We start from the raw sequence: 57671 nt of genomic DNA, 5'->3' as shown, positions 1-57671 counted from the left end.
TTTTTTATTATTCTTCTTTGTTCTCTTTTTGGCTGACGGTTTTGACAGCGCAGCGGTCTTAGTGTTTTCCGGGGTAGCCGGAGTGACATCCGTCTCAGCTTTAGGAGTGACGATCCCTTTCAACTCAAGGTCAAAAATGAGGGTGGAATAAGGTGGAATCTTCCCTGCACGGCGACTGCCATAGGCCAGTTCTTCCGGAACATAGAGTTCCCATTTGCTTCCTGAAGGCATTCGTGTCAGCGCTTCTGTCCAGCCCTTGATCAGGCCGTCAGCGCGGAATTTGTCGGTGCTGCTTCCATGGCTGACGGTGGAATCAAATACCTTTCCGTCAATGGTACGGCCTTCATAGATGACTTCCACTTCGTCACTGGGTTTAGGTACAGGGCCATCACCCTGCACGAGAACTTTATATTGGAGTCCGTCAGGCAGGACGGTTACACCGGGTTTCTTGGCATTCTCAGCCAGCCAGCGCTTGCCTGCGCCGGAAAGAATATCAGTGGTATAGGTCTGGGCCTTTTTCAGGTCAAAGATGGAGGAATTCTTGATCAGCGCATCCGTAAAACCTTTATTGAAGAATGTTTCTTCCAGATTGGGGGTTACGCTTTCGAAGTTTTCTTTGGTACCGGGGAGGATACGGTCATTTACCATCTGAGCGATTAACATCCCTGTAGCGTAGGCTTTCCCTTTAGGTGAAGCGGCTGTCTTTATTGCTTCCTGATAGCCGGCGACAAAATCTGCCATATAAGCAGTGTCTACCTTATAACTCTGCTGGATAAAAGGAATCAGTCCCTCTGTGGCCTGTACTCCTGCTGCATAACTGACGGAATCAGTCTGGTTGGTCAGTACTGTAACAGATGCTTTTTCCTTTTTCTTGTTCTTCTTAGAGCTGTTTCCTGCAAACATAAAAGATGCGTTTAGCAGGAGGATAAAAGAAAATAATAGTATTCGTTTCATAATGTGATAGATTTATAGCCTCTTGAAAGAGAGACATCCCTTGCATTCATTATCCATCGGTCTGAAACCGTGCATAATTCACACGAGGGATGTCTCTTGTAAAATAAGTAAAAAGCAGCGGCAGATTATTTGCCGTTTACTGAAAGCAACTGGATCTTGAAGATGAGGGTGGAGAAAGGTTTGATAGGACCTTGTTCACGGTCACCATAGCCTAACTGAGCAGGAACGTAGATTTCCCATACGGAACCAGCTGGCATGTGCGTAAGTGCCTCTGTCCAGCCACGGATCACCTGATTGGCCCGCAGCTCGATAGGCTGGCCGCGCTTGAAGGAAGAATCAAAGACCTTCCCGTTGATCAGCCGTCCTTCATAGTTGACCTTTACGGTAGATGTGTCAGCCGGGATAGGGCCGTTTCCTTCTTTGATGACCTGATATTGCAGACCTGAGGGAAGGGTCTTTACGCCAGCCTTTTTCTTGTTGCCGGCCAGCCATTTCTCATTGGCTGCCTTGTAAGGACCATAGGTCTTCATCATACTCTTCTGCTTGATCTTCATCATCTTCACCTGGGCAATTTCACCAGCCTGCTGAATGGTCATGAGACCCTTCTTACCCGTTGTACCTGTGATAAAGCCGGCCATAAAGTTCTTCAGAGAGATGGACTTTGTAGAGTCATCACCGAACACTTCATGGTTGATCCCTTTCAGCATCTGATTGGAGATCTGCTGGCCGATCTGGATACCGGCATAGTAAGCAGCCTTTTTCTTGTTGTCACCGGCATTGGCACCATCGTTCAGACCTTTGATGAAGTCGGCCATGTACGTCGTGTCGATACCCATCCGCTGAACCAAGAACTCCTTCAGGCCCTGAGTCTGGGATAACCCTAAAGCGTATGACATCGTGTCTACGTCGGTTTTAAGGTCAGCTTTAGGCGTTGATTTGCCACAACTCGTAAACATCGTGGCAGCGCTGAGCGCTACAAGCGCTCCGATAAATAGTTTTTTCATTGTCGTTTATTTGTTTCTTTGTTTTATAGTCTTGTTCAGCCTTTCACTTCGTGTTTGATCTTATCTTTCAACCGGTTGAAGGAGAGGATAAGACAAGGGAAAGTCTGTGCCGGAGAGGAGGGGGCTGACCGGGTTATTTTACGGCGATTAATTCTACATCGAAAATCAGTGTTGCGTAAGGAGGAATGGACTTCCCAGCTCCTTGTTCTCCATAGCCCAGGTTATAAGGGATGAAGAATCTATATTTGGAACCTTCCTGCATGAGTTGCAGACCTTCTGTCCAGCCCGCAATGACCTGGTTCAATCCAAAGGTAGCCGTTTGGCCACGATCGTATGAACTGTCAAATTTCGTGCCATCGATCAAGGTACCCTCATAGTGGCATTCCACCTCATCGCTGGCGGCAGGCTTCCTGCCATCACCTTTGCGTAGGATCTGATATTGTAAACCGGAGGGCAGGGTGACAACGCCTTCTTTACTGGCATTCTCCTTGAGGAAATTTTCGCCTTCTTCCTTGGCTTTGGCGGTCAGTTCTTTGTCCTTCTTCTCGAAGAAATCATTGATCAGTTTTTGTGCGTCTGTTTCATCCATGGTGAGTGGATTGCCGGATATGCAGTCCTTGACGCTTTGAGCAAAGTCATCGATGCTGAAATCAGGAATGTTTAATTGGGCGAGTTGACGGCCGATGCCAATTCCCAGAGCGTAACTTAATTGATTCATAGGTTTTTACTTAATTCTTTATAAAAAGTTTATTTATCACGCAAAGATACGGCTTTTCTTGCGGAATGCAACGCAATTTGCGAAAAAAAACATTAAATTTGTGCTATCTTAAAGATAAATGTTTTGCCCTTCAGGACAAACAGTGAAACAAATAGATATGATCATGAAAAAGAATCTTGTGTTTTTAACAGGTGCAGGCATGTCTGTAGAGAGTGGTTTCTCTACGTTTCGTGGCAATAACGGTTTATGGGACAATTATCCTGTGGAGAAGGTCTGCTCTCATGAAGGCTGGCTGGCGGATCCGGAATTGGTTACCAACTTCTACAATAATCTGAGAAGGAAACTCTGGAAGGGACAACCGAATGACGGGCATCGGCTCATTAAAAAACTGGAGGAGGAGTATCGGGTGACGGTCGTCACTCAGAATGTGGATAATCTCCACGAGAAGGCGGGTTCCTCGAACGTCATCCATCTGCATGGGGAACTGACGAAGGTTTGTTCTTCTGATGATCCTTATAATCCGAAATATATTGAGGAACTGACCCCTGACCATTCAGATGTCAAACCCGGGACGAAGGCAAAGGATGGGAGTTTGCTGCGGCCTTTCATCGTCTTTTTCGGGGAGAGCGTACCTATGATCGAACCGGCGGCACAGGCTGTCATGAAAGCGGATATTTTTGTCGTGGTCGGGACTTCTCTCAATGTATATCCTGCAGCAGGATTGCTGCAGTATGCAGGAGCAGGCGTGCCGGTATATCTGATAGATCCTCATCCGCCGGTATCTTCTGCAAACCGGAAGGTTACGGTCATTGCCAAGGGAGCCGTTGAGGGGATGAAGGAGTTGTATCAGATCCTGACAAGGGATGGTTTGAAAGGATAAATGATAGATCGTAATTTGAGTAAGTATGAAACAACAAGTTGTACGTATACGCTGCAAAAATAATAATAAGATTCAGAATGTTCCTATTGGAAGCACACTCTCCGAAGTTTTCCGGGACTTTAATCTCCAGATGGACTATGGCCCCATTAACTGTAAGGTAAATAATAAGGTAGAGGGGTTGCATTTCCGTGTCTATCATAATAAGGATGTGGAATTCATGGACATGCACACCTCATCAGGGTCCCGTAATTATACGCGGACCTTGTTCTTTGTTTGCTGTAAGGCCGTGCATGATCTTTATTCAAATTCGAAGGTTATCATTGATATTCCGGTATCCAATGGGTACTATGTAGACCTCCAGATCGGCCATGCCGTAGGACTTGAGGACGTGAAGAAGATCCGGGAACGGATGCAGGAAATCATTGATGCGGAGATTCCAATCCGACGTTTCGAGGTGTTGACGGAGGATGCGGTCAAAATGTTTCAGGATAAGGGGGATATGGAAAAGGTCAAACTGTTGAATAGTTCCGGTAGCCTTTACACTACTTATTATCAGATAGATGATTATGTAGACTATTACTATGGCTCTCTTTTGACGAATACCAAATATCTCTATCTGTTCGGTCTGGAGAAATTCTATGATGGGATGCTGTTACGCATCCCCAGTCTCGAGGATCCGGGCGTCTTGCTTGGAATGACCCATCAGGACAAGATGTTCGAGATCTTCAAGGAACATCACCATTGGCAGGATATTATAGGTATCCGTACGGTGGGTGATTTCAATGAGGCGGTGGAGAGAGGGAGGACGACGGTCTTGATCAATGTCTCTGAGGCTCTGCAGGAAAAGAAAATTGCCCAGATAGCGGATGAGATAGCCAACCGTAAAGGTACGAGGCTGGTGCTGATCGCCGGCCCGTCTTCCTCTGGGAAGACAACAACCTGCAAGCGACTGTCCATCCAACTCATGGCCAATGGGATCATGCCTCTTCAGATCTCTATGGATAATTATTTCGTGGACCGGCAGCACACTCCGAAGGATAAAGATGGTAACCTGGACTATGAGAGTATCCATGCCTTGAACCTGGACTTGCTCAATCAACAACTGATGGCTTTGTTCCGTGGAGAGGAAATAGAATTGCCGAAATATAATTTCCAGACCGGGAAGAGTGAAGCCAGTGGCGTCAAACTGAAGATGGGTGATCATAATGTCCTCGTGATGGAGGGTATCCATGCCTTGAATCCGGAACTGACGGCTAAAATTCCTGAAGAATATAAGTTTCGGGTCTATGCTTCAGCCTTGACGAGCATCCTGTTGGATGACCATAATTATATCCCCACAACGGATAACCGGCTCCTGCGCCGGATTATCCGTGATAATAAGTATCGTGGGGTCAGCGCCCAGCAGACGATCCAGCGATGGCCGTCTGTCCGGGCCGGTGAGAGTAAATGGATTTTCCCTTATCAGGAGAATGCTGATGAAATGATCAATACGGCTTTGCTCTTTGAGATTGCCGTGATCAAAACTCAGGCTGAACCGTTGCTTCAGCAGGTCCCTGAAAATTGTGAGGAGTATTCGGAAGCTTATCGCTTGTTGAAATTCTTGAGGTATTTCAAACCGGTCTCTTATCGGGATATTCCTCCGACAAGTCTGCTGCGTGAGTTTCTGGGAGGAAGTTCTTTCAAGTATTAATTTACGGAGTACGGGCAGAACCAATGGACTGCCATGTACTTTCTGGGATTGGGGAGGCGGAAGTCTCCCCTTTTTTGTTGGCTGCTGTTTCCTCTGGTCCTTGGGGAAGAATGATAAGGAACTTGGAAAAGGGTGTCAGACTCCATTTCCTTTCTGGGAGTAAATGGGGGAGGACTGGTTCTGATCCTGAGAAAAACAGAAATCGGGTGCCTCTGGATATGGCCCGGGTAGAAATTCCTGCTTTCCCCTGGTTCAGCCTTGTGAGACAAGTATTTATTGAATAGTTTTGTATTTTCTTAATGTCTGCCAGCATATATTTTGCTTTTTTAAGCGTAAATGCAAAATAATGTTAGGATCTGTCAAATGAGTATTATAGTAATTTATCCATTTTATTTATATTTGCAAATTGAAAAATGGATAAACTATTAACGTAAATATTGTAAGACCTTTTTATCCAATCCAGCATAAGAAGATAAAAATTTAAATTTATAATTATAATCTAAAATGTATGAAACAAAGCCGCAATAAGATCACGTTACTGGCGGGATTCTGTTCTTTAGCTTTATTGAGCTTTAGTCCGGCAGTCTACGCAGCAGGGGAAGGATCATTCCCTTCAATCGTGCAACAAAACAAGAAGGTCACTGGGGTCATATCAGATGAACAGGGACCTATCATCGGTGCTACCGTAAGGATCAAGGGTGGTTCGACAGGAACGGTGACGGATATAGATGGCCATTATAGTCTTGAGGTCTCTCCGGGCGAAACTCTGGAGATCTCTTATGTGGGCTATGTGACTCGTCTGATTAAGGTTAATAACCAGTCTGTGATCAACGTAACCTTGAAAGAGGATCATCAGAATCTGAATGAGGTGGTGGTCGTCGGATATGGTAGCATGAAGAAGAGTGACATCTCGGGCGCTTCTTCCACCTTGAATGATGATGCTATAAAGAATAGTATTATCTCATCTGTTGATCAGTCTTTGCAAGGCCGTGTGGCCGGTATAACAGCCATGCAGACCTCCGGCGCACCGGGATCATCTACCTCCGTCAGGGTCCGTGGTACAGCCACGTTGAATTCCAATGCTGAACCTCTGTATGTCATCGACGGGGTCATCTTTCAGAGCAATGGTTCTACTGGGTCGAGCCTGGGTTTCGGTGATGCACTGGGCAATGGACAGATCTCGACGATCTCTCCGTTGTCTACTCTGAACCCGGATGATATTCAGTCAATAGAAATCCTGAAGGATGCTTCGGCTACTGCTATTTATGGTGCCCAGGGTGCAAATGGTGTTATCCTGATCACGACAAAGAGGGGAAAGGCCGGAAAATCCAAGTTTACCTATGACGGGAGTGTCGCCTGGAGCCGTCAGGCCAGACGCCTGGATATTATGAACCTCCGTGATTATGCGGGATTCTATAATGATTTTGTCAAGACCGGACAGGCGGATCCGAATGATTACTACTCCGATCCTTCCCTGCTGGGAAGGGGTACCAACTGGCAGGACGCAATCTTCCAGACGGCTTTTCAGGACCAGCACCAACTTTCTGCCGAGGGTGGAAATGACCAGGTGAAATATTTTGTGTCCGGCGGATACCTGAACCAGGAAGGGACAATCATCGGAAGTAACTTTGACCGGCTTTCCTTCCGTTCTAATCTGGATGCTAAATTGAAAAGTTGGCTGAGGATGGGATTCAATGCCAGTTTTGCAAATACTCATGACAAACTCCTTCAGGCTGATGGCGATGAGGGGGTCGTCAACTATTCTCTGACCACGCTTCCTGATATACCTATTTATAATATCGATGGGGGATATTCCTCTATTGTCAGGGAAGGATTTACTAATCCGAACCCTATCGCTCTTGCCTTGATGGACGACATCAGACTCCATCGGCAGAAATTGAGCGGCAGCCTGTTCTTTGATATTACTCCGATAAAGCATCTGGTTTATCATGCTGAGTTTGGCTGGGATTTGAACTGGAGTCAGGGTGATACTTATATGCCTACCGTTGATTTAGGTACCTGGAAACGCTCCAAGAATGAGAGCCGGATCCAGAAAAATACAGGAACGTACTGGACCATTAAGAACTATGTCACCTATTCAAATACGTTAGGCCTGCATTCTTTCAGCGCAATGGTCGGACAGGAGGCCTGGAAGAGTCATTGGGATTACATTTCTACTGATAACACAGGACTGCCGTCTGATGCCGTCCATAACCCGTCACTTGGAACGGGTACTCCTCAGATTACTAATGGATGGGGGACGACCACGATGGCTTCGTTTTTCGGCCGACTGACCTATAACTATGCTGACCGCTATATGGCTACGGCCACTCTTCGTTTTGACGGAAGCTCCAACTTCGGTCCAAACAAGCGGTGGGCTTCTTTTCCTTCTTTTGCCGTGGGCTGGCGTTTTACCAATGAGAAGTTTGTCCAGAGTTGGACCAGGAACTGGCTGAATAATGGCAAGCTTCGTATTGGCTGGGGAGCTACCGGCAATGCCGGTGATAAGGCTTACCGCTGGGGAACGACCATCACCCGTATGCCCTCTTTCCTGGGCATGGGCTACCGCCCTTCCAATATACCTAATCCGGATGTCAAATGGGAGTCACAGAAACAGTGGAACGTGGGGCTGGATCTTGGTTTCTTCAATGACCGTATCGGAATCACTGCCGACTGGTACCGCAAGGAGTCTAAAGATCTGTTGATGCTGTCTCAGTTGCCTTCTTTCATGGGTACTTCCGGCAATGTGTCCTCGGCTCTGACTGCTCCATACGGAAACTATGGTGATCTGCTGAATACGGGTTTGGAACTTACCTTGAATACTCATCCTGTTGTCGGAAGATTTCAGTGGGATTCTAATTTCGAGATCTCCTGGAACAAGAGCACCCTGCAATCCTTGCAAGGCGCAACCAGCACTAATCTGGTGGGTTACGGACAATGGAACGATGTGGTGAGCGTTACCCGTGTAGGGGGACAACTGTTCGATTTTTACGGTTATGTGACGGATGGGATCTATCAGAACCTGAAAGATCTTCAGACTTCGGCCAAACCTGAGAAATATCCGGCTGACGGGAAGTTTAACCGGAACAATACGGTGTATGTCGGTGACATCAAATACAAAGATCTCAACGGGGATGGTGTCATTGATGCCAAGGACCAGACTGATCTGGGGCATGCGCTGCCGAAGTTTACCTGGGGCTGGACAAATACTTTCCGTTATCAGAATTTTGATCTTACCGTTTTCATCAATGGATCGGTGGGAGCCAAAGCCCTCAACTACATGAAGATGAAATTGACGGAAATGAATACTACCTGGTCAAACCAGTTGAAAGATGTGCTGAACCGTGCCATACTTGAACCGATAGATCCTACGGTTGTCTATACGGACGGAAGTCACTGGTATGATCATGTCGAAAACGTAAAGGTGGCCAATCCGGGGGCAACCATGCCGCGCGCCACGCTTTCTGATCCTAACAATAATGACAGGATCAGTGATCGTTACATCGAGAATGCTTCCTATCTGAGAATGAAGAATATCGCCTTGGGTTATACGTTCCCTAAGAAATGGATTGATCATTTCGGCGTTTCGAATCTAAGAGTGTATTTCAATATCCAGAATCTTTTCACCATTACTCCTTATGACGGGTATGATCCTGAAATCGGCAGAAGTACGAATGATTCTAATGGATTCTCCTATAATGTGGATGCCGGGAGATACCCCTCACCGATCACCTTTTCTTTTGGTCTTAACCTAACATTCTAACTCGTATTGATTATGAAATTAAGGGATTTAAAATCTATTGTACTGGCTGTCATCACAGGGGTAAGTTTTACTGCCTGCAATAACTTCCTCGACCAGCCGGCTACAGATAATTATAATGCAGATAATTTCTATCAGAATGATGCCCAGTGTATTCAGGGGGTCAATTATCTGTACAATTCACCCTGGTATGACTTCCAGAGAGGATTCATCAAGGTAGGTGAGGTCCTCTCCGGTAACTATATGTGGCAGAACAGTCCTTATCTTACCTTTACGGTCAACAGTACTGATGAGGACTTGGTGAATATGAGCTATTCGCTGTGGAATGTTGTTGGCAATACCAACATCGTGTACAATAATCTCAAGAAGGCCAGCGGTCCTTCAGAGGCGGTCAGAAACCAGTGTATGGGTGAGGCACTGACATGGAAAGCAATGGCTTATTTCTACCTGGTCCGTACTTTTGGTGCTGTGCCGATCGTACATGATAATTCTGCTTCTATTGGCAACAAGGAGTACAGCACGATGCGCAGGGTGCAGAAAAGTGACGTCTATGAGTATATCGTCATGACTCTTGAACAGGCGATGAAAGATCTCCAGGGGGTCAGGACTCCTGATAATGGGCGTATCGATTACTATTCTGCTGAGGCGCTGCTGGCTAAAGTCTATCTGACGAAGAGTGGCGTCAATGCCAATGGGAACGGAAAGCGTGACGAGGATGATCTGGCCAAGGCTGCTGCGTATGCCAAGGATGTCATAGATAACTCGGGACGCAGTCTGCTGGCAAACTATTCCGACAATTTCCGTCTGGCTGATAATAATAATCCGGAGAGCCTGATTGCCTGGAAATGGGTGGTCAGTAACCTGTGGACCTCTCAGAACACCTTGCAGAGTGACCTTGCCCAGGTAGGCTTCGATGAGTATGGAGACTGCTGGGGTGGCTATGACGGCCCTTCCGTAGATCTTCAGGATGCTTTCGGGGTCAGTGCCTTGCAGAATCCTTCGACACGGTCTGATATAGATTCGCGCCGCAAGGCTACCATGATGATGGCGGGGGATTTCTATGATTATTTCTGGAGGGACAAAACGGACTGTAAGGGACGTAAGGGGTTCAATTATCTCCAGTTTATCTACGACAAGAACTATGGTGCAGGTGGACCTAATGGAGAACTTCAGAGTCCTACCGGGGCAAATGATGTGAAGCATCTTTATGGTGATGATGCTGATCATGTCGCTGGTGTGGGTACCTCTGCCGCACGGATGGCCAGTTCTCTGTCTACGCATATCCTCCGGCTGAGCGACATCTATCTGGTCTATGCTGAGGCGGTCATCGGCAATAACGGTTCTACGACGGATCCTGGTGCCATTGATGCCTTCTACCAGGTCCGCCATCGGGCTATCCCCAGCTACAAGCGTCCTGCTTCCATTTCCTGGACGGATGTGTGGAAAGAGCGCCGTCTGGAACTGGCCATGGAAGGTGACCGGTGGTATGATTATGTGCGCCGGAGCTATTTTGATATGGATGGAGCAATCAAGGAGCTCAAGTCTCAGAGAAGGAACCAGTACTATAACCTGGGGATGGTCTATAAGCGGTATTATGAGAGTGGTATCTGGAGCGTAGACTCGACGGTAACGCGCTATAATACGGATACTCCTGCACCGAATGTGACGGCTTCAAGTTTTACCCTTCCTTTCCCGCAGAATGATGTGGTCATTGACCCGAGCCTGAATGATCCTCCAATCCATGTAGATGTGCGCAAAACTTATTCTTATTAATCATCGAGTAAAATGAAAACAAGAAATATATATAGATTCACGTACCTGCTTCTGGCTGTGGCCGGAATGGTACTGGCCTCTTGTGAAGATCAGCCGGATAAGTTTAAACTCGCAGGCGGGTCTCCTGAGGTGGATTATATCCGGGTGGCGGCTGATACGACGACCTATAAGACCGGAGGCACAACGATCGGCTATTCGGATCTGAATGCGACGAAGGCAAGCATGCAGTCTGTGCTCTGTCTGGTAGGAAACAACCTCAGGAGCATCAAGGAGATGTACTTCAATGACCAGAAGGCGATCCTCAATACCAGTTACATCACGGATCATACGCTCTTCGTGGCTGTTCCTAACGAGATCCCGAGTAAGGTGACGGATAAGATCTATATGGTCAATAAGGGTGGGGACACGACGACGTACGATTTCCATGTGATCATCCCTGCTCCTGTCGTGAGTTCTCTTTCTTATGAATATGCGCCTGCGGGCACGGACGTCACCCTCACGGGAGACTATTTCGTCAATGATCCGAGTACCCCGCTGGCCATCAGTGTAGGCAACAACAAGACGCCGGTCACGCAGATCAAGAGTATCAGCAAGACATCTGTTACCTTTACCATGCCTGAGGGTGCTGATGAGGGACCGGTGTCCGTAACTTCTATTTACGGTACGACCAGATCTTCTTTCCATTACAAGGAATCCCGTGGCATGCTGTTCGACTTTGACGGTCTGACAGGTCTTGGCAATCATGGGTGGCACAATCGTCCGATCGCTACGGACAGCACGACATCTACGGGAAACTTTATCCAGTTCGGAGACGGTACGGCTGCAATGCCGGCTGCCGGTGACTGGGATGATGCTGATTTCGCCTTTGAGTACTGGCCGGGGAGCTTTGATACTCCCGTGGACTATCCTGCAGAGGGCAGGAAGTTGACTTCATTGGTTGATTTCTCTAACTGGAAAAATCTGGCACTTCAGTTTGAAATGTATATTCCTTCTTCTCATCCCTGGTCAGCCGGTGCCATGCAGATCATCTTTGCGGGTATTGACCGTGTCACTTATGGCAATACCGGAAAGGATGTTGACGGGAATACGGTAGCTGGCCCTAACAACGAATTTATGGAGGATGATGTCTTGCCCCGTGCGCTCTATCGTCCCTGGACGGCTACTGGTTCTTATGATACCGGTAACAAATGGGTCACGGTAACCTTGCCACTGGCCACGGACTTCATTTATGGATTCAGTGGCATCAGGGCTACTGGCTCATTGAGTCCCAAGGACTTTACGGGTCTTACTATCTTTATTGTCGGGGGAGGAATCAATGGTACCGACTGCAAACCGATTATCCGGCTGGATAATATCCGTGTCATTCCTCTGAATTAATCGAGGGAGAGAAAAGAATCATAAAAATCTGAACTTTATGAAAATTAATAGAATAAAGACCTTACTTATCTTTGTGGCCATCGCTTTGGCGGGATTGACCTTTGCCTCCTGCAGTCATGATGACCTCAATACAGACCAGTATACCGGGACTAAAATGAATGTTTATGGTCCTAACCCGGTGGCCCGTGGAGGACAACTCCGATTCCTGGGTTCAAACATGAACGATGTCGTGAAGATCACCATTCCCGGATCGGGGGATGTGACTGATCTGAAACACGTCAGTGACAAGGAAGTAGATGTGACCGTGCCCCAGAATGCTGAGGTCGGTTATGTGACGCTGACTTTCAAGGACGGAACCAAGCAGATTTCCAAGACCCAACTGACCTATTCTGAGCCGATCAGCATTGCCAGTATTTCGCCGGAAACAGTGAATCCGGGTGATGTCATTACGATCAAGGGTGAGTATCTGAACCTTATCCATGCGGTCATCTTCTCAAACAACATCAGTATAGGTGACAGCGCTTTCATTGTTCATTCCCGGAATGAGATCCAGATCGCCGTCCCAGAGACGGCTCAGTCCGGACCGGTCATCCTGAGTGATGAGAAAGGTGATCTGCCGCAATGGATATACAGTCAGAAAGACCTTGTCGTGAACCTGCCGACGGTGACCGGATTGTCTCCGACCACGATCCTCCCGGGTTCTAAGTTGACCATTAATGGTACTCATCTCGACTGGGTGAAGAGTGTGACGGTCGGCGGGGTAGCAACAACGGATTTCAGTGTGGCGAAGGATGCGGCAAGCATGACGGTTACCGTTCCGGTAAATGCCCCTTCCGGAGAGGTCACCCTGGTGGCCAAATCGGGTGTCAGCGTGGATGCCGGGAAGATAGAGCCTTTGAATCCGTCAGATCTCAAAGTCAGTCCTGATCCGGTCAAGAACGGAGCTGTGCTGACCATCACCGGCAAGAACCTTATTAATGTAACTGGCGCGACCTTCCCTCATTCCGATATGGTCTCGCCAGGTGGGGTGACGGCAAATTCGGTTACCTTTACGGTTCCTTCTACGGCACAAGCTGGTGATATTACACTTGTCCAGTCCAATGGTTTTAAGGTGACGGTGGCTTATTCGCTGGTTGCACCAACGGTGAGCAGTTTTGTTCCTGCATCTGTGCCTCAGGGGACGACACTGACGGTCAATGGAACGGATCTGGATCTCGTGGACCAGGTGACGTTTACGGGAATGGCCGTTCCGACGGCGATCTCTCAGCAATCGGCAACTTCTTTCCAGGTGCTCGTTCCCTCCGGGGCTTTAAGCGGGAAGATGACCCTTAATCTGAAGAATGGCACTTCTCTGGAGACTCCTGTCATAACGGTCACCGAGCCGCTTGTTCCTACAGTGACCGGCGCGGGTGCGACGGCAAATCCGGGCGGGATGCTGACGATTACCGGTGCTCATCTTGATGAGGCCGGGGAATTCTTCCTGGGCGATTATGGCTTGGTGACGGAGAAGGCTGCCGCTGGATCGGCACAGGTGAAAATCCCGGCAGATATTCCTTACGGGACCTATACGATCAAGTTTATCAACAAGGACGGTAACCTGGAGACTTCGAATGTGCAGGTAGCTGTAACCAGTCCTGAATATATGGTGTTCGATACGCCGACGACAATCTCAGGATGGGGTGATCCGAGAATTCATCTGGACCGTACTACACCTACGGATCTCTCGAAGCTGACGATCGTCCCGGGGGTCTCCAAGATGATGGTCTACTACGATGCGCCTGCCTGGTTTGACCTGCAGTTTAATGATGCTGGCTGGAACTCATACGGAGAGGTAAAGGCAGATGCTAGTTCTACGCTGACAGATGGTGCTGCTCCTATAGGAAACAATCAGAAGGTGGCGATCACCATCACCGCAGCTATGCTTAAGGCCTGGAACGTCCAGGATGGCTGGTCGAATTACTTTACGATCATTCAGGGTGATGGTGGCGTAACGGTCAATAAAATCACCATTTTACCTTAATATTTAAGTTTTGTCAATTATGAAAATATCACGTTTGTTGATTGCCTTTATTGCAGCTCTGGCCTTTGCCGGCTGCAGTAATGATGTGGACATTCCTATTGCGGACACGACGGCACCCGTTCTCAAGACGGTCTCCCCGGACCAGAAAACGGTGGAGCGTCCCGGAACTAAGGATATTGCCCTGGGGTTCAATAAGAATATATTCTTCTATTCTGGTGATGCCGGCCAGATCACCCTGAACGGGAAGGCGGTCACTTCGGCTGAAGTGATCGGGTCTGACTCTGTCCTTCACATCCAGGCCCAGTTTCCCTCGGGCACGGATACTTATGATCTCGAGGTCCCTGCAGGCTTGATTACCGGGCCTAATAAAATGCCGGTGCCTGCGGTCTCGGTGAAATGGACGGGGGTGACGGTGGCTGTCGCTGCTACTCCGGCGAATGATGCCGTAAACGCAGATGCGAAGGCTTTGTATGACCGTCTATTTAAATCGTATGGAAATCAGATCTATTCTGGGATGATGGCTAACGTCGACTGGAACCATACGCCTGCTGACCATGTGGATGCGGTTACTGGCAAATATCCGGCTATTGCGGGTTATGATTTTATCCATCTGGCAAATTCCGGTGAGAACTGGATCAACTATGATGATATTACTCCGGTCAAGGAGTATGCCGATGCGGGGGGTATGGCTACGATCTCATGGCACTGGAATGTTCCGAACACTCCTTTGGCTGCACAGGATCAGGTGATGACGAGTAATTGGGGTGCTTACCTTCAGATCACTCCCGGGGGGAATGCGGATGATCGAAGGGCGCTCTCTGCCCTGGCGGCTGCTGCTGCTGGTGACAAACTGGTAGTGGAGTTCAAGGATGTAAAGAGTGGAGCCCAGGCTTCTATCAAAGATGCCAACTGGTCTGGCGTCAAGGACGCTGATGACAATTCCTATGATTATTTCAATATTGATCAGTCGAATGGTAAATTTGGAAATGAGGTCAATGATGTCAACTCTTTGGAACTGACACTTGACGCCACCTCGGCTGCTGATATTCAGAAGGGCGTTATCATCACGGGACATGACTATACCGTCACTCGTGTGTTCCTTGTCAAGAAGGGTAAGGATGACTATTCCTATCGTCCTGATGGTACCAGTTTTTCCTGTGACAGTATCCTGAAAAGCGGAACGCTGGAGAATAAGATCATGAATCAGGACCTGGCCCGGGTGGCTGCCCATTTGAAGGACCTCCAGAACGCCGGGATCCCCGTGCTCTGGCGTCCTCTTCACGAAGCTGCCGGAAATATCCCGTCAGGGGGCAGTGCCTGGTTCTGGTGGGGGACTGCAGGGGCTGCCCAGTATAAGGCGCTCTGGCAGTATATGTTTGATTATATGAAGAATGCTGGTGTCAATAATCTGCTGTGGGTATGGACAGGAGACGAGAACTGCGCCGACTGGTACCCCGGTGACGGGTACGTGGACTTTGTAGGAGCGGATATTTATAATGAGAGCGATGCCTCCGTGATCGCTGCTCGGTTCAATAACATGCAGTATACTTATCTGCATAAGATGATGACTCTGAGTGAATGTGGTGCCATCGCCAACATTTCCGATGTATGGAATGCCGGTGGCCATTGGTCCTGGTTTATGCCCTGGTACGGTGACAATAGTCCTGGGGTTCCTCAGGCTACGGATGATTGGTGGACGGAAGCCATGAAGTTTGCCGATACGGTATCCAGGTAGGTGTTTTTATTTATCAAATTTGGAATCAGCGGGAAAGACTTTTTCTTCCTGCTGATTTTTTTTATTATTCTTCCTTTAGGGGTGATGGCAGGTTACAACTGCTTATCATCTGCTTTATGTCTGTACGTCACGGAGATGTTCATTGTTGAACTCGATGCACCATAGAGGCCATCCCGATGTACCATAGAGATCCTCCCAATGTACCATACAGATTATCCCGATGCACCATAGCGTTTTTTTCTATGAATGATACGGCAGTGTGCAATGCACTCTTCAGCGAAAACTGATTGTGATCGTGAAAGTCAGGGACTATGGCGGTAGCTTTAATTTTGCAATTCTTCAATGAAATTATAGGGGAGGGTCTGTTTTTCAGGCATAGAAGGAGGTCTGACCGAAGAGATCAATGGCTATTCGGCTTTTGGATTGTACATTTTAATTATCCTACATTTTTGCTTTTTGGAGTTTCTACAGATTGAATGCCTTTTTTCAAACATTCCAATAGCATTTTTTCCAACTCTGAATTCTTATCCGCTAGATTTTGAATCTGAGTCATTAAATGTTTGATTTGTTCTTGATAAAAGTTTTTATCCTCATTGTTGATGGGCCGGATTGCTGGTTGAAGGGAAATCATGTTCCCTTTTCCTGATAATAACCATTGAGCCGAAATGTTTTCACATTTTGTGTATATAAGCTCTGAATCGAATGATTTTCTGTTGATCCACATGCTCAATGCTTGTGGAGATATTCCTAATTTAGCTGCAAATCGTGCTTTATTGCCATGCGAATAGTAATTAATCAGGCTTTCAAGCATTTTATCCTTTTCCATAACCACAAAGTTAAAATACACTAAAAGTGAATAAAAAGTACACTTAAAGTTTTTTTATTAAAACAAATTGTTTATCTTTGCGGGTAATCACTTACCTGCACCGTTAGCTTACTTTACAAATATACGGATTTTAGGTGAGATGACAAAACAAAATTAAGAAGAAGAATGAAAGGTAGATGAAAGAGAATTTAGGAGTGAGAAAAGTGAAGTGTTGATATCAATGGAGAGTAGTGGGCAACATTTTATGCCTTCGTGGATTTCCGTTCAGTCAGAGAAATGAGAGATGCGTACTGTCTTTGGAGAAACTTTTTAGAGACAGGAAAATACTCGAATACGAGTCCTTCTTATAAAGAAGAATTCAATTGGTGTTTTCTAATATTCAAAATGACAAAAAAGCACGTATGAAAAGTACTGAGATGTTGATGATTGTAAAAATGACATCGATAGATCAGATTTGTTGTGGCTTATCTCGAAATTTGTACTTACTTTAAAATTGATTTAAGGTTAAAATACGATCGTGAGATGGTAAATGAGAATTTCTCAGGGTGATGGTGATGAAAAAAGAGAGTAATAGAAAATCTTGACGTAATGATCTGAGAATCTTGCCTGAAGAAAATGTTTTGTAAAGCGAAGACCGGCAAGTGAATGCGGATTCAGGTGTTTTTATGATACAATAGTCTGAATCACAACGAGCGAGAGATGCAGGAATGCGCAGTTTATACTTGATAATGAGTACAAATGCGAAAAAGCTATAGTAGATTAGAGACGTTGATTTTCGGAATGATTATATATGAAATAAACTTGTGAATTAATATGAAAAGACTTATTCTGCTTGTCTTAGGGGGATTCCTCTTGACAACGGGTGTAACCGCACAGGAATTGGCTGTAAAAACGAATCTGCTTTATGATGCTACTACTACGGGTAACATTGGCGTTGAAGCTGGCCTGTCTAAAAAGTGGACGCTGGATGTTTCCGGTAACCTTAATCCCTGGACTTTCAGTAATAACAAGAAAATCAAGCACTGGATGGTGCAGCCGGAGGCCTGTTACTGGCTCTGTGAAAAATTTAACGGGAGTTTCTTTGGAATACATGCTCACGGCGGACAGTTTAATGTCTCAGACTGGGATTTTCCTATTTCTTTTAAAGCACTCAAGCATAATCGTTATGAAGGTTGGTTCTACGGGGCTGGCGTCAGCTATGGCTACCAGTGGGTCATGAGCAAGCATTGGAACCTGGAAGGTAATATAGGTGCGGGTTATGCCCGTATCCATTATAGTAAATACCCTTGCTCGGATTGTGGACAAAAATTAAAAGAGGGTAATTATAATTACTGGGGTGTGACCAAACTCGGAATTTCATTAGTTTATTTCTTAAAATAATCTGAATAGGATGAAAGCAAAATATATCTTACTTACTTTACTTGCCTGCATGACGGTGTCAACGCGTATCCAGGCACAGCCTGACTATTTACAGGGCGTAAAAACCGAGAATCTGAAGGCTGACCGTCAGGATGGCAATGTAGCAGTTGCTATGAATATTATTGTAGACGGCCTCGATATTAAATCCAATGACATGGTCATCCTTACTCCAGTCATAAAATCAAACCGTGACGAGACTGCTCTGCAACTGGCTCCGGTGGTGCTTGCCGGAAACAGGCGTTCCAAGATTCTCCGGCGCAAACAGTATTTCCATCATCCGCTGGATCTGAATACTGAGGAGGCCCCGTACGCTGTTGTCCGCAGAGACAATAACAAGAGACAGGAGATAGTCTATCGGACGACGGTACCAGCTGCAGACTGGATGAAAAATGCAGCCCTGGTCCTGAATGAACAGGTCAAAGGCTGTGCCGACTGCACCAGCAGATCGGGACTTGTAGATTCTTTGAATCCCCGTATCCTGCCCGGAGACTATATCCCGGCTTACCAACTCACTTACATAATGCCGCAGGCAGAAGTGAAGACCCGCAGTGACCGCCATTCCGCCACTTTCAATTATGTGGTGGATCGCTATGACCTTCATAGGGACTATAAAGACAATGCCCGGAAACTGGACGAAGTCGACCGGATCATCAATGAGATCCGGAACAACTCTGATTTTATCATCCGGAAGATTGACATCGCCGGATACGCCTCTCCGGAAGCATCTGTGGCTCATAACCGCATGCTGGCGAAAAACCGGGCTGAATCCTTTGCCACTTACTTGAATGCCCAATTCGGCATTCTCCGGAACAGATTGAACATAAAGAGCTACGGGGAGGACTGGAACGGTTTGCGCGAGGCCGTAGATACTTCCTCTTTAGCTGACAAGCAGGCCGTATTGGACATCATTGACCATATTGGAAATCCGGATGCACGTGATGCACGGCTGAAAAAGCTTTCAGGAGGCAGTACTTACCGTACCCTGCTGGATGATTTCTACCCGGCCCTTCGCCGGACGGAATACACCATTATATATAATGTCCGTCCGTTCAGCGTGGAAGAGGCCCGTGAAATCATCAAGACCAATCCGAAATTGTTGAGTCTCAACGAAATGTATATGGTAGCCCGTAGCTATCCTGCCGGCAGCAAGGAATTCAAGGATGTGTTCGACATCTCTGCACGTCTGTATCCCGACAATAGCATTTCAATCATCAATTCAGCATCTGCTGATATCGAAGGAGGCAATGTGAATGCCGCGTTGGAACGGCTGTCGAAAATCGAATCCGATCCGAAGACCTGGAATGATTTCGGTGTGGCCTATGCCAGGAAAGGTGATTTTACAAAGGCTAAGGAATACTTCGATAAAGCGGCAACAGCCGGAGATGAGAATGTATCCTATAACCTGGAGGAATTAGGAAAAGAGAGAAATCAATAATAAATATATTACTATTCAGAAATTTATTATTCAAATTTAATTTTCAAGTTATGAAAAAATTAAAAAGTGTTTTTTTGCTGGGTGCCTTGGCGATAGGGCTGGGCCTGACATCCTGCAGCAGTGATGACAGTCTTTCGTCGTCAACAGCAAAGGAAAAGGGTGATACTTATGTAGCTATCAGTCTCACTATGCCTTCGAGCAGCTCTACGCGTGCTACAAACTCTAATCAAGACTATAACTATATTGGCCAATGGGTAGGAAAAGATGAAATCAAGACGGTTGATATCTATTTAGATGATGGTACAAGTGTTACGGACTATCCTTTTACAGTCGGCGGATCTACTAATGACGGCTATTCAGTAACGAAAGATAACAATAATAATATTGTATTAAAGCCAAAAACAGCTATCAAGACTACAACTGGGAACAAATCAGTATATGTTGTTATTAATACAAATGATAAGATTAAGACGGCATTATCTAACGCAACTGCATCAACTTTTGCGGATGTCTATAAAACTTCTGCATTATTCTTGAGCAATAGTGGAACTTCAACGACTGTCAGCACTTCAGCTTCGAAGCTTGCGACTACTAATAAAAAAGATAGTGATGTGATTGCGATGACTAATGCATCTGATGTAACCATTAACGTGGTATCCGGTATTACGGAGGCTCAAACTTTAACTGAAACTACTCCTCAAAACAGGGCTACTGTAAGTGTTCAGAGAGCTGTTGGACGGGTTATGGTTACCACTGACAGTCTTACGTATGCGGTAACGTCAGATCCTACTTCTGCTACCGCTGGATCAAGAATCGGAGTAATTAGCAACATTACATGGGTACTGGCACAGGGTGAGAATTCACTATATGTTCAGCAGAATACAGGGTTTACTACACCTCAATACAACTCGGTGCCTTCAACTGATGCGGATTATATCAGTACTGCAAAAAATGGATACGACTATTCTGGTCTGTTCGAAAGCTATAAAGCCGCTCCTGAATTCGGTGGAACAACGGTTCCAACTATGGATGCTTACAAAGATCCAACTGCAGCCGGAATCGGAGATTTAAGTGTTCTTAACGGCAAGTTTATCCTGCCGACAACTCATACTTATGGGTCAGATGTAACCACAACAGGTTATCGTAAAGGAAATACACCTTATGTGCTGATTAGAGCTAAATTTACTCCTGCTGCTTTTGCTGACGGCGGTACACCAAATGCTGATGGTACTTTCTATCTCGGTGCGAATGGGAAATATTATACAACAGCAGCTAATGCGGTGAATCCATCTACATCTGGTGTATCCGGACAGACTGTGGCTAAATATGTAGGTGGCAAGGTGTTGTATTACGCATGGGTAAATCCTGATCAGATTCCCGGATGGCTGAATTCTCCGGTATTGCGTAATAATATTTATCATATTCATATCACTGGTTTCAAGACTATCGGAACTAATTGGAATCCACTGTATCCAGAAAACCCGAATTCTTCAAATCCTACCAATCCTGATCCAAAACCAGCTAATGATGATCCTAATGATCCGAATAATCCGGGTGAACCTACAAACCCGATTGATCCGACAGATCCGTTGACTACACCTGAGACGTGGATGAGTGTTGACGTTACTGTGTTACCCTGGAATGTACATTCATACGGTATAAGTCTGGGTATTTGATTTTAGGAGTAATCAATATTTTGAAAGAAAAAACAGAACATTAAAGAAGTGGGACTGCCTTTACTTTTTGGGCAGGTATCTTAAAGGTAAGACAGTCCCGTTCTTGTTTTCATTATTGACCAAGAAAAATTTTAAAAGAATGCAACGAATGAAGATTTTACCTTACAAGCTGTTGATGACGCTATTCGCGTTGGGAACAATGCTATGGAGCTGTGACTCCTTTATCTATGATGATTTGAAGCATTGCCCCCAAGGTGTATATGTGAAGTTTTATTCAAAGACACCTTGTGCGTCGGATTCAACATTCATCGGGAGCGTACCTTCGCTCACGGTATTTGCGTTCGACAAAAATGATAAGTTGGTCACTTCGGTTACGAAAACAAATGTTAATCTAGACCGGAATTATGAAGTCTATATGCCGGTATCCAACGGTAACTATACCTTCATAGCCTGGGCAGGAGCAAACGACCAGTTCACCACGGGTAAGTTTGTCGATGGCACCACGACTAAAACGGACGTGATGCTCACATTGAAAGCAGCATCGGGAGTGGCTCCGGATTTGAGCGGGACAAGGCTCTGGCAGGGTGAGAGTCCGGTGGTCTATCTGCCGGATCCGGATAAAGAAGGATCGGTGTATAAATATACTTCTGTCAATCTGAAAGAGCTGACCAACCGGGTGACAGTAAAGGTTGATCTAGACGAGACGGTCCTGGAAGACCATATAACTCCGAAGGATTTCAAGATCGGTGTCACTTCGGCAGACGGAACTTTGAATATTGATGGCAGTATGCCACTGGATGCGGATGTCTTGAATTATCCGGCGCTGAACACACAGTATACCGATAACTCAGTAAGCTGGAATTTTGCCATGATGGATTTGAAGACCGGGCATAATAATACCCTTACGCTGACCTATCCGTCTGGAAATAAGACCTTATTCAGCGGGGATCTTATCGGCAGTATCCTGCTGCTTTATGAGCAGCAGACCAATATCAACATGGAATGCCAGCACGATTTTGTGATCCGGTTCGTGCTGAAGGATTGCTGTGCTTCCCATTTCTCGTGTGATATATTGGTAAACAACTGGTTGGTCCATAGTTATAATACGCAACTGGGCATGTAGCCAGGTATTCCTTTTTACGAATGATGATGAAGAAAATAATAAATCTGTATAGCGCACTGGCCGTAACACTGTTCCTGTTTTCCGGGTGTTCGGAATCCCAGGACAGTGGAACAGTCAGCGATCCTTCGAGTGTATATCTGTCCGTGACTCGTGCGACAGCTAACACGAGTGACGGTACGATCAATACGGACAACACAGAATACGAGGACCGGGTCCATGATCTGGCGATGCTGGTATTTGACTCCTCTACCGGTGCTAAGGTGGCGGAGTATTATGAATCAGACATTCCCATGACTGGCAGCAACACTTTCGTTATAAAGTTGATTCCCGGTCAGCGGGATTTCTATTTTATAGCTAACATGCCGGATATGAAGACGACACTGGGAAGCATTACGAAAGAAGATGACCTGAAATCTTCTTATATGAATACCCTTCGTGACCTGGATGCAGATCTGTATCAGGGAGCAACCCTGGATAAGGGATTCCCTATGTCCAGGGTCTATCTGAACCAGACGATTACAACTGGTGGAAATATTTATCAGCCTCTCCCGTTCTATCCGAATGGTGAAGATAAGGTGAAGTTGATCCGGGTGACGGCAAAGTTGGAAGTAGATTTCCCTCTTAATGGTACTTCCGGTGAAGTGGGCGTCAAGGATGTATACTTTCACAATGCAAACCGCCAGTTCTGCCTGTTGAATCCTTCGGTGACGGCTCCGTCCTCTTATTTTACTGATGGCATGTCCTTGAAAAAAGTGGATGATCACACGTTCATCTGTTATATGCCTGAGGCAATCATCTCTTCGGCGACATGGAGTACTTCGGGGATGAATCAGCCTGTCAATTATTTTACGGTTGAGACAACTGAAGGCAAGACTTATGATATACCCATTATCACTGATAATACTGATATTACCACCGATTATCTGAAGAAGGCTACGGGTGCGGAAAGTGGCTATACACCGGATTATACGATTTACCGTAATCACGATTATCGCTTCACTATCAATAATCTGCAAAAAGTGGAGATTCTTTATACCGTGAACGACTGGAATAAGGATGACAAGTCTTTGTATATGGGTTATGGATATAATGTGGAAGTAGATGGGACCACGGTGACAATCAAAAATACATTTCAGGAATGTCCGCCATTTTCCGTCACTTTGAATACTCTAAACGGCACAACTTTCAGTGACGGCACGACTACAAAAACTTTTACGGACGTGAACAGCGGCGCTTCTGCTTCTTTTAGCCTGAACGCTGAACCGGTATCAGGGGATTACTTGCAGGTGGTCCTCAACGGAGAAACGGTAAAGACTTTCACCAAATAAGGAATAATCATGAGAATAGATAAATGGATGATAATACTCTTTTGCGGACTGTTGCTCGGTGCCTGTTCCTCTTCAGACGAACAGGGGACAGAAACGGGTTCCAATGATGGGAAAAAGATAGAACTTTCATTTTCTGTGTCAGGTTATACCCTGAACACGACAGGAAGCAACTCTTCGTCTGCAGATGTGGTAACACGCGCAGGCACTGATGCAGGAAGTGATGCTGAGAAGGAAATCAACAATCTTTATGTGTTCCTCTTTCCTACTACAGGGTCACAACAGTTGATCAAATACTATATCGACGCTGCCAGTTTTAGTGATGGTACATGGAGTACCACTGACAACAAGGTGGTCCTGAACCTTACTCAGGCAGAGGTGGGCACACGTGATGTGTATGTAGTAGCAAACTGTGCAGATTTGAAAACGGCTTTGGATGGTGTGACGACAGCCGGTGACTTACAGTCGGTCTTCCGTCAGACCGCCATGCCCTGGTCTTCTGCTCTGGATGCTCCGATATTGATGGCTGGACATGCCAGTCATGATTTTATCGCAGACTATCATCTTGATAATGTCCCGCTGATCCGTACTCTTGCAAAAGTAGAGTTGGACGTGACCCTGAGTTCCGGTTTTCAGGTTGTCCCGACGGTTACCGGTAGCAGTATAGAAGAATATAAATACCGTTATGTCGATTTTGACAAGGATACGTATGTGCTGAAACCTGACACGAAAACTTCGGATCCGGTGAGCAGCTCCTCCAATGACTGGCCGAATACTACCGACTGGACTCCATGGGGATCTTCCTTGAATGCTTCACCGGTTCCGGATACGGGAGCGGGGTATACGCTGACGACGGACGGAAAAGTGAATACACTGAGAGTAGTTACCTATATCAATGAAACGGATGCTGCCGGTTCAGAGATAGATATAGAACTGCCTCGTGTGGATGACGGTCCGTTGCCTCCGCCGGAGTTCGGCCCCGAACTGTATAAGTTGTTCCTGCCTGATCACATTGTCCGGAATACCTGGTACAGATATGATGTCAATATTTGATGGAATGGAAAAATGAGTGTCAAATGAAATACAAATTCTTATATATCATAGGCCTTGTCGGTATGGTGTCTGCTCTGGCAGGGTGTTCCGATGAGAACACTGAGACATTGAAGTCCTTGGTAAATACGGACCAGACCAATCAATCCGTAATCAAATTGACTACCACAAGAGAGGATGGGAAAATCAGTCTTTCCGTGGATGCCCTTGCTGCCAACCGTACGGGAGTGTGGATAGACTTGAATGGAGACGGCATAAGGGCTGCTGACGGTTCTGAGGATGTCAAATCATACAATGCCTATACTGACTATCAACTCCCTGCCGGCATCCGGGAAATTACGATCCATGGGGACATTACTTACTTAGGGTGTGCATCTGATCAACTATCGAATGTAGATGTCACGGATAATCCATATCTTACAACTTTTAATTGCCCTCAAAACGAATTGACTGGCATAGATGTATCCAAGAATACAGCCTTACAGAGATTCGACTGCTCAGGTAATAAGATAAAGACCCTGGATGTCTCTGCCAATACGGCATTGGTCTCACTCTGGTGCTATAGCAATCAGTTGACCTCGTTGGATGTGTCAGCCAATACTGATCTCGCAGCACTTGATTGCTCGGGAAATCAACTGACTATGCTGGATGTTTCCAGAAATCTCTCATTGGAACGTTTGATCTGTTATCATAATGACCTTACCTCACTGGATGTTTCCAAAAACGTGAACCTGAACAGGTTATGGATCTATGGAAATCCGTTCCCTGAAAGTGAAATTACTAAACTCACGGCGATGCTCAAGGAAGTGACAAAAGGGAACTTGTGGATCTCTGACAAGACGTTGACTGAAGCGATGAAGACGTCACTTGCTGTTAAGGGCTGGACCATACAATAACCGGATAAAAGATGAAAACTAAATTCTTTCGGATCTTATTTATTGCCCTAGTCATATTTTTCAGTTTCACGACAAGCCTCAAGATTCATGCACAGACTATTATTGCCACGAATGACTTTAATAGTATAGATGAAAAAAATCAACCACTTTCAGGTAATGTGCTGACAAATGACTATATACAGAATGGTACGTCTTCACAGACCCTTCAGGTTACTACTACTGGAACTTTCAAAACGTCTAATGGAGGGACTTTAGTGCTGAATGCTGATGGTAGTTATACTTATACTCCTGCTAAGAATTTCAGCGGATTGGATTATTATCCTTATACCGTGGAAATAAAGGGTACAAATACAACGGCAACCGCCACGTTATATCTTGGAATCTCTGTTTGTACAAAATCTGTCAGCGGGAAAGACTTCAGTTGGAGCTACAAGAATGGATATACAAATGATGGCAATATTATAACAACTAATTTTAATGAGCCCGGGACTGATTATGGATTTGTATTGAAGATATATATCTTGGATAACTCTTTTAACATGAAAATTAATGAGGTAAACCTTGCGGCTCAAGAATTACAATTTCAAAAACAATCCGGTTACTATCTCCAGCCAAATATAAGGTTCAAATCTGATCAGGGATATTGGGGAGTTGGCGCAGTGCCAAATATCTGGACGCTTACGGGTGATTCCATCCATCCGATCATCCAGGTAGACATCAGCCCTGAAGGTACGGTTAAAATTTATGGCAGCAGAACAAGTGGCGGCCCACTTGAAGAGCTTGAACTATTTAATGGCAATTATTTTAATAATATATCCTGGAATAAAACTTCATCAAATACGGTAGTTGTTACTCAAAGTGTTATAGGTGCAACTGCTATGAGTGGTAGTGGATCCGGACTGACAATCACACCTTGCATTAATTATTGGTATGGAGGAACAACAGGCTCTCCCAATGAATGGCGGCTGCCTTCTAATTGGACATTAGGTGTGGTCCCTGAATCCGAAGAAGATGTTGAATTTGCTACAGAGGCGAATAACGGTCCTACGGGTAACGGTAATGGTAAGGGACCTGCAGTAGCTGATTTGTATCTTGATGATGTGGAACAAGAGAATACTGGGGGCCGTGTGATCGGTAATCTGATCAACAACTCCGATATGAACCTGGTGATCACAAAAGGCAACCAGCTGACCATAGACGGGACAGTGACGGACGACAATGCGGATAAGGGCACGATCGTAGTCCAGGCAGACCCGTATAATGCTACGGCAAACGGAACGTTGCTCTTCACTGATCCGACCAAGAATCAGAATGTGGGGGCGACGGTCGAGTTTTATAGCAAGGCTCACTACTGTGATGAATGCGGACTGTACAAGAAGCAATGGCAGTACTTTGGCATTCCCGTGCAAAGCAGCGCTTCGTTCCCTGTTGGTGACGTAGACGGCGAGGAAACGGTGAACCAGTGGGTGGAGCCTTTTAACGGCGACAAGTGGCAGAAGGCCCCCTATAGTCCGGACACCCAATTGACGGCGTTCAGGGGGTATGAACTGACCAACAGTTCTATGACCCTTCCCACGGGCGTCTACAGTTTTCCGGGTACCTTATATGTAGGCAACGCGACGGTCCCACTGACCCGTACGGGCAGCGTCAACTATTCCGGTGCCAATCTCATAGGAAATTCCTATACGGCAGCCATTCCAATAGCCACGGCCTTGTCCTTTGATGATACGGGTCAGGAAGAAGAAGTTTATTTATTCAACACGGGCACTCGTGACGAGTGGCGTAAACTGGACGGGAGCACGGTCAACCTCAGCGGCGTGGCGGGAGGCCAGTATCTGGCAGTGCCCTTTAATCTTGCCGGTCAGGTCCCTTCGGGATCATCGACGGCCCTGCCCTCCATGATACCATCGTCCCAGGCTTTTATGGTTCTTGCCGATAAGGCAACGAACCTGAATATAGACTATAGCAAACTGGTGAAGAATGAGCCGATTACGGATGCATCCGGCAACACTATTGCAACACGTGCAGTTGCTTCATCCGTTTCCGGCACTTCAAGGCAGTCCGGCAACTCTTCAGCAGCGGTTGCTTCATTGCCGGCTCTGGTCATGGATGTCATCGGAGGCAATTCAGCTGACCGGGTGTGGCTTTTCCGCAAGAGCGGAACGACGTATGGCTTTGACAACGGCTGGGACGGCCGGAAAATAGGCGATGCAAGCAGTGTCCAACTCTACGTGTCGTCATCCGACAGCAGCAAGCTTCAGGTGGCAACCGTCCCGAGCATGAATAAGGTAGCTGTGGGATTCGTACCTATAGCAGATGGATCCTATACTTTGGAGTTTGCCCTGTCAGGGGGCCTGAGCGATGACCAGATCTATCTGAATGATCTGCTCACGGGCAAGAAACAACAGATCGTCAATGGAGGCTCCTATACATTCAAGGCTGAGAAGGAGAAAGTGCCGCACGGTTTACCCTTTCTGATACGTCGGGCAGTGGTTCATTCTCTGATGACGAAGCATTGATCAGTGTGACGGCAACAGATGATGGAAAGATCAAGGTGACAAATGGCAGTGCCAGTTCCTGCTCAGTGTTCATCTCAACGGCGAAAGATAGACTTCTCAAGCGCCTTGAAGTGAAGGCTGGTGGTGAGGCCGTGACAGGGGATGTCGGACAGGGGACTTATATAGTCCGCCTCCAGAATGCTACGGTCAACGATATGAGAACTTTAACCGTCAACTAATATACTTTCTTAGATAATAAAAAGGGAGGCTTTATGAAATCGTTACAACGAAGTGTTTTAATTAAAAGAACGCTCTTATTGGTTGGTTCGTTCTTTTTGGCGTTTCACGTGATGGCTCAATTTACGATCACAGAAAACTTCAGAGGCAGTTCTGTGGGGAGTAATATTAAGATAGGTGGAAATGGCTCTGGGGAGTCAAATGCTTATTTGACGTCTGGGAACAACTATGGCTCAGGAGATCCTGTTAACCAAGGATGGCTGCGGCTTACAGAGGCCCAGAAGGGCAGGGCTGGATATGCTTATATAGACAAGTCGTTTCCCTCTACGCTAGGTGTGGTCATAGAGTTTGAATATAAATCATGGCGAAACCAGGCAGATTTTTACAATGGTGCTGACGGAATTTGCGTCTTCTTGACGGATGCCAGTGTACCCTTTCAGATTGGAGGATGGGGTGGCTCACTAGGATATGCCAATCTGAATGCCCCATCGAATGGTATGCCTGGTGCTTATTTAGGTATAGGTATTGATGAATTCGGAAATTTTGCTAATAATACGGAACAAAGAAATGGTGGAGTCCATGGCTTATTACCGAATTCTATTACACTTCGGGGGTCAGCATCAAGTGGGTGGAAATATTTAACGTCAAAACAATTGCAGACATCTACTACTCAAGATGGACCGAACTCAATGGACTATAATCAAACAACAGCTCAGCGTCCCAATGACCAGATTTTTTACAGGAAAGTAAAGATCCTTATTGTACCTACAGGGACTTCCGGATCCCCTCAATATAAGATTACCGTATACTGGATGACTAATCCTAATGGATCGTATACGCAACTTTTAAGCTATACAACGAGGCAACCTATACCAGATAAATTAAAGTTGGGTTTTACGGCTTCTACAGGTGCAGGTTTCAACTATCATGAGATCCGGAACGTGCTGATTACCACGCCTGGTAATGTCCGTGTGCAAAAAAGTGTGGATCAGACCAGTCAGGTTATCGGAAATGATTTAACTTATACGGTCAATATCACGAATGATACTCCTGCTTTGCTTAATGGTATTCTTCTGAATGATACAATAAAAGATAATGCAGGTAAAATCCTGCCCGACGATGGCTTTCATATTAAATCCATTACATTTAATAATCAAGGCTTTTCCGGGAATAGGGCTACAGGATTCCCGAGCGGGACAGCCGTAACTTCCGGATTTTCCAACCCTTTCAGCACTACCATGAACATGCAGGCAAACAGCACATCTTCTTTTACAATAGTAGGTACGATAAAGAAGATGCCTGACGGTGGAGTTATCAATAATTACGTGGGCATAGACCCTACCCCGACGGGAATCACGGATGTGGACTGGACCAATAATTATTCCTCGGTAAGTACTACCGTACTTAATCCGAGCCTGGACTTGAGAATAGATAAGGGTGTAGATAATCATGGAAGGGCTAAAACAACCGGGAATGTATTCTCAATTCAAGTGACCAATGTCAGTAATGTGGATAAGAGCTCAGATGTTAATGCCCCCGTTGTCGTCACGGATACCATTCCGGCAGGCTTGACGGTTACCGATTATACCGGTAAACCGAATGGCCTTGCCTCAAATGGATGGGTAGCAGCTGTGACAAACAATATATATACGTTTACCCGTTCTGATGTGTTAAAATCACAGTTTGCTTATCCTGTCATTAATATCAATGTTACGCCGGATGAGTTGCATAGTTCGTGGACTAATTCAGCAAATCTTTCCTATAAGTATGATAATAACTCTGACAACAACAAGAGCAGTGCTATTTTGAAATGGTACAACTATTGGTATGGAACGAATGGTACAGACTGGGCTGTTCCGGAGAACTGGACTGCCGGCTTCGTGCCTGGTGAAGGATGGGATGTTGAGTTTGCTACTACGGATAATAATAGTGGTGATGATGGTAATGGGAAAGGCGCAGCCATCAACGACCTGAATCTGGATAATGTAGACCAGAGCAGCAGTGGTGGAAGGATTATTGGTGATCTGGTTAATAATTCTGATAAGAATCTGGTGATTACAAGGGGTAATCAACTGAAGATTAATGGAAAGGTAGTAGATGCTAACACTAGTGCGGGCACGATCGTGGTCCAGGCAGACCCGTATAATGCTACGGCGAACGGAACGCTGATCTTTACTGATCCGACCAAGAATCAGAATGTGGGAGCGATGGTCGAGTTTTATAGCAAGGCTCACTATTGTGATGAATGCGGACTCTATAAGAAGCAATGGCAGTATTTTGGCATTCCTGTACAAAGCAGTGCGACATTCCCTGTGGGCACTTCTGTGTCAGGTAATGTCACAGTGAATCAGTGGGTGGAGCCTTTTAACGGCAACAAGTGGCAGAAAGCCCCTTATAGTCCAGATACCCAATTGACTGCGTTCCGTGGTTACGAGATTACAAATGACACCCATCAGCTTCCTACGGGAGTCTACAGTTTTCCAGGAACCTTATACGTAGGCAATTCAACGGTGCCGCTGACCCGGACCGCCAGCGTCAACTATTCCGGCGCCAATCTCATAGGAAATTCCTATACGGCAGCCATTCCTATAGCAACGGCTTTGACTACTGACCTTACCGATCAGACCGTCTATCTGTTTAATACGGGTACACGTGATCAATGGCGTAAATTGAATGGAAGCACGGTCAATCTCAGTGGCGTAGCTGGAGGACAATATCTTGCCGTGCCCTTTAAACTTGCCGGACAGACACCGGAGGGGGCAACGACTGCCCTGCCATCCATGATACCTTCGACTCAGGCTTTCATGATGCTTGCAGACAAGAATACGAATTTAAATATAGACTATAGTAAGTTGGTGAAGAATCAGACGATTACGGATGCAGACGGCAATACTATTGCGACCCGTGCTGTCACCCGTGCTCAATCCGCCACAGGGACATCTGCCATAGAGTTGCCTTCACTGGTCATGGATGTCGTTGGAGACAATTCAGCGGACCGGGTGTGGATCTTTAGTAAGAGTGGTACGACGTATGGTTTTGACAGTGGCTGGGACGGCCGGAAAATAGGCGATGAGAACAGTGCCCAACTCTACGTGACGTCATCCGACAGCAGCAAGCTTCAGGTGGCAACCGTTCCGAGCATGAATAGTGTGGCTGTGGGATTCGTACCTATAGCAGATGGATCCTATACTTTGGAGTTTGCCCTGTCAAAAGGCTTGAGCAATGACCAGATCTATCTGAATGACCTGCTCACAGGCAAGAAACAACAGATCGTCAATGGAGGCTCCTATACATTCAAGGCTGAGAAGGGAGAAAGTGCCGGACGGTTCACCTTGTCTGATGTGTCAGGCAGTAGTAGTGCATTCTCGGATGATGAAGCATTGATCAGTGTGACGGCAGAGAATGGGAATATTAAAGTTGTTAACGCCAGTGCCAGTTCTTGCTCTGTCTTTATCGCAGATGAAAAGGGGAATCCAGTCCGCCGTCTTGAGGTCAAGGCTAATGGTACAGAGACAATAGAAGGTATGTCAAGTGGTGTTTATGTGATCCGTCTACAGAATGCAGCGGTAGATGATATAAGACAGGTGACCGTTGGCGATAATTGATTTGTAGAAAGTCATGAAAGCAGGTTCCGGACTGTTCCTGATCCTGCCTTTATGATTAGTTGAAGCTACTTTTTTACGTTCTAGAATATATGATTATTATTCCTCATAACTCCTGATAAATGAAATGGATATGAAGCCTCTACTCTTAGGAATTTTTATGGGTTCCCTGATGGTCGCCTGTACCAATACGGATGTAAAACGTATGACCGGTGAGGATGACTCCATTATTCATACCGGTGACAGCCTTCCGGCTTTTTCAGTAACCTCTTCTGAGGGAGCGATCTATTCAGACCAGTCTTTGAAAGACAAGGTGGCAGTGATCGTTTTCTTTAATACAAACTGTCCGGACTGTCGCCAGGAGTTACCGGTCATTAATAATGTATATGGAATATATCGAAATAACCAACAGGTGAATTTCATTGCCATCAGTCGTGCTCAGAATACCGAAGATGTGGCTGCCTATTGGATGAAGCAGAATTTTCAGATACCTTATTCTGCGCAATCAGACCAGACCGTATACCATTTGTTTGCCATTCAGGATATTCCCCGTATTTATATTACGGACAGAACGGGACGGGTGCGCTTTGTCTCTTCTGATGCAGATATGCCCGACGAGACGATTCTTTCAAATACTATCCGGTCTTATTTGCCTTGATAATTTTATTCCCGCCAAAAGTTGGTGTTATATCTTGTCACCATAGCACAGGTCACCTGCATCCCCGAATCCTGGCACGATGTACTTGTGTTCATTCATTCCCGGATCAATGGCAGCACACCAGACGGTCGTCCTTTCTTCAGGGAAAATGGACCTGATATGATCAATTCCCTGAGGAGTAGCAATGATGCAGGCTATGTGAATGCGCCGGGGGATTCCCTTGGTTAGAAAAGCCTTATAACTCAATTCCATGCTCCCACCGGTTGCCAGCATCGGGTCAGCGATAATCAGCGTTTTATCATCAATGCTTGGCGTAGCCAGGTATTCTACATGGATACCCACGTTGTGATGCTCTTTATCCGTATACTCACGATAAGCAGAGACAAAACCGTTTTCAGCGTGGTCAAAAATGTTCAGAAAACCGGTATGGAAAGGCAGGCCGGCACGGAAGATGGTTCCCAGGACGATATGGTCTTTGGGAATGCTGACTCTGGAGATACCTAAGGGTGTAGTCACTTCTTTTTCTTCATAATGGAGTGCTTTGGAGATCTCATAGGCTTCACATTCGCCGATACGGGTAATGTTATTTCTGAATAACAACCGGTTCTTTTGATACTCTGCATCTCGGATTTCAGCCATGTACTGGTTGATGATAGAACTGTCTTTACTTAAATTTTTTATTTCCATTGTCTGATGTTGGTTAGCAAGTCATTTATCATGCAGCAGGTTCGGACAAATTGAGACGGCCTGTGAAGGTCAGATGACAGGCATAAATCCTCTCGTCCCTCTCTTGTTTGTCCTGCTCCAGGAATATTAGGTGAGTATCCATTCTTATCAGTGAATAGAAAACCCTAAATTGTCGCAAAGGTACGAAAAAAATCATTTTCTGCTTGAACTTGGAGGTGGAGAATCGCTTAAAAAATAGTAAAAAGAAGATAAAAATGGTGGATTTCTACTTTTTTAATACTCTTGAAGGATGAGTTGCTCCTTTTTATCTCTATCTTTGCTGGGTAATGAAAAGATTTTTATTGATTATCATAAGTGTAGTGTCAGCCGCCAGTGTATATGCCCAGCGGCCTGATTTAAAGACGCAGAAAGAAATCTGGCGTCAGATGGTAGCTGATACTGTGTCGGCTCCTTCTGCACGGAATGCAGATGATCCTAATTCTCTTTCAGATCATTCTATGGCTAAAGCTATAGAACCGCAGGTGATTGATGATTTTGCATACGGGCTTCATCAGGGCCTGAATGTGAATGTGGGTGCATCAGCTTTTGCAACCTTCGGGCATAATGTGCCTCACCGCGGCGGTTTCTCTCAGACAATGAACGCTTTGTACCTGACTCCTCTTACGAAAGATGGCCGTCTCTGGCTGGGAGCGGGTGGATATATCAATCATTTGAATTGGGGGAGTGATCAGTATGCTGATGCGGGCCTCTATGGTATACTGGACTATCGTATAGATTCTCATTGGGAGGCTTATGTATATGGGCAGTTGTCCCTTCATAGCACCAATGGAACTTACAATCCGTGGGGATATAGTTATGGGCCTTATTCAGGTTATTATAATCCTTACACCTTTGCTTATGATCCTGTATGTGGATCAATGGGCTATGGGATGAGGGCTCCAGGAGCAAATGTGATCGGTGGAGGGGTTACTTATCATCGTAAAAATTTCTCTTTGGGTATCTCTGTAGAGAATGACTGGTATCCGGCACCGCATACGCTCCGTTATTTTGATCAATATAATTACCCTGTTCCTAAATGATCAGAAAGGGATGGCTTTATGAGTTACTCTTGTTCAAATGAACCGTGGGGGATAGAAAGATATTAAAGCAGTAGTAAAGCTTTTCGTTTAGAAACAGAATATCCTTTTTCTTACATTAAGGATGAAGATAGTCGTACCGCTTATTCTTTTTATGTGTAAACTATTTGTTTATATGCTTTTTATGCTTGATTGTTTGAATTTAGCTTCCTTCTTGTAGAAATAGTATTACTATCTTTGACTTTTCTTTTCATTTTTGTCTTTTATACAGCAAAAGATAAAATGTAGAATGCATTTGTTTACAAAGTTAAACCGTTAAAATAAACTAAAAGTCAATCTCGGAATACATAGAATTTGTTTTTTAAAAGCTAAATGATTACATTTGCAACTAAATATTTTCTTTACCTGTAAGATGTGACTCCGAAGAGAGTGGCGAATACGATAGGAGAAGAGTTTATTGATCAAAGGAAGCGTTTGAGGAATGTGTCATTCTAACAACGTTGAGACTGCATTGAATCTGAGCCTTTTCAAAGTTTGGATTTTTAGGGAAGGATGTAAAATCGTCTCTGAATTGCAGAAGAAAAGATTGAGTGAGAAATAAAAAAGAGCATTAATATTTAACCATTAATAATGCAGGGACTGTCAAAGTCATTGAGATGGCGATCTCAATGAGACGGTCCTTTTTTTAGGTTGAATAAAAAATAAGTGTAGGAATCCCGGAAGGGATCAAAGATAAATTAGAGAATTGAAAATGAAAAATAAATCTTTCGAACCGATGGATGCACGAGACGCATTTCACCAACGCGAGAGGCAGTGTGCAAGGGATAAAAGAGTTGGCAAATGGCTTTCTTCTCTTTTGATCTTAATTGCCATTGCCATTGTCTTCTTCGTCCTGTATGCTTATTTTATTGATAAACCGGTGAATGCATTTTAGGAGAACTTGATTCCTTCTGTTAAAAACTGATGAGAATTTTTATCTACAGGATGAAACTTTTTGATAGTTACTGGCAGATCAATACCAGGATCGAGGGTTGGGAATGTCATCTTTTTTCTAATTAATCTTCTTGTCTATCGGAATAAATCGATAAAAGTTTTTCGTTGGTTATTCTGTTCGGATTTTCATAGAAAACGGTGACTGATGATCATCAGTCTTTACACTTTTTAGAAATCCAGTCATAAGTTTTCTCTACCTGAAAATGAATTTTTGATAAAATGAAAGTGGCGGAGAAAATATTTTAGCCCCATTGTCTGTAGAAAAATAGGGGACAGGCAATTGTAGGTGTTGTTTGGGAATGAGCAACAGTGATTACCTGTTGGAGTAGGTGATGATCCTGTAAGATTCATCTTTAGTCAACCGCTTTGGTACCTATTATATAGGAGGATCTGCCAATCAGTTCTTTTAGGTAAGGCGAACCGGAAAATAGAGACTTTTGTACGGGTTTAACTTTGAGGTATGAAAGTGGCGTATCTTTATTTGCAAAGTCTGAATGACAAATTTTGAGGGGCAGAGTACTTTTTTAGCATTTTTAACCTAAAAATCTTTCATAAATTATCATTTTATTTTTAGAAAGTTGGTGCTTCTCTACTTTTTTCTTATCTTTGTGATGGATTTTTGGGGGCAGAAAGTCCCGCTGGTTTTTATTAAACGGTTAAGAAGATTATAATTCACTTTTTAAAAATAAATTTTAAAATGGCACAATTTACTAAGTCAGTATTGGAGAAGTACGGAATCAAAGGTACACCTGAGGTTCTCTACAATCCTTCTTATGAGGTGTTATTCAACGAAGAGACAAAGCCAGGACTTACCGGCTATGACAAAGGTCAGGAGACGGAGTTGGGCGCAATCAATGTGATGACAGGTGTCTATACCGGCCGTTCGCCTAAGGATAAGTTCATCGTTGACGATGCCAAGGCTCATAATACCGTATGGTGGGATTCTGAGGAATATCATAATGATAACCATCGTGCTTCAGAGTCTACTTGGAAGGCAGTCAAGGAGATCGCAAAGAAAGAACTTTCTAACAAGAAATTGTATGTTGTCGACGGCTTCTGCGGTGCTAATAAAGATACTCGTATGAAGGTTCGCTTCATCATGGAGGTTGCCTGGCAGGCTCATTTTGTTACCAATATGTTCATTCGTCCTCAATCAGAGGAAGAATTTGATCAGGAACCGGACTTCGTGGTTTATAATGCTTCCAAAGCAAAGGTGACCAACTGGAAAGAGCTGGGCCTGCACTCTGAGACCGCTGTCCTGTTCAATGTAACTTCCAAGGAGCAAGTTATTATCAACACCTGGTATGGTGGTGAAATGAAGAAGGGCATGTTCTCTATGCAGAACTATTTCCTGCCTTTACAGGGTATTGCTTCCATGCACTGCTCTGCCAATACCGACATGAAGGGTGAGAATACTGCAATCTTCTTTGGCTTGTCCGGTACTGGTAAGACTACTTTGTCTACAGATCCGAAACGTAAGTTGATCGGTGATGATGAGCACGGATGGGATGACAACGGGGTGTTCAACCTTGAAGGCGGCTGTTATGCAAAGGTCTTCAGACTGGATAAGGACGCAGAACCTGATATCTATGGTGCTATCACACGTGATGCTCTGCTTGAGAATGTAACGGTTGACAAGAATGGTAAGGTAGATTTCAATGATAAGAGTGTAACGGAGAATACTCGTGTCTCTTATCCTATCTATCACATCAAGAACATTGTCCGTCCTGTTTCTCATGGACCAGCTGCTAAACAGGTGATCTTCCTGAGTGCTGATGCCTTCGGTGTGCTGCCTCCTGTTTCCATCCTGAACCATGAGCAGACTAAGTATTACTTCCTTTCTGGATTTACTGCTAAATTAGCTGGTACAGAGCGTGGTATTACGGAGCCTACGCCTACTTTCTCAGCTTGCTTCGGCCAGGCCTTCCTGGAGTTGCATCCTACCAAGTATGCTGATGAGCTCGTTCGTCACATGCAGAAGAGTGGTGCTAAATGCTATCTGGTCAACACTGGCTGGAACGGAACCGGCAAGCGTATCTCTATCCGCGATACACGTGGTATCATTGACCGTATTTTGGATCATGAGATTGACAAGGCTCCTACGAAGACAATCCCTTACTTTAACTTCGTCGTTCCTACACACCTGGAGGGTGTTAATGATGCTATTCTTGATCCTCGTGATACTTATCAGGATCCTGCAGAGTGGGATAAGAAGGCTAAGGATCTGGCTGCCCGCTTCATCAAGAACTTTAAGAAGTATGAGGGTAACGAATCAGGCAAGGCTTTGGTTTCTGCCGGTCCAAAACTCTAATGGAATTACTTGCGTAAAGTTTTACATTTAAATATTCATCCCGTTTCTTCGTAATGAGGAGACGGGATGTTTCGTGTATGAGGAGGTGATTTCAGGGGCCGTCAGATAGAGAAACATTCTTATCCGGAAGGGCTTCGTGTCATGGTTATTTTGTATAGGAGCAGGAGTAGAGAAATGGCCTTGAATGTTCCGTCTCAGCTAGAGAGAGGCCTGCTTTCCCTAAACAAACTTAAAAAACGTATCTGTAATCCATAATTTATATAATAAAGTTCACAAAAGGCGTTTTATCTGAATAAAACTGTGTAAATTTGCAAGCAAAAATATTTTAAAGAGTGCAATGAAAAAAACGCTGTCATTTTTTGTCGTCATGTTATGGGCCGTCTTGATGCTTTCATCTTGTCTGGGTAATGAGGATGTTACCTATTATCATGATACAGCCATAACGTCTTTCTCAGTAGGAACATTGAATTCTCTTGTGGATACAATGTCTGATGGAAAACCGGATACGGTAAATTGTTCCAAATATAAGTTTAATATCGATCAGGCTTCTCACCTTATTTATAATACGGATTCTCTTCCCGCAGGTTTGAACATGAAGAAGGTCGTAACGACCATAGCCAGCAAAAATGATGGTATTATAGGTATCTTGCAAGTGGATAGTTTGGGGAAGGAAAAAGAATCCTCTGATATGAAGAATATTGTCTATTATCAGAGTACAGATTCTCTGGACCTCTCCGTTCCGCGGCATCTTTATGCTTTCAACAGTGAATTGTCGGCCTATGTAGTCTATACGCTTAAAGTCAATGAGCATAAGGAGTTTGCGGATTCCTTCCCGTTGAATCATCTTGGTGCTAATGCCAGTATTGCTGCTCTTTCGAGTTTGAAAGCTGTTGCGAACGGTGACAATATGTATATTTTTGGTGAGGACGGGAATAGTTTGAAGATTTTCTCAACACCGATAACTGATGGAAAGAATTGGACGGAGATCCCGGCGTCTGCTTCTTTACAGGCTGAGGATTACCATAATATTGTAGCCAAGAAGGGTTATCTTTATGCTTTAAGTCAAGGCGCTATTTACCGTTCTCAGGATGCCCGTACCTGGGACAAAATGGGGACGTGCCCGTCTTTGACAGCACTTGTGGGGGCAAGTTCCATGCAGCTCTTTGGCACTACGGCAACAGGCTTTATGTATTCAAAAGATGATGGCGCCAGTTGGCTGGACCAGACTATGGACGGGGATGTTGACAGCCTGATTACCGCAAACGTAAGTTGTGTCTGCCAGCCATCGTTGACGAATGATAGTACGGATTTAGTAACTCTTGTGGGTGACAACACATTGCAGCATGTAGCGGTGTGGAATAATGTCGCCGAGTATTCATTGGGGGCAGAATTGCAGGGATGGTCTTATACGGCTCCAACTGCCTGGTATCAGAAATCTTATAGTGTGGTTTACGTAAAGGGGACAATGCCGGATAAGCTCCTGGCTGCATCTTATGGGAGCGGCATGGAAGCGCTTGGCAGTGACCTGAAACTTTATAGCAGTAATGACCATGGCCTGACCTGGCATGTGGATTCTACAGTTACCAAAAAGCTTACTCGTGCGATTGGTACATTGCACAGAGGGTATGCCTTCACTTCAGATAAAAACAATAATCTCTGGATCATTGATCAGTCAACAGGCAATATATGGCGAGGACGCCATAATAGAGTAGGTTGGTCTGATGCCCAAAAGGGCTTTACTAATTAGGCTCTTGTGGTCCTTTTGAATGAGGCGCATTTTCCTGGAGACTGATCGTTGCTGGTCAGAAGAAGGATGAGGGGCAGCAAGACCACATGGAAATGGGTGAAAAAGATAGAAGAGATGGAACAGAATGATTTAAGAAATCAGCTGGATATGAACCGGATTCCCCGACATATTGCCATTATCATGGATGGCAATGGACGTTGGGCGGAAGCGCGCGGCAAAGAGCGTACATGCGGACATCAGGCTGGCGTAGAGACGGTTCGCCGGATTACTGCTGAGTGTGCCCGCTTAGGAGTGAAATATCTTACGCTTTATACATTCTCTATGGAAAACTGGAATCGTCCGGCGTCAGAGATCCAGGCTCTTATGGGGCTGGTCTTGTCTGCTCTCAAGGATGATATCTTTATGAAATATAATGTTCGTTTCCGTGTCATCGGTGAAATGAACCGATTACCTGTAGAGGTTCAGAATAAACTCTGGGAGACGATGGAAGCGACTGCTTCTAACGGAGGAATGACGATGGTGGTGGCTTTAAGTTATAGCTCGAGATGGGAGATTACCAAAGCTGTGAAAGATATTGTCTGGGAATTGCAAAAAAAATCGTTTGGTAAATATTCTGATAAAGAACTTGACCAGTTAGTCACAGAAGATACGATCAGCAAAAATCTGGAGACCTATTTTATGCCGGATCCGGATCTGCTGATCCGTACAGGGGGAGAGTTGCGTGTCTCTAATTATCTCCTTTGGCAGATTGCTTATACCGAACTTTATTTCTGCGATACCTATTGGCCTGATTTCAGGGAACAAAATCTCTATAAGGCTATTCTCAGTTATCAGAAACGACAGCGTAGATTCGGTAAAACAGAAGCCCAAATCGAAAAAACAGAAAATGAGGATCATCAGACTGTAAAAGATGAGGGTATCGTTGAGTCACCTAAGGATGAGTCAGGAAAGGTCTCAGCAGATGAAGAAGGATTTGAAGAAGTAAAATAGGGAAGACGGATGTCTCCTGGTGCTCGTGTCGGATCGGCCTGTTGCTGAGCATGAATTTTCTTCAGAGCATCCTAAAAGATAGAATGAATTTGAAAAAGATATATATATTTGTTATGGACCCAATAAAGAAGGTGTTTTTTTTACTCGTCATGATCTTTGGACTGACGATGGGCGCAAATGCTCAGGACAAGATTGTCAATCCTGATATTTCCTATGCGGGTACACCTCGTACAGTGACTATTGGTGGAATAAGTGTTTCTGGCGTTGAAGGTTATGAGGACTATGTTCTTGCAGGTATTTCTGGCCTTACAGTCGGTCAACAGATTACTGTACCTGGAAATGAAGTTACGGATGCTGTAAAACGCTATTGGAAGCATGGACTGTTTTCTAAGGTCCAGATAGCTGCTGATTCCTTGGTCGGCGATAAAATTTATCTGCATGTCTACCTGGCAGTTCGGCCCCGTGTCTCTACGATCAATTATATCGGGTTGAAAAAGAGTGAACGGAGTGATATGGAAAAGAAACTCGGACTTCTTAAGGGAAGTCAGATCACACCGAATATGATTGACCGTGCCAAGATACTGGCTAAAAAATATTTTGATGACAAGGGCTATAAGAATGCGGATATTACGATTAATGAGCGGAATGACACCACGAGCACAAATCATGTCATCCTGGATGTCATCGTTGATAAGAAAGAGAAAATCAGGGTTCATCAGATTATCATAGAGGGTAATAAATATCTTTCTGATGGCCGGATCAAAGGAGGATTTCTGAGTAAAGGCGTTTTCAAGAAAACCCATGAGGCGGATAAGTTTGCTACATTCTTGAAGAGTAAGAAATTTACTCAGGAGAATTGGGAGAAGGACAAGCAGAATCTGATAGATAAATATAATGAATTGGGATTCCGTGATGCGCAGATTCTGAAAGACAGTGTATGGAATTATGATCCGAAGCATGTAAATGTATATGTTAAGGTCAGTGAAGGGAAGAAATATTATATCCGGAATATCACGTGGGTGGGCAATACCGTCTATACTACGGATTACCTGAATGCTGTGCTGGGTATGAAGAAAGGGGATGTCTATAACCAGAAACTGTTGAATAAGCGCTTGAGTGAGGATGATGATGCAGTGGGTAACTTGTACTGGAATCATGGTTATCTGTTTTATAACCTCCAGCCTACCGAAGTTAATATTGTAGGCGATAGCATTGACCTGGAAATGCGAATCTATGAGGGGCAGCAGGCACACTTGAACCATGTGCGCATTACGGGGAATGACCGCCTTTATGAAAACGTGATCCGTCGGGAACTGCGTACGAAACCGGGTGACTTGTTCTCTAAGGACGCTCTCCAGCGTTCTGCTCGTGAAATCGCTTCCATGGGATTCTTTGATCAGGAAAAGGTTAACCCGGATGTGAAACCGAATTATGAAGATGGTACGGTGGACATCAACTGGAACCTGGTGCAGAAGAGTAATGATCAGATTGAGTTCTCCCTTGGCTGGGGACAGACGGGTGTGATAGGACGTATTGCCTTGAAACTGAATAATTTCTCCATCCGGAATCTGTTTAATATGAACAAGGAACACCGTGGCATCATGCCGATCGGTGATGGTGAAACGCTGAGCATCGGTGCACAGACGAATGGTACCTATTACCAAAACTATGATGTCAGCTATTCCACTAACTGGCTTGGCGGAAAGCGGCCTATTCAGTTCAGCATAGGGGCTTATTTCTCCAAACAGACGGATGTGTCAAGTAATTATTACAACAGTTCTTATCTGAATAATTACTATAATTATATGTATGGTTATGGCAGCAGTTACAATAATAGTTACGAAGACTATTATGATCCGGACAAGTATGTTAAGATGTTCGGAGTGAATGTAGGATGGGGGAAACGCTTGAGTTGGCCCGATGATTATTTCACCCTTTCCTTGCAACTGGCCTATACACGATATATGTTGAAGAACTGGAGCTATTTCCTGATGTCTAATGGTGATGCCAACAACCTGAATATGACGATTGCCCTGAACCGTACCTCTACGGATAATCAACTTTATCCCCGTCGTGGTTCTGACTTTGAAGCAAGTGTGACGCTTACCCCGCCTTGGAGTAGTTGGGATCATAAGGATTATAAGAATCTGGCTACTAACTCACTCGATCCGGACTATAACAGTCAGATGCAGGAAAAATACCGTTGGATAGAATATAATAAGTGGAAGTTTAAGGCTCGTACCTATACAGCGTTGAGTGGCAATCCGAAGACTTTTGTGTTGATGACCCGCGTAGAAATGGGGCTTCTTGGCTCATACAATAAATATAAGAAGAGTCCGTTTGAAACCTACTATATGGGTGGTGATGGTATGAGCGGTTACTCTACAGGTTATGCCGAAGAAACGATCGGGCTGCGTGGTTATGAAAATGGCTCCCTGACTCCTTATGGAGCTGAGGGCTATGCGTATGACCGCTATACCCTGGAGCTCCGTTATCCGTTCCTTTTAGGGAATACGACCATCTATGGACTCTCCTTTGTGGAAGCAGGTAATGCCTGGACAGATACAAAGAAATTCAATCCATTTGATATGAAGCGTTCAGCCGGCGTAGGTGTCAGGATCTATCTGCCAATGGTTGGCTTGATGGGTATTGACTGGGGCTATGGTTTTGATAAGGTCTTCGGGCAGAAGGGCGGAAGTCAGTTCCACTTTATCCTCGGACAGGAATTTTAAAGGGAGGCCAGCTGAATTCAAACTTTAATGAGTAGTCTGATCACTGCCAGGAGGCAGACCTTTTCATATCTGCCAGTTGGTGTGATGGTAAAATTGAGATGAGACCGGTCTGGCATATAGATAAAGCTGACCGTGTAGCATAATACAAAAAGGATTAAGAAATGAAAAAGGTAATTACATTGTGCCTCTTTGTCCTAATGGCAATGACGGCAAGCGCTCAGAAATTCGCACTTGTGGATATGGATTATATTTTAAAGAACATTCCAACATACGAGCGCGCAAACGAACAACTCAATCAGGCAGGTGAAAAGTGGAAGGCTGAAGTGGATTCCATTAATACCGAAGCAAGTACGATGTATCGGAATTATCAGAATGAAATGGCCTTCCTTTCTCCACAGCAGAAAAAGGCACGTCAACAGGCTATAGTAGATAAGGAAAAACAGGCCAGTGATCTGAAAAAGCAGTATTTTGGACCCGAAGGTGAACTCTCCAAGGAACGTGAATCCCTGATGTCCCCTATCCAGGAAAAAATTTACAATGCTATAAAAGATATTTGTGAACTTCACGATTATTCTCTGGTCGTTGACAGAGCCAGTAATTCTGGCATTATTTTTGGTTCACCGAAAATTGACATTTCAAATGAAGTGCTGAGGAAATTAGGATATTCAAATAATAAGTATTAACTTTGCAACTCACATGATTCATATTAACTTTGCAATCAAACTATAAAAATAAAGAAAATGAAAAAGTTACTTTTAATGTTGATGTTGATGATACCAATGTCAATCTTCGCACAGAAGTTTGGTGTCGTTGACTTGGATGCGGTCGCTCAGGCTCTCCCTGAATATGCTGCGGCTCAGACAGAACTGAAAAACCTGAATGATCAGGACCAGAAAGACCTGCAAAGCATGCAGGCTGAGATTCAGCGGAAATATGATGAATATCAGAAAAGTTCTTCTACGATGAATGCTACAGCTAAGGAGGCTAAGGAAAAGGAATTACAGGATCTGGGAGACAAATATCAGCAGACTGCCCAGCAGAAATCGCAGGATTTCCAGAAAGCACAGCAACAGAAGTTGGCTCCTATCCAGGCTAAAGTGTCGCAGGTCATTGAAAAGGTAGGCAAAGAGGGAGGATATACTTCGATCTTCATGAAGGGATCTATGCCTTATATCAGCGATACTCTTGTAAGGGATGTCACTGCTCTTTGCAAATCTGAGGTCTTGAAATTGAAATAAAGTATACTTTTCTATCAAGATATTTAGGGGCAGGTCTCGTCTGAGTCTGCCCTTTTGACTCTTTTAGAAGTATTCTGTCATCATGTTTTATCCGATTAAGTAATTAGGAGGTTTTATATGAGAAAACTGTTATTGTATCTGTTCTTGGCGTTGCTGCCTGGTATGGCCAGCGCACAGACTGAGACATCTGTATCCAGTGTTCCTGCTTCACCGCAGCGATTCGGCTATTTCTCTTATCAGACGGTCCTTCAGTCGATGCCGGCGTATGCCAAGACTCGTCGTGATCTCAGTGATTTGAGTAATAAATATGATGCTGAGATGAAGCGGGAGGAAGATGAGTTCAATAATAAATATGAGGAATTTCTGGAAGGAGAGAGGGATTTCGCCCCTTCAATCCTGGAAAAGAGACAAGCTGAATTACGTGACCTGATGGAGAAGAATATTGCTTTCAAGGAACAATCCAAGCACTTGTTGGATCAGGCTGAACAGAATGCAATGGCTCCTTTGAAAGCAAGTGTTACTGCTGCTGTGAGCAAAATTGGAAAACAGCAGGGACTGGCTTTCGTCTTGAATACTGATCATGATGCCGTTCCTTATATCGATACTTCCTTGGGCGTAGATATTACAACTGCGCTGGAATCTGCTTTACGCTGATTAATGGCTTGCGCCACGGAGATGTTGAAAGACTGATCATTTTCTCTTTTCCTGTCAGTGAAAAGGTTGTAGTTTGAATAGGTGTTTAATTAGATTTATGATGAAATTACCTTCTGCCCCCGGTCCGATAGGCGTCTTTGATTCCGGCTATGGTGGACTTACGGTGCTGCATAGCATCCGTCAGGTCATGCCGGAATATGATTATATCTATCTGGGAGACAATGCCAGAGCTCCCTATGGGGACCGTTCTTTCGATGTGGTGTATGAGTTTACACGACAGGCAGTCGTCAAACTCTTTGAAATGGGCTGTCATCTGATAATTCTTGGCTGCAATACTGCTTCGGCAAAAGCTCTCAGAACCATTCAGCAGCAGGATCTTCCTGCTATTGACCCTCATCGCAGGGTATTGGGGGTCATCCGCCCGACAGCTGAGGTCATAGGGAAGCTTACTCACAATAACCATGTCGGACTTCTGGCTACTGAAGGAACCGTGACCAGTCATAGTTACGATATTGAAATCCAGAAACTCTGGCCTGAAATAAAGGTCACGGGCGTAGCTTGTCCCTTCTGGGTCCCTCTGATTGAATATGGTGAGGCGAATAGTCCTGGCGCGGATTATTTCGTGAAAAAGCGTATTGATAAACTGATGCAGGCAGATCCTCAGATTGATACGATAATCCTGGGTTGTACACATTATCCCTTGCTTATGCCGAAGATCTCGAAATATATCAGCCCCAGTGTCCGTCTTGTTCCACAAGGGAAATATGTCGCAGACAGTCTCGTGAACTATCTGAAGCGTCATCCGGAAATGGATCAGATGTGCACAAAGCATGGAACTTGCCTCTATAATACTACGGAAAACCCGAAGAAATTCAAGGGCAGCGCTCAAATTTTCCTTAATGAGGTGGTTCCTGTTAACCATCTGGATCTGGAATAAGTTCTTCCGTTTGTCCTGAAAGAACGGGCAAATATGGCGTCTTTCTGAAGGTTTACGATCATTGAATACAATCACGAGGGACAGCTTCTTTTCTGAAGGGCGCCAGTGATTGTGATGTTAGATAAAAGGATTATATTATGCGAGAAACGAGACAAAACCGTATAGCCAGACTCCTGCAAAAGGAACTGGCGACACTTTTCCAGGAGCAGACCCGCAGGACTCATGGTATCCTGATTAGTGTGACCAATGTGAAAATCAGTCCTGATATGAGTGTCTGTACTGCTTATCTCTCAATTTTTCCTTCTGAGAAAGCGGATGACATTGTGAAAAATATCCGTACAAATGAAAAGACCATTCGCTATAGTCTGGGGACGCGTGTAGGGAAACAGTTGCGCATTATACCTGAGTTGCGTTTCTTCCTCGATGATACGCTGGATTATCAGCAGCATATTGATGATATCCTGCAGGAGAAATAATCATTGACTGATTCGTATGAATTTCCCCCTTTTCATAGCCAGAAGATACCTCTTTTCCAAAAAGAGTACTCATGCCATTAATATCATCAGCGCCATCAGTGTGATCGGAGTTGCAGTAGCTACAATGGCAATGGTTATCGTGTTAAGTGTGTTCAACGGCTTCCATGACCTTATTGCGTCCCTGTTTACTAATTTTGATCCTCAGTTGGAAATCGTTCCTGCGATGGGCAAGACCGCTCCGGCGGATGATCCTGTTCTTACAAAAATCCGTAGGCTCCCTCAGGTAGAAGTGTCTACTGAGTGTGTGGAAGACCAAGCCCTTGCGGTCTATCATAATAAGCAGGCGATGGTAATGATCAAGGGCGTGGAAGATGATTTCCCCCAGTTGTCCCATATCACGGATATTCTTTATGGTAATGGTAGTTTTGAACTCCATGCAGCTAACTTGCAGTATGGTATCCTGGGGATTCAACTTGCCCAGCAATTAGATGCGGGGGCAGACTGGGATGGTTATATGAAGATCTTTGCTCCGGTAAAAGAGGGGCAGTTGGATCTGGCTGATCCTTCTAATAGCTTTGTCGTGGACTCGATCATCTCACCGGGCGTGGTCTTTTCCGTCAAGCAGGCGGAGTATGATAAAAATTATATTTTAACGTCGATCGCTTTTGCCCGTAATCTGTTTGGCCAACAGGGAATGCTTTCATCTTTGGAGCTTCGGCTGAAACAGAATTCGGATCTTGAATCCGTGAAAAGGGAGATGCAGAAAATAGCCGGGAAGAAATACCGGGTGCTAGACCGGTTTCAACAGCAGGATGATACTTTCAAGATCATGACCATCGAGAAACTGATGGCTTATCTTTTCCTGACATTCATTCTGGTAGTGGCCTGTTTTAATATCATCGGTTCTCTGTCCATGTTGATCATTGATAAGAAAAATGATGTGGTCACCTTGCGGAATCTCGGGGCCAGTGACAAGCAGATTGTACGTATCTTCCTTTTTGAGGGAAGGATGATCTCTGTTATCGGTGCTATTGTCGGAATTGCGATCGGGCTCCTTCTCTGTTGGCTGCAACAGACTTATGGATTTGTTTCTCTCGGGAAATCTGCAGGATCGTTCATCGTTGATGCTTATCCGGTGAGTGTCCATTATTCGGATATTCTGCTGGTTTTCCTGACAGTGATCGCTGTGGGATGGCTTGCGGTTTATTATCCTGTTAGATATTTAAGCAAAAGACTTTTAAGTTAAGTCGCTTGCATGAGTGATTTCACGGTGATGATCATGTCCTTTTAGATCTTATCATCGTGAGGTGCTCTGCTTTTTATGAATGAGGGTTAACCCGTCTCTGACGGGAAGGATGATGTCTTCGGTACGCGGATCTGCAGCGACAAAATCATTAAATCTGCGGATGCCGGCCGTCTGGGCATCATGTTCATATCGGGGATCAATGACATGCCCGTCCCACAGGGTGTTGTCTGCGAGAATGAAACCACCTGGTCTTAGAAGGCTCATGACGGTCTCATAGGTCTTTAGATAAGTACGTTTGTCACCATCTATGAATGCCATGTCAAAAGTGAGGCCTAATAGAGGCGCTTCCTCGTTGGCGTCACCGATGTGCAACTCGATCTTGTCTGCTACGGGAGAGTTTTCTATCCATCTTCGGGTTAAATCTTCCATCTCATCGTTGATCTCGAAGGTATAGATTTTGCCTCCCGCCGGGAGTCCTTCTGCCATACAGATCGCACTATAACCGCTGAATGTTCCTACTTCAAGAATGTTTCGTGGACGAATCATTCGGACGAACATTTTCAGTATCCGTCCTTGCAGGTATCCGCTTGACATCCGTCCATGGAGGGTGTGGATATTTGTGGCGCGCCAGAGTCGATAGAGGTAATCTCCTTCCGGTTCACTATGCTCGCGGATGTACTGGTCCAACAGATTGTCTTCGGGCCTTTCATCGTTGGGGTTGACAAGGGATGTGGATCGCCCTGGATTTTGTTTGCTCATCTTTGAAGGACAATAATTACCCGTTGGGTTATTGAGGACGATTATCCTTTCTTGGTTGAAAGGATCCCTGCAATGGCCAGGTCATACCCCGCAAGTCCAAACCCGCAAATGGTACCCAGACAGGCACAACTGATCATGGATTTGTGACGGTATTCTTCTCTTTGGAAAATATTGGATATATGAATTTCAATTACGGGACATTTCAGGCTGCGGATACAATCTTGGAGAGCTATACTGGTATGTGTGTATGCACCGGCATTAAGCACGATGCCATCGTACGAAAATCCGGTTTCCTGCATCTTGTTGATCAGATCTCCTTCGATATTGCTCTGATAATAGTCTATCTGGATCTCGGGGTATTTGGCTTTGAGCTTTGGTAAATAGCTCTCAAAAGAATGATCTCCATAAATCCCTGGCTCTCTGATTCCTAAGAGATTCAGGTTAGGGCCGTTGATGATTTGTATTTTCATATTCAATAATAATTTGTACCTTTGTTCTTAACAATCGTATCTTAACTGCAAAGTTAATGAAAATTCTTGGAATGGTCAGCCAGTAAGATAAAAAGTATAAAAGTTTGAAAATGGAAAAGACTTTTTCTGTTGAGATAATGAAAGGCTATCTGAGGTATCTTAAACTTGAAAGGAGTTATTCTCCCAATACCGTTGAAGCTTATCATCGGGATGTGCTGCTTCTTCTTGAATTCTTTCGGAAGAAGGAGATAAGTCCTGCAGATGCCCGACTTGAAGATCTGGAACAATTTTCAGCTGGTTTACATGACTTAGGCGAAGGGCCTAGGTCTCAGGCGAGGATATTAAGCGGCGTGCGTTCTTTTTACCGCTATCTGCAACTTGAGGGCTATCTGAAAATGGATCCATCTGAACTGCTCGAATCTCCGCAAATAGGAGAACACCTGCCAGAATACCTGACCACGGACGAGGTGGATCAACTGGAAGCTTCTATTGATCTCTCAAAATGGGAAGGGCAGCGTAATAAGGCTATTATCGAGGTCTTGTTTTCCTGTGGCTTGCGCGTTTCTGAACTGGTAAATCTGCAACTTTCTAATCTGTATCTGGATGAGAAGTTTGTCAGGGTGATAGGTAAGGGAAATAAGGAACGTCTGGTACCTATTTCGGATGCAGCTATCAAAGAACTGAATCTTTGGTTTTATGACCGCCGTCAGATGGATATAAAGCCTGGTGAAGAAGGTTATGTCTTCTTAAACCGTCGGGGGCACCATCTGACTCGTGTCATGATACTCATCATGATCAAAAAGCAGGCACAGGATGCAGGGATAAAGAAAACAATTTCTCCACATACTCTCCGCCATTCCTTTGCCACGGCATTGCTGCGGGGCGGTGCTGACCTGCGTGCCATTCAGGCCATGCTGGGGCATGAGAATATCGGAACTACGGAAATATATACGCATCTGGAAACTTCAGATCTGAGAAGGGAAATCCTGGAGCATCATCCGAGAAATCAACAGACTTTTCCTTCAGAACGGAAGGATGGAAAATGATTCTGAAAATAGTTGCTGGGATCTCTTCCTGAACGACTTACTTTGAAGGATGACAGATAATTCATGATTTGGACTTAAAAAGGGATAAACGGTTTGGAATTATCCGGAAAATTCGTAACTTTGCATGATTAAACGGAATAGAATAAAATTAGAGACCAATTTATGTCATATTTATTTTCATCAGAATCAGTTTCAGAAGGTCATCCGGATAAGGTATGTGACCAGATTTCTGATGCTTTACTCGATCAGTTTCTCGTTTATGACAGGAACGCGCGTTGCGCTATTGAGACTTTTGCCACTACAGGCCAGGTCATTGTCATGGGGGAAGTGAGCTCGAAAACTTATATAGATCTGCAGACGGTTACTCGTGATACCATTAAGCATATTGGATATACAAAATCAGAATATCAGTTTGACGGCGATTCCTGTGGCTTTCTTTCTGCCATTCATGAGCAGAGTCCTGATATTACTCGTGGTGTCCTCCGGGAGAAGGAAGAGGATCAGGGAGCGGGTGATCAAGGCATGATGTTCGGATATGCGACAAATGAGACGGAAAACTATATGCCGGTTTCACTTGACCTGGCTCATTTGATGATGAAGACGCTTGCGGATATTCGGAAGGAAGGTAAAAGAATGCTTTATCTCCGTCCGGATTCTAAGTGTCAGGTTACGGTTGAGTACAGTGATGATAATATTCCTCAGCGTATTGATACGATTGTCGTTTCGACACAGCATGATGAATTTGATAAAAATGATTCTCGTATGTTGTCTAAAATAAAGGACGACGTTCTCCATATCTTGATTCCTGAAGTTAAAAAGCGTTGTGGAGCAAAGACCTTGGCTCTTTTTAATGATCAGATCAAATATTTGGTTAACCCTACGGGAAAGTTTGTCATCGGTGGTCCTCATGGGGACACAGGACTGACAGGACGCAAGATCATCGTAGATACGTATGGCGGTAAAGGTGCACATGGCGGCGGCTCTTTCTCAGGGAAAGATCCTTCAAAGGTGGATCGCTCTGCAACTTATGCGGCTCGTTATATCGCTAAGAATATGGTCGCAGCAGGCGTGGCTGATGAGATGCTGGTACAGTTGGCTTATGCTATTGGAGTGGCAGAGCCGGTGAGCGTTTACGTGAACACCTACGGAAGAAGTCATGTGAAAATGGCGGATGGTGAGATCGCAAAAAAAATAGGAGAGATGTATGATTTGCGTCCTAAAGCTATTGAACGTGCATTGAAGCTTCGCCAGCCTATGTATTTTGAAACGGCTTCCTATGGTCACATGGGACGGAAAAATGAAGTGGTGAAGAAGGTCTTTACCTCTCGCTACCATGAGCCTAAAACTGTCGAGGTTGAACTTTTCACGTGGGAAAAACTGGATCAGGTGGAGAGAATAAAGAAGGAGTTTGGTTTATAGTTGATTATGGCATTAGGAGATTCCATGCCGCTATTTTTAACATTGATGCACGGTCCTTACGTCTTAGAACGGTCAATTCAGCATCAGCCTACTCCAGCACAAGTGCTGAAAAGGCTGCCAGAGGGGGCTACGCCCGGGCAACAGGATTCTGCAATCCAGCGGAACATCCATCCCGGAAAGGTCCATTGGAGTACAATGCCGGATACGCTTCACTTGCCTGGACAAGTGGCAGGGAAGAGCGTGAAAAATGTTGTCCTTCCGACCTATTATAAAGAGTCTTTCTTCTCTAGAGACTCTATGTTCCATCCTGAACTGCCGGGAGGAAGATTGGGGGTGGCAGGCGATCCTGTTCCTTATACTATTGCAGGTGATGATCTGTTGACGGTTCTGCTGCTGGCCTGTTTTATCCTGGCAATGGTCGCTTTTGCTAAATGCCGTTCTTTCTTTTACCATCAGGCTAAGAATTTTTTCTTTCCTCCGCGAATGGAACAAACTGCGATGACCGAAACTTCCAATGAGTTTAGATACCAGTTCTTTTTCATCCTCCAGACTTGTCTGCTTTTCGCATTGACTTTCTTCCTGTATACTCGTTCTGTCTTTGGAGATACATTCGCAATTTCCCGGTATAAAATTATAGGAATTTATACAGTGGTGCTGGCTGGCTATTTCTTCGTGAAAGGCTTGGCTTATTGGTTTATCAACTGGATATTCTTTGATAAGCGGAAAAACGAACAATGGTTTCATGCTTATTTCTTCCTGATATCCACAGAAGGGGTCGTGCTGTTCCCCATGATTATGCTGATGGCTTATTTCAGATTGCCACTCCAGACGGGTATGATTTATGCGCTGATTGTAGTGGTTTTGTTTAAATTACTCACCTTTTATAAGGCCTTTATTATCTTTTCTCAAAGAATCAGTGCCATTGTGCAGAATATTTTGTACTTTTGTACGCTTGAAGTCATCCCCATGCTTGTGTTATGGGGCATTTGGGAGATGATTGGTAATGATATGAAAATAACTTTTTAGGACAAGATGATAAAGAAAATTCTGGTTTCTCAGCCTCGGCCGACAAGCGAAAAGTCTCCCTATTATGACTTGGAAAAATTATTTAAGGTGGAGTGCGTATTTCGTCCATTCTTTAAGGTTGAGGGCATCTCTTCAAGGGAATTTCGTCAGCAGAAAATCAATTTGTTGAATTACACGGCAGTGGTTTTTACATCTCGTCATGCGATTGATAACTATTTCAAGTTAGCTAAGGATTTGCGGATCACAATTCCTGAAGACATGAAGTATTTTTGTGTCATAGAGACAATAGCTCTCTATATCCAAAAATACATACCCTATCATAAAAGAAAAATATTCTTTGGCAATACGGGCAAAGTAGATGATCTCATCCCTTTGATGGCAAAACATAAGGGGGAGAAATTCCTGGTACCCTTGAGCAGTGTCCATAGTAATAAGATTGCCAACCTACTGGATGAGAAAAAGTTGAACCATACGGAGTGTGTGATGTATCGGACGGTGAGCAATGACTTTACGGAAGATGAAAGGAAAAATTTTGACTTCGATATGGTGGTGTTCTTCAGTCCTACGGGGGTGAAAGCCTTGAAGCAGAATTTTCCGGATTTTGTCCAGGACAAAATTCGTATTGCTGCTTTCGGACCGGCTACTGCTAAGACTGTGAGGGAGGAAGGGTTCCGCCTGGATCTTCAGGCTCCTTCTCAGGATCACCCTTCGATGACCAGTGCTCTGGGTGCTTATCTGAAAAAAGAAAACAAAAAAAGATAGATTCTCTATGCCTGCAGGATCGCTTACATTTAGTAAAAACGAGCGGCTATGTAGTAAAGTGCTGATAGACCGGCTCTTTTCGAGGAGCAGTAGCCATTCGCTGTCTGCCTTTCCTTTGAGGGCCGTCTACCAAATAGTAGAACGTGTACCGGAAGAACCGCAGGATAAAGTGCTGATCAGTGTTCCTAAACGTTGCTTTAAACGGGCTGTCAAACGGAATCGGGTGAAAAGGCAGATAAGGGAGGCTTTCAGAAAAAACAAGTACCTCTTGCTCCATGTCTTGTCTGCCTGCCCTGAAGACCAGGTCGTGATCGCTTTTCTCTGGCAGGATCCTCAATTGTATGAGACGGATGAGATAGAGAAGAAGGTCGTATCTCTGCTGCGGCGGATCAGTGAAAGAATATGAATGTACTGAGGGCAATATTTAAAGGGTTGAAGAAGGGGATTCATCTGATACTCAGACTGATCACCTGGCTACTGGTGTTGCCTATTATATTTTATCAGCGGTTTATCTCTCCTTTTACTCCTCCAAGTTGTCGGTTTACTCCCACTTGTTCTGAATATGCCCGACAGGCGTTGTTGAAGTATGGACCGTTAAAGGGACTGTATCTCGCCATAAGGAGAATCCTCCGTTGTCATCCATGGGGAGGATCGGGTTATGATCCGGTACCCTGAGGATAGATACAGTCAGGAGAATGAGGGATTGAAATAGGAAGGGGCTTCCCTTGCTGCTTAGAAATGAAGAATAAAATATATATCTATAAAGAGTTACACGATGGCAAAAAATTTTGTTGAGGAATTAAAATGGCGTGGAATGTTAGCGCAGATCATGCCAGGTACTGAAGAACTTTTACAGAAAGGGATGGTATCGGCTTATCTGGGTACAGATCCGACTGCTGATTCTTTGCATATCGGTCACCTCTGTGGAATCATGATGCTTCGTCATCTGCAGGCTTGTGGACATAAACCTTACTTGCTTTTGGGAGGAGCTACGGGAATGATCGGCGATCCTTCCGGTAAAAGTCAGGAGCGTAATCTCTTGAATGCGGACACGTTGTATCATAACCAGGAATGTATCAAGAAACAAGTTTCTAAGTTCCTTGACTTTGATGGCAAGGAAGCGAATGGAGCGGAACTGGTTAACAATTATGATTGGATGAAGGACTTCTCCTTCCTTGATTTCGTGCGTGAGGTCGGCAAGCATATCACAGTTAATTATATGATGGCCAAGGAGAGCGTTCAGAAACGGTTGAATGGGGAGGCCCGTGACGGATTGTCTTTCACGGAATTTACTTATCAACTCCTTCAGGGTTATGATTTCCTTTGGCTTTATGAACATAAAGGGGTCCAGCTCCAGATGGGTGGAAATGATCAGTGGGGGAATATGACTACCGGCACGGAATTGATCCGCCGTACGCTGGGGATAGATGCACAGGCTTATTGCCTCACTTGTCCTCTGATCACAAAGGCTGATGGTAAAAAATTTGGGAAAACAGAGAGTGGAAACGTGTGGCTTGACCGTAACCGTACTACTCCATACGCTTTTTACCAGTTCTGGCTTAATGTAAGTGATGTGGATGCAGAGAAGTATATTAAGATCTTCACTTCACTGGACCATCCTACAATAGATGCTCTGATCACGGAGCATCGTAAAGATCCCGGACTTCGTATGCTGCAGAAAAAACTGGCGGAAGAGGTCACTACAATGGTTCATTCTAAACAGGATCTGCTGATGGCAATTGCTGCAAGTAATATCTTGTTTGGTAAATCGACGAAGGAGGATTTGGCCCAACTTGATGAGGCTACTCTGTTGGATGTTTTCAAAGGGGTTCCGCACTATGAGGTGACTAAAGATGATCTGGGGTGTTCTGCTGTTGATCTGTTCAATAGGGAAGGAATGATGATCTTCCAGAGCAAGAGTGATATGCGTAAACTCGTCAAGGGTGGCGGGGTGTCCTTGAACAAGGAGAAGGTCCAGACTTTTGATCGTCCCATCACATCGGAGGATCTGATCGATGGCAAATATCTGCTGGTACAGAAAGGAAAGAAAAATTATTTCCTGATTACCGTAAAATAATCGGGTGAAATCTGATGGCTCGGTCTTTGAAGGAGTATATCCCTTCAGGGAGGTGCATGGCTCCTGATGTTAAAAAAGATCGTAAAAATTTGGTGGTGGCATAAAAATGTACTACCTTTGCCCCATCAAAAGACAGATTGTCCCATGGTGTAATGGTAGCACTACAGTTTTTGGTTCTGTCAGCGGTGGTTCGAATCCGCCTAGGACAACTTTCTGATTCCATAAGTCAAAGATCGTTAATGACTTGTGGAATTTTTGTTTGGTTACATCTTGTCCCCTATTTTCGAAAAATAGGGGATCATCGGTCACAAGTGACTATCGTGTGACTATGATTCTTTCTTATCGTTAAAAAACTAGCAATATTATTTGAACCTATCTGTTTGTGGCATAATAAATTACCGTAAAGAATTGAAAATAGCTTTCAGTTTTGATAATCTGACTACAATTTTTGATAAAAGTGTGTAGATTTCAAAAAAATATTCTATTTTTGTGTAACGTTTCAGCAGTTATTTTTTGAAAAGGTATAAATGTACATACCGTGATACATGGTTATAGATAATAATCTTTTATATTCATGTCAGAGAATTTGTTCTTATGCAGATCATGTATGAGAGCATTATGCATGGTGATATACCTCTGGGAGAATAGGTCACCAGGAGGAACCTGGCCATGTCTCTGATCTTGTCAGGTAAGTTGGCCATAGATGGTATGAGAGATAAAAATATAGTAAACTAATTCAAAAATTTATTTCATGAAAAAGACAATCTTGTTAGCTCTGTTTTTGTGTGTTATCGTAACTGGAGAGGCAAAACCAAAACTCAAGAATTCTGTTCCTCAACTGGGAAAGAACTCAGTAGAGCAGGTCCTCAAGGCAATGACGCTGGAGGAAAAGGCGGAATTGCTTGTGGGTGGATCTTATGAGGTGGTTGATGGTAAGAAGGGCCCGACTTTGCCGGAAGCAGGTATTGGTGCAGCAGGTATGACGAAAGCGATCCCCCGGTTGGGGATTCCTTGTACGGTGCTGACTGATGGCCCTGCCGGAGTACGCATTTCTCCGACACGCAAGGGGGACAGTCGTACTTTTTATGCTACCGGTAATCCTGTGGGGACTCTTGTAGCGTCTTCCTGGGATGTTGACTGTGCTAAGGCTGTCGGCAGGAATATGGGAGATGAAGTGCTGGAATATGGCTGCGATGTCCTGCTGGCTCCGGGAATGTGTCTTCACCGTAATCCCCTTTGCGGAAGAAATTTTGAATATTTCTCAGAGGATCCGGTGCTGAGCGGCATCTTGTCTGGAAATGAAATATTAGGTGTCCAGTCTAATGGCGTAGGTACTTCTGCCAAGCATTTTATTTGTAATAATCAGGAGACCTTCCGTACACAGAATAACTCGATCGTCGGCCAGCGGGCACTCCGTGAACTCTACCTTAAAAATTTCGAGTTGGCAATCAAAATTGGAAATCCGTGGACGGTTATGTCTTCCTATAATCTTCTGAATGGCTCTTATACACAGGCTGATAAACCTCTGCTCCATGATTGGTTGAGAGGAGAGGTTGGTTATAAAGGGATCGTAATGACGGACTGGACTGAGCGGCGGAATACGGTGGACCAAGTCAATGCTGAAAATGATTTGATGGAGTGGGGACTGGATACTCAGGTGCGTGACATCGTTGATGCCGTCCAGAACGGTAAACTATCCATGGATGTCGTGAACCGGAATGTCCGGAATATCTTGAATTATATTGTCAAGACCCCGCATTTCCGCCACTATAAGGCTTCTAATGCTCCGGACTTGAAAGCCCATGCAGCCGTGGCCCGTGAGATGGCGGCACAGGGTATTGTCCTTCTTAAGAATGATGATCGGACCTTGCCCTTGACTCAAGGTCAGAAGGTGGCTCTTTTTGGTATAGGCTCCTATAAAGGCTTCCTGGCTAATGGCTGGGGCTCCGGTGATGTGAACAAGCCTTTTGTGATCAATATCTGCCAGGGCCTGCAGAATGCCGGTTATCAGGTAGATGAGGATATGGCTGAACTCTATCAAGATGCAGATGAGGATATTAATTTCGGGCCTGCCTATGCAAGGCATCGTGCTTCCGTTGATGATGTGGCCATAATGACGATCAGGCGGAATGCGGGAGAGGGCAGTGACCGCCATAACCGTCCTGGTGACTGGAGTCTGACCGATGGTGAGCTGAATTGTATGAAGAATATAGCAGCAGCCTTTCACGCTCAGGGTAAGAAGTTGATCGTCATCCTGGATATTGGTGGGGTGATCGAGACGTCATCATGGAAAGATATTCCGGATGCGATCCTGTTGCCCTGGCAGGCCGGTGAGGAAGGCGGGAACGCCATTGCAGATATTCTTTCCG

At 44.9% G+C, this 57671-nt stretch carries 44 protein-coding genes, 1 tRNA gene and 1 pseudogene (1 of these 46 running past the window's edge); 39 read left to right on the top strand and 7 right to left on the bottom strand.

The window, feature by feature from the left end:
• The 3 genes from ACYRYG_RS09385 to ACYRYG_RS09375 form a co-directional block, all read right to left on the bottom strand.
• On the bottom strand, positions 1 to 954 hold the 5' portion of the coding sequence (locus ACYRYG_RS09385) for an FKBP-type peptidyl-prolyl cis-trans isomerase (RefSeq protein ID WP_293416371.1). It extends 3 nt beyond the left edge of the window; 954 of the gene's 957 nt are visible here — the first part of the coding sequence; the start codon lies at positions 952 to 954; its stop codon lies beyond the left edge, outside the window.
• Positions 955 to 1079: 125 nt separating this feature from the next.
• Positions 1080 to 1958, bottom strand: a complete 879-nt coding sequence (locus ACYRYG_RS09380; protein ID WP_293416369.1) for an FKBP-type peptidyl-prolyl cis-trans isomerase — start codon at positions 1956 to 1958, stop codon at positions 1080 to 1082.
• A 133-nt stretch (positions 1959 to 2091) separates the two neighbouring features.
• Entirely contained in the window at positions 2092 to 2676 is a 585-nt protein-coding gene (locus ACYRYG_RS09375; RefSeq protein ID WP_293416367.1) for an FKBP-type peptidyl-prolyl cis-trans isomerase, read from the bottom strand.
• A 163-nt stretch (positions 2677 to 2839) separates the two neighbouring features.
• Here ACYRYG_RS09375 and ACYRYG_RS09370 point away from each other — a divergent pair, with 163 nt between their 5' ends.
• From ACYRYG_RS09370 to ACYRYG_RS09340, 7 genes are all read left to right on the top strand, one after another.
• The gene (locus tag ACYRYG_RS09370) at positions 2840 to 3556 is read left to right on the top strand and encodes a Sir2 family NAD-dependent protein deacetylase (RefSeq protein WP_293416365.1); all 717 of its coding nucleotides are present in this window, start codon (positions 2840 to 2842) and stop codon (positions 3554 to 3556) included.
• Between the two features lie 25 nt (positions 3557 to 3581).
• Positions 3582 to 5246: a nucleoside kinase gene (locus ACYRYG_RS09365; RefSeq protein ID WP_293416363.1), complete on the top strand. Its 1665-nt coding sequence runs from the start codon at positions 3582 to 3584 to the stop codon at positions 5244 to 5246.
• A 508-nt stretch (positions 5247 to 5754) separates the two neighbouring features.
• Positions 5755 to 9009: a SusC/RagA family TonB-linked outer membrane protein gene (locus tag ACYRYG_RS09360; RefSeq protein ID WP_293416361.1), complete on the top strand. Its 3255-nt coding sequence runs from the start codon at positions 5755 to 5757 to the stop codon at positions 9007 to 9009.
• Between the two features lie 12 nt (positions 9010 to 9021).
• Entirely contained in the window at positions 9022 to 10779 is a 1758-nt protein-coding gene (locus ACYRYG_RS09355; RefSeq protein WP_460198049.1) for a RagB/SusD family nutrient uptake outer membrane protein, read from the top strand.
• A gap of 12 nt (positions 10780 to 10791) precedes the next feature.
• Complete coding sequence (locus tag ACYRYG_RS09350; protein ID WP_293416358.1) at positions 10792 to 12156, top strand: glycan-binding surface protein; 1365 nt, start codon at positions 10792 to 10794, stop codon at positions 12154 to 12156.
• A 37-nt stretch (positions 12157 to 12193) separates the two neighbouring features.
• Complete coding sequence (locus ACYRYG_RS09345) at positions 12194 to 14176, top strand: IPT/TIG domain-containing protein (RefSeq protein ID WP_460198048.1); 1983 nt, start codon at positions 12194 to 12196, stop codon at positions 14174 to 14176.
• 19 nt (positions 14177 to 14195) lie between these two features.
• On the top strand, positions 14196 to 15911 hold the full coding sequence (locus ACYRYG_RS09340) for a glycosyl hydrolase (RefSeq protein ID WP_293430987.1): 1716 nt from the start codon (positions 14196 to 14198) through the stop codon (positions 15909 to 15911).
• Positions 15912 to 16347: 436 nt separating this feature from the next.
• Here ACYRYG_RS09340 and ACYRYG_RS09335 read toward each other — a convergent pair whose 3' ends face one another.
• A complete protein-coding gene (locus tag ACYRYG_RS09335; protein WP_293430985.1) occupies positions 16348 to 16737 on the bottom strand; it encodes a helix-turn-helix domain-containing protein in 390 nt (129 codons plus the stop codon).
• Positions 16738 to 17550: 813 nt separating this feature from the next.
• On the opposite strand from ACYRYG_RS09335, the gene ACYRYG_RS09330 reads away from it, so the two are divergent.
• The 11 genes from ACYRYG_RS09330 (at position 17551) to ACYRYG_RS09280 (ending at position 32656) form a co-directional block, all read left to right on the top strand.
• Positions 17551 to 18117, top strand: a complete 567-nt coding sequence (locus ACYRYG_RS09330) for a DUF3575 domain-containing protein (RefSeq protein ID WP_460198047.1) — start codon at positions 17551 to 17553, stop codon at positions 18115 to 18117.
• A 10-nt stretch (positions 18118 to 18127) separates the two neighbouring features.
• Positions 18128 to 19591: a DUF3868 domain-containing protein gene (locus ACYRYG_RS09325; RefSeq protein WP_460198046.1), complete on the top strand. Its 1464-nt coding sequence runs from the start codon at positions 18128 to 18130 to the stop codon at positions 19589 to 19591.
• Between the two features lie 50 nt (positions 19592 to 19641).
• On the top strand, positions 19642 to 21267 hold the full coding sequence (locus ACYRYG_RS09320) for an Mfa1 family fimbria major subunit (protein WP_460198045.1): 1626 nt from the start codon (positions 19642 to 19644) through the stop codon (positions 21265 to 21267).
• A gap of 148 nt (positions 21268 to 21415) precedes the next feature.
• A complete protein-coding gene (locus ACYRYG_RS09315; RefSeq protein ID WP_460198044.1) occupies positions 21416 to 22390 on the top strand; it encodes a FimB/Mfa2 family fimbrial subunit in 975 nt (324 codons plus the stop codon).
• Positions 22391 to 22416: 26 nt separating this feature from the next.
• The gene (locus ACYRYG_RS09310) at positions 22417 to 23718 is read left to right on the top strand and encodes a fimbrial protein (RefSeq protein ID WP_294738754.1); all 1302 of its coding nucleotides are present in this window, start codon (positions 22417 to 22419) and stop codon (positions 23716 to 23718) included.
• 9 nt (positions 23719 to 23727) lie between these two features.
• Positions 23728 to 24768 (top strand): fimbrial protein, encoded by a 1041-nt coding sequence (locus ACYRYG_RS09305; protein WP_460198043.1) that lies wholly within the window; start codon positions 23728 to 23730, stop codon positions 24766 to 24768.
• 23 nt (positions 24769 to 24791) lie between these two features.
• The gene (locus tag ACYRYG_RS09300) at positions 24792 to 25661 is read left to right on the top strand and encodes a leucine-rich repeat domain-containing protein (protein ID WP_460198042.1); all 870 of its coding nucleotides are present in this window, start codon (positions 24792 to 24794) and stop codon (positions 25659 to 25661) included.
• 11 nt (positions 25662 to 25672) lie between these two features.
• Complete coding sequence (locus ACYRYG_RS09295; RefSeq protein ID WP_460198041.1) at positions 25673 to 28180, top strand: Ig-like domain-containing protein; 2508 nt, start codon at positions 25673 to 25675, stop codon at positions 28178 to 28180.
• 5 nt (positions 28181 to 28185) lie between these two features.
• Complete coding sequence (locus ACYRYG_RS09290) at positions 28186 to 28398, top strand: hypothetical protein (RefSeq protein WP_294738759.1); 213 nt, start codon at positions 28186 to 28188, stop codon at positions 28396 to 28398.
• A 111-nt stretch (positions 28399 to 28509) separates the two neighbouring features.
• On the top strand, positions 28510 to 32001 hold the full coding sequence (locus tag ACYRYG_RS09285) for an L-type lectin family protein (protein ID WP_460198040.1): 3492 nt from the start codon (positions 28510 to 28512) through the stop codon (positions 31999 to 32001).
• Positions 32002 to 32131: 130 nt separating this feature from the next.
• Positions 32132 to 32656 carry a TlpA family protein disulfide reductase gene (locus ACYRYG_RS09280; RefSeq protein ID WP_460198039.1) on the top strand — a complete coding sequence of 175 codons (525 nt, stop codon included), beginning with the start codon at positions 32132 to 32134 and terminating at the stop codon, positions 32654 to 32656.
• 27 nt (positions 32657 to 32683) lie between these two features.
• Here ACYRYG_RS09280 and upp read toward each other — a convergent pair whose 3' ends face one another.
• A complete protein-coding gene (gene upp, locus ACYRYG_RS09275) occupies positions 32684 to 33343 on the bottom strand; it encodes a uracil phosphoribosyltransferase (protein WP_293418128.1) in 660 nt (219 codons plus the stop codon).
• Between the two features lie 326 nt (positions 33344 to 33669).
• On the opposite strand from upp, the gene ACYRYG_RS09270 reads away from it, so the two are divergent.
• From ACYRYG_RS09270 to ACYRYG_RS09215, 12 genes and pseudogenes are all read left to right on the top strand, one after another.
• On the top strand, positions 33670 to 34422 hold the full coding sequence (locus ACYRYG_RS09270) for a hypothetical protein (protein ID WP_293430971.1): 753 nt from the start codon (positions 33670 to 33672) through the stop codon (positions 34420 to 34422).
• Positions 34423 to 35170: 748 nt separating this feature from the next.
• Positions 35171 to 35353, top strand: coding sequence for a hypothetical protein (locus ACYRYG_RS09265; RefSeq protein WP_293418124.1), 183 nt, complete (start codon positions 35171 to 35173; stop codon positions 35351 to 35353).
• A 756-nt stretch (positions 35354 to 36109) separates the two neighbouring features.
• Entirely contained in the window at positions 36110 to 37723 is a 1614-nt protein-coding gene (pckA, locus tag ACYRYG_RS09260; protein WP_293418122.1) for a phosphoenolpyruvate carboxykinase (ATP), read from the top strand.
• 337 nt (positions 37724 to 38060) lie between these two features.
• A complete protein-coding gene (locus ACYRYG_RS09255) occupies positions 38061 to 39470 on the top strand; it encodes a DUF6242 domain-containing protein (RefSeq protein WP_293418120.1) in 1410 nt (469 codons plus the stop codon).
• A 114-nt stretch (positions 39471 to 39584) separates the two neighbouring features.
• Positions 39585 to 40361 (top strand): annotated as a pseudogene (locus tag ACYRYG_RS09250) (isoprenyl transferase); the annotation flags it as partial.
• 212 nt (positions 40362 to 40573) lie between these two features.
• A complete protein-coding gene (locus ACYRYG_RS09245) occupies positions 40574 to 43192 on the top strand; it encodes a POTRA domain-containing protein (protein WP_293418116.1) in 2619 nt (872 codons plus the stop codon).
• A gap of 161 nt (positions 43193 to 43353) precedes the next feature.
• Positions 43354 to 43875, top strand: coding sequence for an OmpH/Skp family outer membrane protein (locus tag ACYRYG_RS09240; protein ID WP_293418114.1), 522 nt, complete (start codon positions 43354 to 43356; stop codon positions 43873 to 43875).
• A gap of 57 nt (positions 43876 to 43932) precedes the next feature.
• Entirely contained in the window at positions 43933 to 44430 is a 498-nt protein-coding gene (locus ACYRYG_RS09235) for an OmpH family outer membrane protein (protein WP_293418112.1), read from the top strand.
• A gap of 117 nt (positions 44431 to 44547) precedes the next feature.
• Complete coding sequence (locus ACYRYG_RS09230; RefSeq protein WP_293418110.1) at positions 44548 to 45084, top strand: OmpH family outer membrane protein; 537 nt, start codon at positions 44548 to 44550, stop codon at positions 45082 to 45084.
• 97 nt (positions 45085 to 45181) lie between these two features.
• Positions 45182 to 46021, top strand: a complete 840-nt coding sequence (gene murI / locus ACYRYG_RS09225; protein ID WP_460198038.1) for a glutamate racemase — start codon at positions 45182 to 45184, stop codon at positions 46019 to 46021.
• 137 nt (positions 46022 to 46158) lie between these two features.
• Positions 46159 to 46497, top strand: a complete 339-nt coding sequence (rbfA, locus tag ACYRYG_RS09220; protein ID WP_293418108.1) for a 30S ribosome-binding factor RbfA — start codon at positions 46159 to 46161, stop codon at positions 46495 to 46497.
• 16 nt (positions 46498 to 46513) lie between these two features.
• A complete protein-coding gene (locus ACYRYG_RS09215; RefSeq protein WP_293418106.1) occupies positions 46514 to 47743 on the top strand; it encodes an FtsX-like permease family protein in 1230 nt (409 codons plus the stop codon).
• Positions 47744 to 47794: 51 nt separating this feature from the next.
• On the opposite strand, the gene ACYRYG_RS09210 is transcribed toward ACYRYG_RS09215, so the two are convergent.
• Positions 47795 to 48502, bottom strand: coding sequence for an O-methyltransferase (locus ACYRYG_RS09210; protein ID WP_293418104.1), 708 nt, complete (start codon positions 48500 to 48502; stop codon positions 47795 to 47797).
• Between the two features lie 41 nt (positions 48503 to 48543).
• Positions 48544 to 48972 carry a type II 3-dehydroquinate dehydratase gene (gene aroQ / locus ACYRYG_RS09205; RefSeq protein ID WP_460198037.1) on the bottom strand — a complete coding sequence of 143 codons (429 nt, stop codon included), beginning with the start codon at positions 48970 to 48972 and terminating at the stop codon, positions 48544 to 48546.
• 110 nt (positions 48973 to 49082) lie between these two features.
• Between aroQ and xerA the strand changes: the two genes are divergently transcribed.
• The 9 genes from xerA to ACYRYG_RS09160 form a co-directional block, all read left to right on the top strand.
• Positions 49083 to 50018, top strand: a complete 936-nt coding sequence (gene xerA / locus ACYRYG_RS09200; RefSeq protein WP_293418100.1) for a site-specific tyrosine recombinase/integron integrase — start codon at positions 49083 to 49085, stop codon at positions 50016 to 50018.
• A gap of 162 nt (positions 50019 to 50180) precedes the next feature.
• The gene (gene metK / locus ACYRYG_RS09195) at positions 50181 to 51437 is read left to right on the top strand and encodes a methionine adenosyltransferase (RefSeq protein WP_293418098.1); all 1257 of its coding nucleotides are present in this window, start codon (positions 50181 to 50183) and stop codon (positions 51435 to 51437) included.
• 6 nt (positions 51438 to 51443) lie between these two features.
• A complete protein-coding gene (locus ACYRYG_RS09190; protein WP_293418096.1) occupies positions 51444 to 52463 on the top strand; it encodes a DUF4271 domain-containing protein in 1020 nt (339 codons plus the stop codon).
• Positions 52464 to 52469: 6 nt separating this feature from the next.
• A complete protein-coding gene (locus ACYRYG_RS09185) occupies positions 52470 to 53225 on the top strand; it encodes a uroporphyrinogen-III synthase (protein ID WP_293418094.1) in 756 nt (251 codons plus the stop codon).
• A 7-nt stretch (positions 53226 to 53232) separates the two neighbouring features.
• Positions 53233 to 53631: a ribonuclease P protein component gene (gene rnpA / locus ACYRYG_RS09180; RefSeq protein WP_293418092.1), complete on the top strand. Its 399-nt coding sequence runs from the start codon at positions 53233 to 53235 to the stop codon at positions 53629 to 53631.
• On the top strand, positions 53628 to 53900 hold the full coding sequence (gene yidD, locus ACYRYG_RS09175; RefSeq protein WP_293418090.1) for a membrane protein insertion efficiency factor YidD: 273 nt from the start codon (positions 53628 to 53630) through the stop codon (positions 53898 to 53900). Before rnpA ends, yidD begins: the two co-directional genes overlap by 4 nt.
• Positions 53901 to 54000: 100 nt before the next feature.
• Positions 54001 to 55302 carry a tyrosine--tRNA ligase gene (tyrS, locus tag ACYRYG_RS09170; RefSeq protein WP_293418088.1) on the top strand — a complete coding sequence of 434 codons (1302 nt, stop codon included), beginning with the start codon at positions 54001 to 54003 and terminating at the stop codon, positions 55300 to 55302.
• Positions 55303 to 55440: 138 nt separating this feature from the next.
• A tRNA-Gln gene (locus ACYRYG_RS09165) sits at positions 55441 to 55511 on the top strand.
• A gap of 542 nt (positions 55512 to 56053) precedes the next feature.
• On the top strand, positions 56054 to 57671 hold a 1618-nt coding region (locus tag ACYRYG_RS09160; protein WP_460198036.1), incomplete at its 3' end, for a glycoside hydrolase family 3 protein.

This window comes from Segatella asaccharophila (assembly GCF_054687055.1).
Note: the sequence above shows the minus strand (reverse complement) of the source record. Positions and strands in the feature narration are given on the sequence as shown.

Bases quoted from the DNA above. Each gene is read 5' to 3' on its own strand.
- ACYRYG_RS09380 (WP_293416369.1), bottom strand. From the start codon at position 1,958: ATGAAAAAACTATTTATCGGAGCGCTTGTAGCGCTCAGCGCTGCCACG.
- ACYRYG_RS09375 (WP_293416367.1), bottom strand. From the start codon at position 2,676: ATGAATCAATTAAGTTACGCTCTGGGAATTGGCATCGGCCGTCAACTC.
- ACYRYG_RS09370 (WP_293416365.1), top strand. From the start codon at position 2,840: ATGAAAAAGAATCTTGTGTTTTTAACAGGTGCAGGCATGTCTGTAGAG.
- ACYRYG_RS09365 (WP_293416363.1), top strand. From the start codon at position 3,582: ATGAAACAACAAGTTGTACGTATACGCTGCAAAAATAATAATAAGATT.
- ACYRYG_RS09360 (WP_293416361.1), top strand. From the start codon at position 5,755: ATGAAACAAAGCCGCAATAAGATCACGTTACTGGCGGGATTCTGTTCT.
- ACYRYG_RS09355 (WP_460198049.1), top strand. From the start codon at position 9,022: ATGAAATTAAGGGATTTAAAATCTATTGTACTGGCTGTCATCACAGGG.
- ACYRYG_RS09350 (WP_293416358.1), top strand. From the start codon at position 10,792: ATGAAAACAAGAAATATATATAGATTCACGTACCTGCTTCTGGCTGTG.
- ACYRYG_RS09345 (WP_460198048.1), top strand. From the start codon at position 12,194: ATGAAAATTAATAGAATAAAGACCTTACTTATCTTTGTGGCCATCGCT.
- ACYRYG_RS09340 (WP_293430987.1), top strand. From the start codon at position 14,196: ATGAAAATATCACGTTTGTTGATTGCCTTTATTGCAGCTCTGGCCTTT.
- ACYRYG_RS09335 (WP_293430985.1), bottom strand. From the start codon at position 16,737: ATGGAAAAGGATAAAATGCTTGAAAGCCTGATTAATTACTATTCGCAT.
- ACYRYG_RS09330 (WP_460198047.1), top strand. From the start codon at position 17,551: ATGAAAAGACTTATTCTGCTTGTCTTAGGGGGATTCCTCTTGACAACG.
- ACYRYG_RS09325 (WP_460198046.1), top strand. From the start codon at position 18,128: ATGAAAGCAAAATATATCTTACTTACTTTACTTGCCTGCATGACGGTG.
- ACYRYG_RS09320 (WP_460198045.1), top strand. From the start codon at position 19,642: ATGAAAAAATTAAAAAGTGTTTTTTTGCTGGGTGCCTTGGCGATAGGG.
- ACYRYG_RS09315 (WP_460198044.1), top strand. From the start codon at position 21,416: ATGAAGATTTTACCTTACAAGCTGTTGATGACGCTATTCGCGTTGGGA.
- ACYRYG_RS09310 (WP_294738754.1), top strand. From the start codon at position 22,417: ATGAAGAAAATAATAAATCTGTATAGCGCACTGGCCGTAACACTGTTC.
- ACYRYG_RS09305 (WP_460198043.1), top strand. From the start codon at position 23,728: ATGAGAATAGATAAATGGATGATAATACTCTTTTGCGGACTGTTGCTC.
- ACYRYG_RS09300 (WP_460198042.1), top strand. From the start codon at position 24,792: ATGAAATACAAATTCTTATATATCATAGGCCTTGTCGGTATGGTGTCT.
- ACYRYG_RS09295 (WP_460198041.1), top strand. From the start codon at position 25,673: ATGAAAACTAAATTCTTTCGGATCTTATTTATTGCCCTAGTCATATTT.
- ACYRYG_RS09285 (WP_460198040.1), top strand. From the start codon at position 28,510: ATGGCTCAATTTACGATCACAGAAAACTTCAGAGGCAGTTCTGTGGGG.
- ACYRYG_RS09280 (WP_460198039.1), top strand. From the start codon at position 32,132: ATGAAGCCTCTACTCTTAGGAATTTTTATGGGTTCCCTGATGGTCGCC.
- upp (WP_293418128.1), bottom strand. From the start codon at position 33,343: ATGGAAATAAAAAATTTAAGTAAAGACAGTTCTATCATCAACCAGTAC.
- ACYRYG_RS09270 (WP_293430971.1), top strand. From the start codon at position 33,670: ATGAAAAGATTTTTATTGATTATCATAAGTGTAGTGTCAGCCGCCAGT.
- ACYRYG_RS09265 (WP_293418124.1), top strand. From the start codon at position 35,171: ATGAAAAATAAATCTTTCGAACCGATGGATGCACGAGACGCATTTCAC.
- pckA (WP_293418122.1), top strand. From the start codon at position 36,110: ATGGCACAATTTACTAAGTCAGTATTGGAGAAGTACGGAATCAAAGGT.
- ACYRYG_RS09255 (WP_293418120.1), top strand. From the start codon at position 38,061: ATGAAAAAAACGCTGTCATTTTTTGTCGTCATGTTATGGGCCGTCTTG.
- ACYRYG_RS09245 (WP_293418116.1), top strand. From the start codon at position 40,574: ATGGACCCAATAAAGAAGGTGTTTTTTTTACTCGTCATGATCTTTGGA.
- ACYRYG_RS09240 (WP_293418114.1), top strand. From the start codon at position 43,354: ATGAAAAAGGTAATTACATTGTGCCTCTTTGTCCTAATGGCAATGACG.
- ACYRYG_RS09235 (WP_293418112.1), top strand. From the start codon at position 43,933: ATGAAAAAGTTACTTTTAATGTTGATGTTGATGATACCAATGTCAATC.
- ACYRYG_RS09230 (WP_293418110.1), top strand. From the start codon at position 44,548: ATGAGAAAACTGTTATTGTATCTGTTCTTGGCGTTGCTGCCTGGTATG.
- murI (WP_460198038.1), top strand. From the start codon at position 45,182: ATGATGAAATTACCTTCTGCCCCCGGTCCGATAGGCGTCTTTGATTCC.
- rbfA (WP_293418108.1), top strand. From the start codon at position 46,159: ATGCGAGAAACGAGACAAAACCGTATAGCCAGACTCCTGCAAAAGGAA.
- ACYRYG_RS09215 (WP_293418106.1), top strand. From the start codon at position 46,514: ATGAATTTCCCCCTTTTCATAGCCAGAAGATACCTCTTTTCCAAAAAG.
- ACYRYG_RS09210 (WP_293418104.1), bottom strand. From the start codon at position 48,502: ATGAGCAAACAAAATCCAGGGCGATCCACATCCCTTGTCAACCCCAAC.
- aroQ (WP_460198037.1), bottom strand. From the start codon at position 48,972: ATGAAAATACAAATCATCAACGGCCCTAACCTGAATCTCTTAGGAATC.
- xerA (WP_293418100.1), top strand. From the start codon at position 49,083: ATGGAAAAGACTTTTTCTGTTGAGATAATGAAAGGCTATCTGAGGTAT.
- metK (WP_293418098.1), top strand. From the start codon at position 50,181: ATGTCATATTTATTTTCATCAGAATCAGTTTCAGAAGGTCATCCGGAT.
- ACYRYG_RS09190 (WP_293418096.1), top strand. From the start codon at position 51,444: ATGGCATTAGGAGATTCCATGCCGCTATTTTTAACATTGATGCACGGT.
- ACYRYG_RS09185 (WP_293418094.1), top strand. From the start codon at position 52,470: ATGATAAAGAAAATTCTGGTTTCTCAGCCTCGGCCGACAAGCGAAAAG.
- rnpA (WP_293418092.1), top strand. From the start codon at position 53,233: ATGCCTGCAGGATCGCTTACATTTAGTAAAAACGAGCGGCTATGTAGT.
- yidD (WP_293418090.1), top strand. From the start codon at position 53,628: ATGAATGTACTGAGGGCAATATTTAAAGGGTTGAAGAAGGGGATTCAT.
- tyrS (WP_293418088.1), top strand. From the start codon at position 54,001: ATGGCAAAAAATTTTGTTGAGGAATTAAAATGGCGTGGAATGTTAGCG.